This window comes from Comamonas jiangduensis, assembly GCF_030162955.1.
GTDB lineage: Bacteria > Pseudomonadota > Gammaproteobacteria > Burkholderiales > Burkholderiaceae_C > Comamonas > Comamonas jiangduensis.
Map to the genome: position 1 here is coordinate 1 of NZ_JARXOV010000024.1, position 56,440 is coordinate 56,440.

The 56,440-nt window shown below is 57.9% G+C and carries 55 protein-coding genes (1 of these 55 cut by a window edge); 39 read left to right on the plus strand and 16 right to left on the minus strand.

The features are described 5' to 3' along the window. A partial coding sequence (locus tag QEP12_RS15885; RefSeq protein ID WP_284214846.1) for a hypothetical protein occupies window positions 1-235 on the minus strand: 235 nt, incomplete at its 3' end. Between QEP12_RS15885 and QEP12_RS15890 the strand changes: the two genes are divergently transcribed. Next, window positions 234-1,151, plus strand: a complete 918-nt coding sequence (locus QEP12_RS15890; protein ID WP_284214847.1) for a DUF3014 domain-containing protein — start codon at window positions 234-236, stop codon at window positions 1,149-1,151. The genes QEP12_RS15885 and QEP12_RS15890 overlap by 2 nt on opposite strands. A 62-nt stretch (window positions 1,152-1,213) precedes the next feature. Here the strand turns inward: QEP12_RS15890 and QEP12_RS15895 are convergent, their stop codons facing one another. The 6 genes from QEP12_RS15895 to QEP12_RS15920 all read right to left on the minus strand — a co-directional run bounded on the left by QEP12_RS15895 (window position 1,214) and on the right by QEP12_RS15920 (window position 7,549). Next, window positions 1,214-1,816 carry a GbsR/MarR family transcriptional regulator gene (locus QEP12_RS15895; protein ID WP_284214848.1) on the minus strand — a complete coding sequence of 201 codons (603 nt, stop codon included), beginning with the start codon at window positions 1,814-1,816 and terminating at the stop codon, window positions 1,214-1,216. A 115-nt stretch (window positions 1,817-1,931) separates the two neighbouring features. Continuing rightward, window positions 1,932-2,345, minus strand: coding sequence for a nucleoside diphosphate kinase regulator (gene rnk / locus QEP12_RS15900; protein ID WP_219164129.1), 414 nt, complete (start codon window positions 2,343-2,345; stop codon window positions 1,932-1,934). Between the two features lie 192 nt (window positions 2,346-2,537). Continuing rightward, window positions 2,538-3,872 carry a phosphoglucosamine mutase gene (gene glmM / locus QEP12_RS15905; RefSeq protein WP_284214849.1) on the minus strand — a complete coding sequence of 445 codons (1,335 nt, stop codon included), beginning with the start codon at window positions 3,870-3,872 and terminating at the stop codon, window positions 2,538-2,540. Between the two features lie 2 nt (window positions 3,873-3,874). Beyond that, window positions 3,875-4,729, minus strand: coding sequence for a dihydropteroate synthase (gene folP / locus QEP12_RS15910; protein ID WP_284214865.1), 855 nt, complete (start codon window positions 4,727-4,729; stop codon window positions 3,875-3,877). 71 nt (window positions 4,730-4,800) lie between these two features. Continuing rightward, window positions 4,801-6,726, minus strand: a complete 1,926-nt coding sequence (ftsH, locus tag QEP12_RS15915) for an ATP-dependent zinc metalloprotease FtsH (protein ID WP_219164132.1) — start codon at window positions 6,724-6,726, stop codon at window positions 4,801-4,803. A gap of 169 nt (window positions 6,727-6,895) precedes the next feature. Next, window positions 6,896-7,549 carry an RlmE family RNA methyltransferase gene (locus tag QEP12_RS15920; protein ID WP_284214868.1) on the minus strand — a complete coding sequence of 218 codons (654 nt, stop codon included), beginning with the start codon at window positions 7,547-7,549 and terminating at the stop codon, window positions 6,896-6,898. 32 nt (window positions 7,550-7,581) lie between these two features. On the opposite strand from QEP12_RS15920, the gene QEP12_RS15925 reads away from it, so the two are divergent. The 4 genes from QEP12_RS15925 to QEP12_RS15940 all read left to right on the plus strand — a co-directional run bounded on the left by QEP12_RS15925 (window position 7,582) and on the right by QEP12_RS15940 (window position 10,335). Next, complete coding sequence (locus QEP12_RS15925) at window positions 7,582-8,049, plus strand: YhbY family RNA-binding protein (protein ID WP_219164134.1); 468 nt, start codon at window positions 7,582-7,584, stop codon at window positions 8,047-8,049. Window positions 8,050-8,079: 30 nt separating this feature from the next. Next, entirely contained in the window at window positions 8,080-8,829 is a 750-nt protein-coding gene (locus QEP12_RS15930; RefSeq protein ID WP_284214870.1) for a glycosyltransferase, read from the plus strand. A gap of 75 nt (window positions 8,830-8,904) precedes the next feature. Continuing rightward, entirely contained in the window at window positions 8,905-9,147 is a 243-nt protein-coding gene (locus tag QEP12_RS15935) for a VF530 family protein (protein ID WP_219164136.1), read from the plus strand. Between the two features lie 255 nt (window positions 9,148-9,402). Then, a complete protein-coding gene (locus tag QEP12_RS15940; protein ID WP_284214872.1) occupies window positions 9,403-10,335 on the plus strand; it encodes a GGDEF domain-containing protein in 933 nt (310 codons plus the stop codon). 74 nt (window positions 10,336-10,409) lie between these two features. On the opposite strand, the gene fghA is transcribed toward QEP12_RS15940, so the two are convergent. Further along, window positions 10,410-11,273, minus strand: coding sequence for an S-formylglutathione hydrolase (gene fghA / locus QEP12_RS15945; RefSeq protein WP_174862638.1), 864 nt, complete (start codon window positions 11,271-11,273; stop codon window positions 10,410-10,412). Between the two features lie 244 nt (window positions 11,274-11,517). Between fghA and QEP12_RS15950 the strand changes: the two genes are divergently transcribed. Further along, the gene (locus QEP12_RS15950) at window positions 11,518-12,027 is read left to right on the plus strand and encodes a hypothetical protein (RefSeq protein WP_284214878.1); all 510 of its coding nucleotides are present in this window, start codon (window positions 11,518-11,520) and stop codon (window positions 12,025-12,027) included. Window positions 12,028-12,130: 103 nt separating this feature from the next. Here QEP12_RS15950 and QEP12_RS15955 read toward each other — a convergent pair whose 3' ends face one another. After that, window positions 12,131-13,411, minus strand: a complete 1,281-nt coding sequence (locus tag QEP12_RS15955; protein ID WP_284214879.1) for a DEAD/DEAH box helicase — start codon at window positions 13,409-13,411, stop codon at window positions 12,131-12,133. 205 nt (window positions 13,412-13,616) lie between these two features. Between QEP12_RS15955 and QEP12_RS15960 the strand changes: the two genes are divergently transcribed. Further along, window positions 13,617-14,045, plus strand: coding sequence for an SH3 domain-containing protein (locus QEP12_RS15960; RefSeq protein ID WP_284214880.1), 429 nt, complete (start codon window positions 13,617-13,619; stop codon window positions 14,043-14,045). A gap of 77 nt (window positions 14,046-14,122) precedes the next feature. Here the strand turns inward: QEP12_RS15960 and QEP12_RS15965 are convergent, their stop codons facing one another. Next, a complete protein-coding gene (locus QEP12_RS15965) occupies window positions 14,123-15,232 on the minus strand; it encodes an S-(hydroxymethyl)glutathione dehydrogenase/class III alcohol dehydrogenase (protein WP_284214881.1) in 1,110 nt (369 codons plus the stop codon). A 257-nt stretch (window positions 15,233-15,489) separates the two neighbouring features. Here QEP12_RS15965 and QEP12_RS15970 point away from each other — a divergent pair, with 257 nt between their 5' ends. After that, on the plus strand, window positions 15,490-16,485 hold the full coding sequence (locus tag QEP12_RS15970; RefSeq protein ID WP_284214882.1) for a GlxA family transcriptional regulator: 996 nt from the start codon (window positions 15,490-15,492) through the stop codon (window positions 16,483-16,485). Between the two features lie 149 nt (window positions 16,486-16,634). Here the strand turns inward: QEP12_RS15970 and QEP12_RS15975 are convergent, their stop codons facing one another. From QEP12_RS15975 to QEP12_RS15995, 5 genes are all read right to left on the minus strand, one after another. Then, complete coding sequence (locus QEP12_RS15975) at window positions 16,635-17,054, minus strand: helix-turn-helix domain-containing protein (protein ID WP_284214883.1); 420 nt, start codon at window positions 17,052-17,054, stop codon at window positions 16,635-16,637. A gap of 223 nt (window positions 17,055-17,277) precedes the next feature. After that, complete coding sequence (locus QEP12_RS15980; RefSeq protein WP_284214884.1) at window positions 17,278-18,813, minus strand: phospholipase D family protein; 1,536 nt, start codon at window positions 18,811-18,813, stop codon at window positions 17,278-17,280. A 149-nt stretch (window positions 18,814-18,962) separates the two neighbouring features. Beyond that, entirely contained in the window at window positions 18,963-20,837 is a 1,875-nt protein-coding gene (locus tag QEP12_RS15985) for a gamma-glutamyltransferase family protein (RefSeq protein ID WP_284214885.1), read from the minus strand. A 78-nt stretch (window positions 20,838-20,915) separates the two neighbouring features. Beyond that, window positions 20,916-22,154, minus strand: a complete 1,239-nt coding sequence (gene gltS / locus QEP12_RS15990; RefSeq protein WP_219164145.1) for a sodium/glutamate symporter — start codon at window positions 22,152-22,154, stop codon at window positions 20,916-20,918. Window positions 22,155-22,624: 470 nt separating this feature from the next. Next, window positions 22,625-24,163: a GGDEF domain-containing protein gene (locus QEP12_RS15995; protein ID WP_284214886.1), complete on the minus strand. Its 1,539-nt coding sequence runs from the start codon at window positions 24,161-24,163 to the stop codon at window positions 22,625-22,627. A 147-nt stretch (window positions 24,164-24,310) separates the two neighbouring features. Between QEP12_RS15995 and surE the strand changes: the two genes are divergently transcribed. The 30 genes from surE to QEP12_RS16145 all read left to right on the plus strand — a co-directional run bounded on the left by surE (window position 24,311) and on the right by QEP12_RS16145 (window position 54,737). Continuing rightward, window positions 24,311-25,099, plus strand: coding sequence for a 5'/3'-nucleotidase SurE (gene surE / locus QEP12_RS16000; protein ID WP_174862611.1), 789 nt, complete (start codon window positions 24,311-24,313; stop codon window positions 25,097-25,099). After that, a complete protein-coding gene (locus tag QEP12_RS16005; RefSeq protein ID WP_174862610.1) occupies window positions 25,096-25,878 on the plus strand; it encodes a protein-L-isoaspartate(D-aspartate) O-methyltransferase in 783 nt (260 codons plus the stop codon). Before surE ends, QEP12_RS16005 begins: the two co-directional genes overlap by 4 nt. Window positions 25,879-25,891: 13 nt before the next feature. Beyond that, a complete protein-coding gene (locus QEP12_RS16010) occupies window positions 25,892-26,752 on the plus strand; it encodes a peptidoglycan DD-metalloendopeptidase family protein (RefSeq protein ID WP_284214887.1) in 861 nt (286 codons plus the stop codon). A gap of 80 nt (window positions 26,753-26,832) precedes the next feature. Then, window positions 26,833-27,855 (plus strand): RluA family pseudouridine synthase, encoded by a 1,023-nt coding sequence (locus QEP12_RS16015; protein WP_174862608.1) that lies wholly within the window; start codon window positions 26,833-26,835, stop codon window positions 27,853-27,855. A gap of 108 nt (window positions 27,856-27,963) precedes the next feature. Further along, window positions 27,964-28,731 (plus strand): SMC-Scp complex subunit ScpB, encoded by a 768-nt coding sequence (scpB, locus tag QEP12_RS16020; protein WP_174862612.1) that lies wholly within the window; start codon window positions 27,964-27,966, stop codon window positions 28,729-28,731. 84 nt (window positions 28,732-28,815) lie between these two features. Continuing rightward, complete coding sequence (gene rluB, locus QEP12_RS16025) at window positions 28,816-30,075, plus strand: 23S rRNA pseudouridine(2605) synthase RluB (RefSeq protein WP_284214888.1); 1,260 nt, start codon at window positions 28,816-28,818, stop codon at window positions 30,073-30,075. Between the two features lie 109 nt (window positions 30,076-30,184). Further along, complete coding sequence (gene ndk / locus QEP12_RS16030; RefSeq protein ID WP_174862607.1) at window positions 30,185-30,610, plus strand: nucleoside-diphosphate kinase; 426 nt, start codon at window positions 30,185-30,187, stop codon at window positions 30,608-30,610. 89 nt (window positions 30,611-30,699) lie between these two features. Beyond that, window positions 30,700-31,824, plus strand: coding sequence for a dual-specificity RNA methyltransferase RlmN (gene rlmN, locus QEP12_RS16035; RefSeq protein WP_284214889.1), 1,125 nt, complete (start codon window positions 30,700-30,702; stop codon window positions 31,822-31,824). Window positions 31,825-31,871: 47 nt separating this feature from the next. Next, complete coding sequence (locus QEP12_RS16040) at window positions 31,872-32,681, plus strand: tetratricopeptide repeat protein (RefSeq protein WP_284214890.1); 810 nt, start codon at window positions 31,872-31,874, stop codon at window positions 32,679-32,681. Next, on the plus strand, window positions 32,674-33,651 hold the full coding sequence (locus QEP12_RS16045; RefSeq protein ID WP_174862604.1) for a helix-turn-helix domain-containing protein: 978 nt from the start codon (window positions 32,674-32,676) through the stop codon (window positions 33,649-33,651). Before QEP12_RS16040 ends, QEP12_RS16045 begins: the two co-directional genes overlap by 8 nt. Window positions 33,652-33,654: 3 nt before the next feature. Then, a complete protein-coding gene (ispG, locus tag QEP12_RS16050; protein WP_284214891.1) occupies window positions 33,655-34,926 on the plus strand; it encodes a flavodoxin-dependent (E)-4-hydroxy-3-methylbut-2-enyl-diphosphate synthase in 1,272 nt (423 codons plus the stop codon). 126 nt (window positions 34,927-35,052) lie between these two features. Continuing rightward, on the plus strand, window positions 35,053-36,351 hold the full coding sequence (gene hisS / locus QEP12_RS16055) for a histidine--tRNA ligase (protein WP_284214892.1): 1,299 nt from the start codon (window positions 35,053-35,055) through the stop codon (window positions 36,349-36,351). Window positions 36,352-36,369: 18 nt separating this feature from the next. Then, window positions 36,370-37,050: a YfgM family protein gene (locus tag QEP12_RS16060; protein ID WP_284214893.1), complete on the plus strand. Its 681-nt coding sequence runs from the start codon at window positions 36,370-36,372 to the stop codon at window positions 37,048-37,050. Further along, window positions 37,047-38,216, plus strand: coding sequence for an outer membrane protein assembly factor BamB (bamB, locus tag QEP12_RS16065; protein WP_246254020.1), 1,170 nt, complete (start codon window positions 37,047-37,049; stop codon window positions 38,214-38,216). Before QEP12_RS16060 ends, bamB begins: the two co-directional genes overlap by 4 nt. Before the next feature lie 13 nt (window positions 38,217-38,229). Further along, window positions 38,230-39,564, plus strand: a complete 1,335-nt coding sequence (der, locus tag QEP12_RS16070; RefSeq protein ID WP_284214894.1) for a ribosome biogenesis GTPase Der — start codon at window positions 38,230-38,232, stop codon at window positions 39,562-39,564. A 116-nt stretch (window positions 39,565-39,680) separates the two neighbouring features. Next, window positions 39,681-39,935: an RNA chaperone Hfq gene (gene hfq / locus QEP12_RS16075; RefSeq protein ID WP_174862600.1), complete on the plus strand. Its 255-nt coding sequence runs from the start codon at window positions 39,681-39,683 to the stop codon at window positions 39,933-39,935. A gap of 55 nt (window positions 39,936-39,990) precedes the next feature. Beyond that, window positions 39,991-41,202 (plus strand): GTPase HflX, encoded by a 1,212-nt coding sequence (gene hflX / locus QEP12_RS16080; protein ID WP_219164160.1) that lies wholly within the window; start codon window positions 39,991-39,993, stop codon window positions 41,200-41,202. A 70-nt stretch (window positions 41,203-41,272) separates the two neighbouring features. Continuing rightward, window positions 41,273-42,634 (plus strand): FtsH protease activity modulator HflK, encoded by a 1,362-nt coding sequence (gene hflK, locus QEP12_RS16085; RefSeq protein ID WP_284214895.1) that lies wholly within the window; start codon window positions 41,273-41,275, stop codon window positions 42,632-42,634. An 11-nt stretch (window positions 42,635-42,645) separates the two neighbouring features. Continuing rightward, window positions 42,646-43,542, plus strand: a complete 897-nt coding sequence (gene hflC / locus QEP12_RS16090) for a protease modulator HflC (protein ID WP_174862597.1) — start codon at window positions 42,646-42,648, stop codon at window positions 43,540-43,542. 48 nt (window positions 43,543-43,590) lie between these two features. Continuing rightward, the gene (locus QEP12_RS16095; protein WP_219164162.1) at window positions 43,591-43,782 is read left to right on the plus strand and encodes a DUF2065 domain-containing protein; all 192 of its coding nucleotides are present in this window, start codon (window positions 43,591-43,593) and stop codon (window positions 43,780-43,782) included. Window positions 43,783-43,871: 89 nt separating this feature from the next. Beyond that, a complete protein-coding gene (locus tag QEP12_RS16100) occupies window positions 43,872-45,020 on the plus strand; it encodes an ATP phosphoribosyltransferase regulatory subunit (protein WP_284214896.1) in 1,149 nt (382 codons plus the stop codon). A gap of 30 nt (window positions 45,021-45,050) precedes the next feature. Next, the gene (locus tag QEP12_RS16105) at window positions 45,051-46,427 is read left to right on the plus strand and encodes an adenylosuccinate synthase (RefSeq protein ID WP_219164164.1); all 1,377 of its coding nucleotides are present in this window, start codon (window positions 45,051-45,053) and stop codon (window positions 46,425-46,427) included. Between the two features lie 58 nt (window positions 46,428-46,485). Then, the gene (locus tag QEP12_RS16110) at window positions 46,486-47,010 is read left to right on the plus strand and encodes a phosphoribosyltransferase (RefSeq protein WP_219164165.1); all 525 of its coding nucleotides are present in this window, start codon (window positions 46,486-46,488) and stop codon (window positions 47,008-47,010) included. 243 nt (window positions 47,011-47,253) lie between these two features. Beyond that, window positions 47,254-48,063, plus strand: a complete 810-nt coding sequence (locus QEP12_RS16115) for an EI24 domain-containing protein (protein WP_284214897.1) — start codon at window positions 47,254-47,256, stop codon at window positions 48,061-48,063. Window positions 48,064-48,373: 310 nt separating this feature from the next. Further along, window positions 48,374-49,789, plus strand: a complete 1,416-nt coding sequence (gene glnA, locus QEP12_RS16120; RefSeq protein ID WP_284214898.1) for a type I glutamate--ammonia ligase — start codon at window positions 48,374-48,376, stop codon at window positions 49,787-49,789. Window positions 49,790-49,969: 180 nt separating this feature from the next. Next, window positions 49,970-50,479: a hypothetical protein gene (locus tag QEP12_RS16125; RefSeq protein WP_284214899.1), complete on the plus strand. Its 510-nt coding sequence runs from the start codon at window positions 49,970-49,972 to the stop codon at window positions 50,477-50,479. 20 nt (window positions 50,480-50,499) lie between these two features. Continuing rightward, window positions 50,500-51,579, plus strand: a complete 1,080-nt coding sequence (gene glnL, locus QEP12_RS16130) for a nitrogen regulation protein NR(II) (RefSeq protein ID WP_284214900.1) — start codon at window positions 50,500-50,502, stop codon at window positions 51,577-51,579. Between the two features lie 45 nt (window positions 51,580-51,624). Then, window positions 51,625-53,160 carry a nitrogen regulation protein NR(I) gene (gene ntrC, locus QEP12_RS16135; protein ID WP_284214901.1) on the plus strand — a complete coding sequence of 512 codons (1,536 nt, stop codon included), beginning with the start codon at window positions 51,625-51,627 and terminating at the stop codon, window positions 53,158-53,160. Window positions 53,161-53,461: 301 nt separating this feature from the next. Further along, window positions 53,462-54,226: a hypothetical protein gene (locus tag QEP12_RS16140; RefSeq protein ID WP_284214902.1), complete on the plus strand. Its 765-nt coding sequence runs from the start codon at window positions 53,462-53,464 to the stop codon at window positions 54,224-54,226. A 172-nt stretch (window positions 54,227-54,398) separates the two neighbouring features. Then, on the plus strand, window positions 54,399-54,737 hold the full coding sequence (locus tag QEP12_RS16145) for a MoaF-related domain-containing protein (protein WP_219164171.1): 339 nt from the start codon (window positions 54,399-54,401) through the stop codon (window positions 54,735-54,737). A 197-nt stretch (window positions 54,738-54,934) separates the two neighbouring features. Here QEP12_RS16145 and QEP12_RS16150 read toward each other — a convergent pair whose 3' ends face one another. After that, complete coding sequence (locus tag QEP12_RS16150; RefSeq protein WP_284214903.1) at window positions 54,935-55,744, minus strand: META and DUF4377 domain-containing protein; 810 nt, start codon at window positions 55,742-55,744, stop codon at window positions 54,935-54,937. Between the two features lie 259 nt (window positions 55,745-56,003). Between QEP12_RS16150 and QEP12_RS16155 the strand changes: the two genes are divergently transcribed. Then, a protein-coding gene (locus tag QEP12_RS16155; protein ID WP_423108505.1) for a DUF2242 domain-containing protein crosses the window boundary here: on the plus strand, window positions 56,004-56,440 show its 5' portion. The gene runs 169 nt beyond the window's last position; 437 of the gene's 606 nt are visible here — the first part of the coding sequence; it begins with the start codon at window positions 56,004-56,006; the stop codon falls past the right edge of the window.

Here is a 56,440-nt window from a genome sequence, read left to right on the forward strand (position 1 = left end):
GCTCAACGCCATGTGGTTTGAGTTGATGGACGATGAAGCCACCCGCAAAAAAATGCTGGAAAAGCCTGCGGAATAAGCAGCTTTCCAGCATGACGGGCGCCAGTCGCTGAACTGCCGTGCCCCTAAGAAACCCGCAGCTGCATATGGCTGCGGGTTTTTTTGCGCGCACATGCACGTTAGGATGAACTTGCGCGCTGGGCAGCCAGCCCGGTGATTGCCGAGAAAGGAGAGCCATGACTGACCGTGATTTGCGCCCCCCACAGCAACGAGCCCGTGAGGACAAAGCGGGCAACATCGACACCACCAAGTGGTTGCTGATCGTTCTGGGAATTGCCGCTCTGGCGTATGGCGGCTGGTGGGCCAGAGAACACTGGGCGGCCCTAAACCGCTCGCAACCGTCGGCAGCGCCTACACCGCTGGCAACACCTGCCGCACCTGCTGCCTCCGTGGCGCCCCCAGCCCCCTCCCTTGCCACCGCAGAATCTGCACACATACCAGCCACGCCCGCCCAGCCTTTGCACCCCTTGGCGCCTGCTGCACAGGCGCTGACGGCAAATGATGCCCCATCGCTGGACCGCATGGCGCGGGAGTGGCTGGGAGCGCGTGCATTGCAATTTTTGGTGATGCCGGGCTTGGCACACCACGTGGTAGCGACCATCGATAACCTGCCACGGGGCCATGCCGCGCCGCGCTTGTGGCCGCTTTCGCCCGTGGGCGGCAAGCTGCAAACGCAGCCCAGCGCACAGGGCCTGCAGATTGCAGCAGCCAACAGCGCCCGCTATGACGCGGTAGTGGCATTTGTGACCAGCCTCGAGCCTGCCACCGTGGTGCAGTGGTACCGGCAGGCCTATCCGGTGTTGCAGCAGACCTATGAGGAGCTGGGCTACTCCGGCCAGTACTTCAATGACCGTCTGGTTGCGGTGATTGACCATTTGCTGCAAACACCCCAGCCGCAAGAGCCATTGGACATACGGCTGGTGCAGGTGCAAGGTCAGGTAGCGCCGCAGCAACCTTGGCTGCGCTACGAGTTTGCCGATCCAGATTGGCAAGCACGTTCTGCCGGACAAAAGATTTTGCTGCGCTTAGGTAGCGCACACCGCGCGGCGATGATGGCGTATTTGCAGGCGCTGCGTGCCCAGATCGCCCCATGAAAAAAGCCTGCGTGAACGCAGGCTTGGAGTGAGTGGGCAAAGATGGGCAGCGCGATTGACCATCAACCTTCGCTGCTGTCTTTGGCCGAGGGCTTGCTCTTGTCTTTGTCGCCGCCGCCCAGCAGGCGGTCTTTAAAGTCCAGCACCTTGGTCACTGCAGCGCCCATGCCCATGAGTTGCATGGCGGTCTCAGGCTTGAGGCGCTGCACGTCGTCAAACCATGTCATGAGCTTTTCAATCAGCTCGTACATATCCTGCATGCGCTGCTGGGCGTAACGCTCATCGTCCGAAGATGCATCTTCCAGCAATGCAGAGCGCAGCATGGACTGCGTAGGCTCGATCTCCCGGCGACGGCGCTCTTCTGCCAAGCGACGGAAGATTTCCCACACGTCTTGCGGGGCCTCAAAGTACTCACGCCGATCCCCCGCGTGGTGGCGCAAATTGACCAAGCGCCACGACTGCAATTCCTTCAAACCCATGCTGACGTTGGAGCGTGAGAACTCCAGCGTCTCCGCAATCTCTTCTGCATTGAGGCCGCGTGGCGACAAATACAGCAGTGCGTAGATTTGACCTACGGTGCGGTTGATGCCCCAACGGCTACCCATCTCGCCAAAGTGCGAGACAAATTGCCGATTCAGTGGAGGAAGTGGGGTGTTTTTTGTCATAGCCACATTGTGCCTAGGAATGCAGGTAATTCAGCAATTGCGGAATTTACCGATGCACACCGGCATGAGCGTTTTCGTGCCAGTGTGCATCTGCATCCGAATCTGCGGTTCGCGTTTAGCGGTGCAATTCGCCCGCGCTTTCAGGCTGGTAAGTGATGGCGTCCACTTTCACAGTGACAGCCTTGCCTGTAGGGCTGGGCAACTCAAAAACGTCGCCTACGCGCAGACCCAGCAATGCCGTGCCCACGGGCGCAAAAACGGAAACCTTGTCAGGGCTGCCATCAGCTTCTTTGGGGTAGACCAAAGTCAGCGTCTGATCCTTGCCGCTTTCCAGCAACGTAAAACGGACAGTGGAATTCATCGTGACCACATTGGCGGGCATCTCCTGGGGATCCAGCACATCGGCACGATCCAATTCCGCTTCCAGTGCTGCAAAGCCGGGGAAGTTGGCGGGGAGCTTTTCCATCAGGGCTTCAAGGCGGTCCATATCCAAAGAGGACAGGGTGATGGCAGGTTTTTTGTGTTCCATGTGGTGCTTCCTAGCGGATGTGGTGAACAAACCGTGTCTTAAAGCGCAGATGCCTACACGGAGAAAAGCCCGGGCAACGAGTGCTGTCCGGGCCTCAAAAGAACTGCACAACTTTGGTGCAAGCCCTATTGTGCTTGCTTGCCAGATAAAAGCAAGCATTCCGCACGCGATGGGTGCGGAACTTGCACGCTGTTACCCCGCTTTGACTGCATCTGCCAGTTCTTGGGCGTAGCGGCTGGCCAAGGCAGCATCCTGGGCTTCCACCATCACGCGCAGCAACGGCTCGGTGCCGCTGGCACGAATCAGCACGCGGCCTGTTTGCCCTAATGCTGCTTCGACTTTCGCCTGGGTTTGTGCCAGCAAGGTATTGCGCTTCCAATCCTGTCCGGGTACCAAACGCACATTGATGAGGGTCTGGGGGAAAAGGGTGAGCTTTGAGAGTTGCTGTGCCAAGGTGCACTGGCTGCGTACACAGCTTTGCAGCACTTGCAAGGCACTGACCAGGCCGTCGCCGGTGGAATGTTTGTCCAGCGCCAGCAAGTGGCCGGAGCCTTCTCCGCCAATTTGCCAGCCCTTTTCATGGAGCACTTCCAAAACATAGCGGTCACCCACCTTGGCGCGGATGAACTCCACGCCTTGCTGCTGCAGGGCAACTTCGACAGCCATATTGGTCATCAAGGTACCTACCGCTCCGGGTACGTTTTCGCCGCGTTGCAGGCGCTCTTTCACCATCAAGTACATCAGCTCATCACCGTTGTAAATGCGGCCTGCAGCGTCCACCATGAGCAAGCGGTCAGCATCACCATCTAAGGCAACACCGTAGTGTGCACGGTTGGCGCGCACGGCTAGCGCCAGGGCTTCAGGGTGGGTGGCACCAACGCCGTCATTGATGTTCAAGCCATCCGGCTCGCAGCCAATCGCAATGACTTCGGCCCCCAGTTCATGGAAGACTTTTGGGGCAATGTGGTAAGCCGCGCCATGTGCTGCATCGACCACAATGCGCAGGTCGTGCAAAGACAGATTGCTATCAAAAGTGCTTTTGCAAAACTCGATGTAGCGACCTGCTGCATCGTCTAAGCGGCGGGTTTTTCCCAGTGCTGCGGAATCAACCCACTGTGGGGCTTGTTCCAAAGCAGCTTCCACGGCTTCTTCCCACGCATCATCCAGCTTGGTGCCTTGGGCGCTGAAGAACTTGATGCCGTTGTCATAAAAGGGGTTGTGGCTGGCGCTGATCACCACGCCCAAGCTGGCGCGCTGGGTACGCGTCAGGTAGGCCACGCCGGGAGTTGGCAGAGGGCCTAGCAAAATGACGTCCACACCTGCAGCATTGAATCCTGCCTCCATGGCAGCTTCCAACATGTAACCAGAAATACGGGTGTCCTTGCCAATGACGACAGTTGGGCGTGCTTGATTTTTTTTGAGCACTCGGCCAACGGCGTGTGCCAAGCGCAGCGCAAAGTCAGGGTTGATGACCGATTGACCGACTCTGCCGCGAATGCCGTCTGTGCCGAAATAGGTGCGCGCCATGGTTAGTTCTCTTGGGGTGAATTGGTGGTTGTCTGCTCGTGCATGGCCTGCCAGATCGATAACGCTGCCTTGGTGTCTGCCACGTCGTGCACACGCACAACGCGTGCGCCTCGTTCCACCGCCAGCAGAGCGGCAGCCACACTGGGCACCATACGCTCGTTGACTGGCAGACCACTGGCTTGACCTAGCGATCCTTTGCGTGACCAGCCAGCCAGCAACGGAAAGTCTAGTTCCAGCAGCTCGGCTTGGCGTGCAAGTAACGCAAAATTTTGTGCCACGCTTTTGCCAAAGCCAATGCCGTAATCCCAAACAATGCGGTTTCGGGCAACCCCACGCTGCATCAGCGCTTGGCTTTCTTGCAATAGAAAGTCGCGCACTTGTGGAACGGCATCCCCATGCATATGGCTCAGGTGCATGTTTTGTGGGGTTTGGTGCATGTGCATGATGCATACACCGCAGCTGGGGTGTGCGGCGACAAGCTGCTGTACGCCGGGCTGGCGAAGCCCCCAGACATCATTGATGATGTCCGCGCCCAAGTCCAAGGCGGCTTGCATGACCTCGGGCTTGTAGGTGTCTACGGAAATGGCGACGCCGAATTTCACTGCTTCCTGCACTACGGGGAGGACGCGTTGCAGCTCTTCGTCCAGCGGTACTGCAGGGGAGCCGGGGCGCGTTGACTCGCCACCAATATCCAAAATATCAGCACCTTCTTTCACCAGTTTTTCTGCATGGTGCAGGGCCTGCAGTCCTTGGTGCTTGCCCCCGTCAGAAAAAGAGTCCGGTGTGTTGTTGACAATGCCCATGACCAAGGGGCGTTGGAGGTCTAAAAGAAATCGGGAGGTTTGCCAGTGCGACATAGGATGCTCCAAAAAGCGTGGCAGCCATGAAAAAACGGGGCGCTTGGCCCCGTTGTTTGAGTGTGTAAATTTTACGCAGCGGTGGGCGAAGGATCGGTATCCACTGCCGGGGTACCACCGCCGGAAGAATTGCCATCGTCGCTGGACTTGGTGGTACGCGGGACCCAATCCTTGGGTGGGCGAGGCTCTTTGCCTGCAAAGATGTCGTCCAGTTGTTCCATGTCGATGGTTTCCCACTCGAGCATGGCCTTGGCCATGGCGTGCATCTTGTCTTGGTTGTCTTCAATCAGCTTGCGTGCCAGTGCATATTGCTCGTCGATGATGCGACGTACTTCGGTATCCACTGCCTGCATCGTGGCTTCCGACAGATTGGCACCCTTGCTGAAAGTGCGGCCCAAGAACTGCTCACCATCTTGCTCGGAATACACCATGGTGCCCAGGGCGTCGCTCATGCCATACCGTGTGACCATGTCACGAGCGATTTGCGTTGCGCGCTCAAAGTCGTTCGAAGCACCGGTGGTCATCTGGTTCATGAACACTTCTTCAGCGATGCGACCACCAAACAGCATGGCGATTTGGTTGAGCATGTACTCCTTGTCGTAGGAGTAACGATCCTTCTCCGGCAAGCTCATGGTCACGCCCAGCGCACGGCCACGTGGGATGATGGTGACTTTGTGCACCGGATCGCACTTGGGCAGCAGGCGGCCAATCAGGGCGTGGCCGGCTTCGTGGTAGGCCGTATTACGGCGCTCTTCCTCGGGCATGACCATGGTCTTGCGCTCGGGGCCCATGATGATCTTGTCCTTGGCTTTTTCGAAGTCCTGCATCTCCACGGTGCGAGCGTTGCGGCGCGCAGCCATCAAAGCAGCTTCGTTGCACAGGTTGGCCAAATCCGCACCAGACATGCCTGGTGTGCCGCGGGCAATGATGGATGGGTTGACGTCTTGGCCCACGGGGATTTTGCGCATGTGCACATTCAGGATTTGCTCACGGCCACGGATATCGGGCAGCGTCACATACACCTGACGGTCAAAGCGGCCGGGGCGCAGCAGGGCTGCGTCCAGAATGTCGGGACGGTTGGTAGCAGCCACGACGATCACGCCGAGGTTGGTTTCAAAACCATCCATCTCAACCAGCATCTGGTTCAGCGTTTGCTCGCGCTCGTCATTGCCACCACCCATGCCGGCACCGCGCTGGCGGCCCACGGCATCGATTTCGTCGATGAAGATGATGCAGGGGGCATTCTTCTTGGCGTTTTCGAACATGTCACGCACGCGGGCTGCGCCTACGCCGACAAACATTTCTACGAAGTCGGAGCCAGAAATCGAGAAGAAAGGCACCTTGGCCTCGCCCGCGATGGACTTGGCGAGTAGAGTCTTGCCGGTGCCGGGGGGGCCTACCAGCAGCAGACCACGGGGAATGCGGCCACCCAGTTTTTGGAACTTGTTGGGGTCTTTCAGGAAGTCCACCACCTCTTTGACTTCTTCCTTGGCCTCGTCGCAACCAGCCACGTCCGCAAAAGTCACCGAGTTGTTGTTCTCGTCCAGCATGCGGGCCTTGCTTTTGCCAAAGCTGAAAGCGCCGCCCTTGCCGCCACCTTGCATTTGGCGCATGAAGTAGATCCACACACCAATCAGCAGCAGCATGGGGCCCCAGCTGACCAGCAGGCTCATGAGCAGCGAGCCTTCTTCGCGTGGTTTGACATCAAATTTGACGTCGTTAGCGATCAAGTCGCCAACCAAGCCACGGTCTAGGTAGGTGGCAGTGGTGCGTACGCGGCGATCATCGGTGGTGATCGCAACGATTTCGGTGCCGCCTTGGCCTTCCTGAATGGTTGCACTTTTGATGCGGTTGTTACGCACCTCGGTCAGGAATTCCGAATAGCCGATTTGGCCTGCACCAGAACTGCCACGGGTATCAAATTGCTTAAATACCGTAAACAGCACCATGGCAATGACCAGCCAGACGGCAATTTTTGAAAACCACTGATTGTTCAAGCGGGGCTCCAAAGGAAAAAAGGAGAAAACATGCGCATGGGAAAGCTGATTCCCATATGCGGCTCATTTTAGGTGTTTCAAGCGAGCGCGCTAAACCTTTATTCCTGTCAAGGCAATGGGGTTCAGGGGTTTTTGGCGTTTTCGCTCACGCAACCTGTGGGTGCCCCGTTTATTTCAGACCGATACCAATCAAAAAAGTCTCCGAAGATTTATCGCGTGATGACTTGGGTTTGAGGGGTTTCACCAGTTTGAAGTGGTTGCGAAACAGTTTGACCAAATCGTCATAGCCTGGGCCGTGAAAAACCTTGGCCACCAGTGCACCCTCAGGGCGCAAATGGTGGGTGGCGAAATCCACGGCCAGCTCAATCAAATGCTCTACACGCGCTCCATCGGTGGTGCTGTTTCCTGAGAGGTTGGGAGCCATGTCGGAGACCACTAGGTCTACAGGACGGCCTTGTACAAGCTCTTCCAGTTGTGCGAGTACTGACTCCTCGCGGAAGTCCCCTTGGATGTAATGCACGCCTTCAATGTGCTCCATGGGCAGCAAGTCGAGAGAGATGATGGTGCCGTTGATTTCTCCCACAGAATTTCCTGTGGGCGACAGGCGGCGGCGTAAGTACTGGCTCCACGCGCCGGGTGCACAGCCCAAGTCAACGACTACGTGGCCGGGTTTGATGAGCTTGAAGGTTTCATCAATTTCCTTGAGTTTGTAGGCGGCGCGCGCACGGTAACCGTCCTTTTGTGCGGCTTGCACATAAGGGTCGTTCAGGTGCGCATTGAGCCAATTCTTGTTGAGCTTCTTGCTTTTAGGTTTGGTATTCATCGCAAATTTCTTCCAGCCTCGATAATACGGGCATGCCCCAAATTGATTTAACTCCCGCAGAGCGCCGGGAACACCGCGCTGATGCCCACCATCTTGACCCTGTGGTCATGATTGGTGGTGACGGTTTGACACCCGCCGTTCAAAAGGAAATTGACGCTGCCTTGAATGCTCATGGCCTGATCAAGATCCGTGTGTTTGGCGACGACCGCGCCGCACGTGAGCAGATTTATCTGCAACTGTGTGACGAACTCAACGCTGCCCCTATCCAACACATCGGCAAGCTGCTGGTGCTGTGGCGCCCGATCCCTGAAAAGGAAAAGGCGTTTGACGAAGAGCGCAAAGCCGGCCCTCGCGATATCAAGCTGCTGAAGTTTGGCCGTGCCGGCAGCAAGCCTGAAGTCAAGCAAATCCGTGTGCTGGGCAATCAACGCCTGACCCAAGGTGGCTTGATCAAGCGCGCCAAGAAAACCGGCCCTAAGTCGATCAAAAAAGGCCACTAAGCCCTTGGCTTGCTTTGTCTGTCTTGCTGCATGACCACTACAACTTCCACGACGCCTGAACGCCACATCCTTTGCATGAAGTGGGGAACCAAGTACGGGCCAGAATATGTCAACCGCCTGTATGCCATGGTTCGACGCCATCTCAGCGGTGATTTTCGCTTTGTCTGCCTGACCGACAACGCTGAAGGGATACGTTCTGAGGTGCAGTGCTTGCCCATTCCCTCGTTGGACTTGCCCGCAGGCATTCCTGAGCGTGGGTGGACCAAGCTCACGACGTTTACCAAAGACCTGTACGGACTGAAGGGTACTGCCCTGTTTTTGGATGTGGATGTGGTCATCACGGGTTCGTTGGATGACTTTTTCACCTATCCCGGTGAGTTCCTCATCATTCACGACCACAAGCGCCCCTGGCGTATCACGGGTAACTCTTCCGCGTATCGCTTTGAGCTGGGTGCACATGCGGATGTGCTGGAGTACTTCCGTGGTCACTTTGAAGAAATCCGCAAGCAATTTCGCAATGAGCAGGCTTACCTGTCGGATGTGATTCACAAGCAAGGCAAGCTCAAATACTGGCCGGCTGAATGGTGCCCTAGCTTCAAGTACCACTGCATCCCGACATGGCCGACCAATTTCTGGAAGCCTACTTTCGTTCCCGATAACGCCCGCATTGTGATCTTCCACGGTGAATGCAATCCGCCGGATGCGTTGGCGGGGCGTCGCAATCGCCGTTTCCGCTATATCAAGCCTGCTACCTGGGTGGCGCAACACTGGCGCGAATAATTTTTTAATCGGTGGTGCAAGCCCCTCTTGGCCGTGGCCTGAGGGGCTTTTTTGTCCATTCACCTTCGTTTTGTTATGACATCTTCAGAACAGCCGCGTAACCCTTTGCACGGATTAACGCTTGAGCGCATGCTCACAGACTTGGTTGACTACTATGGCTGGGGGGAGTTGGGCGAGCGCATTCCGGTACGCTGCTTCAACCTTGATCCGAGCATGGCTTCCAGCTTGCGGTTTTTGCGCAAAACGCCTTGGGCGCGAGAGAAGGTGGAGCAGCTGTACCTCTACACCCTGCGTCAGCACCAGCGTGGGCAGCGCTAAGAAACGCTGACCGCGAGAACCCTGACACTGCTTCATGGCTGCGCTTGGCATTCCAGCCAGCAGCCCTGAAGCCTTGCAGCCAAGAGGCGTAGGGCGCTCTATACAGCCTAGGTAAATGGGTCCATCAAGAAGTGGTTGGATGAAGGCGGGCGCTTCTTCCTGCTGCCTCAATTGGTGTTTGTGAAACCCGGGTTTTTACTTGCTTTGTGGGCCCATGCACCGAAGAATTGCGCGCTTTCCCTATTTTTGTGTTTCATGCCTGATGCCAACTTATTCACAGCCAGCCAATACGCAGCGATCTGCGACAGCTTGCCCGATCCTGCTTTTATCCTGACGGAGTCTGGGCGTTACGCGGCTATTTTGGGTGGCAAGGACAAGCGCTACTACCACGACGGCAGCAGCCTGATTGGTCAGCGCATTGCGCAAGTGCTGGCGCCCGCAAAAGCGCAGTGGTTTTTACAGCAAATTCACGCGGCGCTCTCCAGCCAGCAAATGCTGGTGGTGGAGTACGAGTTGAGTGCCCGCGATGTCTTGGGGTTGCCCGATGAGGGGCCTGAGCATGCCATTTGGTTTGAAGGGCGCATCAGTGCGCTGGCGCATCTGTATGACGGTGAAAAAGCCGTGCTTTGGGTGGCCAGCAACATCACTGCCAGCAAACAGTTGCAGCAGTTGCTGCAGCGCCAGGCCATGGGCGATGAACTGACGGGCTTGCACAATCGCCGCAGTTTCATGCAGGCCATGTCACAGGCCTATGCCGCATTCCAGCGCGATGGCACATCGGCATGCTTGGTGAGTTTTGATGTGGATGGCTTCAAAGCCATCAACGATGGTTTGGGGCACCCCATGGGCGATCAGGCCTTGCGTGATTTGGCACATGCGGCGCAGCAGGTCGCGTGCGCACAAGATCTGGTGTGCCGCCTAGGAGGCGATGAATTTGTCATTCTGAGCTTGGGCCGGAGCATGGCCAACACCATGCTGTTTGCCCAGCAATTGCTGCACCGCGGCCGCCAAGCGCTGGCGCCGTATGCCACTGCCGGCTCGGTGCCAACGCTCAGTATCGGGATTGCCCACTTCAGCGAGCATGACACCAGCGTTGAAGACATCATGCGCCGGGTGGATCAAGCGATGTACATCTCCAAAACGCAAGGCGGGCACCAGGTGAGCACGGCCGAGCGCCGGGTCGCATAAAACAAATCGCGTGAGGCGCGGATTGCGATGTTGCGCATGCAGCGCCATGGGCGCTGCGCGGGTTGCGGCTTCGTTTATGCCGCCAGTTGCTGCGCATGGTGGCGCAGGTGGTCGTCGATAAAGCTCTGGATGAAGTAGTAGCCGTGGTCGTAGCCCGCTTGGCGGCGCAAGGTCAGTGGCTGGCCCACTTTTTCGCAGGCTGCTTCCAGCGCTTCGGGCAGTAATTGCTTTTCATGCAAAAACTTGTCGGCCAAGCCTTGGTCGATCAAGATGCCCGCGGGGTAAGGGGCTTTGCCCTGTTTTTCCATCAGCAAGGTTGCATCGTGCTGTGCCCAGACGGCACGGTTGTCGCCCAGATAGCCGGTGAAGGCTTTTTCGCCCCATGCGCAGTTGCTGGGGTTGGCGATGGGCGCAAAGGCCGAGACGCTTTTGAACTTGCCAGGGTGGCGCAGCGCCAGCGTGAGTGCGCCGTGGCCGCCCATGCTGTGGCCAAAGATACCCAGGCGCTGCATGTCCAGTGGCAGGTAGCGGCCCAGCATGGGCAGCAGCTCGTCGATGATGTAGCTTTCCATGCGCCAGTGGCGCTCCCAGGGCGATTGCTGGGCATTCAGGTAAAAGCCGGCGCCCACGCCAAAGTCCCAGCTGTCTGCTTCACCGGCCACTTTGGCGCCGCGTGGGCTGGTGTCGCAGGTGATGAGGGCCAGGCCCAGCTCGGCGGCCATGCGCTGGGCACCGGCCTTGACCATGAAGGTTTCTTCGGTGCAGGTCAGCCCTGCCAAGAACAGCAGGGCGGGCACCTTCTCGCCCATGATGGCCTGGGGCGGCAGGTAGACGGAGAACTTCATGGCCAGACCAATCTCGCGCGAGTCGTGCTGGTAGTAGCGCTGGGCACCACCAAAGCAGGCGTGGGCATTGACCAGTTCAAAAGGGGTAGACATGGAGGACTCCTAGAAAAATAGCTGCTAGCGCTTGATTTAGTTGATCTTCAAATGCTTTTGTCGATGAAGTTCAATAAATACGTGCGCTAGCTGCTCTTGTTTTTATGGGGTGGGCTGAATACCGTCAGTGTAGAGCGTACGGCGCAGATCAAAGGTTGTGGGTGTTTGGCTTGCTGCGCAGTCCTACCCGGGGTGGGCCGCATAGCCGGGAGGATGGACGCTTTGGGTTGCCGGAGTTTTGCGCATGAAAGTGGTTCACCAGTTGTTTGTCTGCCTGCACGCCGTGATGGCGCTGCTGTTTGCCCTGGTCTCTTTGGGTTTGCTGGGGGTGGCGGCCAGCAAAGGCTGGAGCTTGTGGGCACTTGGCTGGGGTGAAGACGCCACGCTGCATTGGGTGGAAGTGATGGGCGTGCTGGCTGCGGCAGTCGTGGCGCTGCAAATCAGCCAGACCGTGGTGGAAGAAGAGGTGGTGCGCGATGCCAGTATTGCCGGCCCTACGCGCGTGCGCCGGTTTTTGTCGCGCTTTTTGGTGGTTGTGGTGGTGGCGCTGGCGATTGAGGCGTTGATTGCCACCTTCAAAGGGCAGGAGACACCGCAGCACCTGCTGTATCCCGCTGCGCTGATGGCGGGTGTGGGCCTCATGCTGCTGGGCTGGGGCGTGTTTGTGCACCTGAACCGTTCTGCCGAAGAACTGGAGCCCGAGGCGATGGAGGCGGCCAAAAGCGAAGATGGCGAGGTCAGTCAAGACCGCTGAGGGCAAGCGTGTGGTCACGCCTTCAAAAAAGCCTCGCACAATCTGCGAGGCTTTTTGATGTGCGGGTGCTGGCTGCGTGGCGGTTGCCAAGCCTGTACCGCAGTTAGGGCTGCTTGCCGTTATTGGCCGCCGCAGCAGCGGCACGCAGCTTGTCTTTTTTGCTCATGCGCTTGCCCTTGATGCCGCCGTTGTTGCCGTCTTCGTGCGGTGCGCGCTCTGGGGCTTGCTCGGTCACGGAGTAGGCGGGCAGGGTTTCCAGCGGCAAGTCCAGGTGGTTGCGCTTGGCAATCAGCTGCCAGTGTGCCATGGCCTCTGGCGTGACAAAGCTGATGGCCGTGCCCGACAGGCCTGCGCGGCCCGTGCGGCCCACGCGGTGCGTGTAATCGTCGGGGGAGCGCGGCAGGTCGTAGTTGATGACCACGGGCAGCGCTTCAATGTGAATGCCGCGTGCGGCCAAATCGGTGGTCACCAGCACCTGCCAGCGGTTGGCTTTGAACTCGCGCAGCACGGTCTCGCGCGCGCCCTGGCTCAGCTCGCCATGAAAGGCCGTCGCGTAAATGCCTTTGGCGTACAGCTTGTTGGCAACGTGCTCGGCGCTGTAGCGGCTGGCCACAAACACCAGCACGCGCTGGCCGGGGTGTTGCTCCACCAGCTCACGCAGCAAGGCGCTGCGGCGTGCGGCATCCACATGAATGGCCCGCTGCGCAATCGTGGCGTCTTGCTGGTGCGTGTTCTCCACGCTAATGCTGTGGTGGTTGTCACGCAGCAGTTGGTTGACCAAACTTTCTACCGCAGGGCCGAAGGTGGCAGACAGCAGCAGCGTCTGGCGCTGGCCTTTGGCGGGCAGTAGGGCCAGCACTTGTTCCAGTTCTTCGGCAAAGCCCAAATCCAGCAAGCGGTCGGCTTCGTCCATCACCAAGGTTTGCAGGGTGTGGAACTTGAGCTGGCTGTGCGCCACCACGTCCAGCAAGCGGCCGGGGGTGGCAATCACCATGTCTACACCGCCGCGCAGGGCCATCAGCTGGGGGTTGATGGAGACACCGCCCGTCAGCACTGCCACCTTGGGGCGGTTGCCCAGTGCTTCGCCCAGGTGGTAGATCAGCTCGGCCACCTGCGCAGCCAGCTCGCGCGTGGGCACCAAGATCAGCGCTTGCGTGGCCCGAGGGCCTTGGCGTTGGGCTGCATCGCTCAGCATCCACGCTTGCAACAGCGGCAGCACATAAGCCGCTGTTTTGCCCGAGCCCGTGGGCGCACAGGCGCGCAAATCCTGGCCCTGCACAATCGCGGGAATGGCTTGGGACTGAACGGCTGTGGGCGCAATCAGGCCTTGGGAGGCAGCGGCGTGGGCCAGCGAAGGAGCAAGGCCAAGGGCGGTAAAGGGCATAGGCGAGCCAAATCAAACAAAGGCGCTGATTGTCGCGCCTTGCGCGCTGTTGTGTGCGCCAAGGACTTTGCTGCCGCTGCCGCTTTCGGCAATTTGGGCGGAACCTTTGGGGCGCAAGGCGTTCAGACCGCTGAGCGCGCAGCCTGCAATCTGGTCTCGGTTGCGCCTAACGATAGAGATGGAACCCCGTGGAATGAATGTTGTGGTGAAAACAATCGCAGTCCTTGGGCTGGCTTTTTCGGTCGCCCAGGCACAGGCAGAGTTCGTGAGTATTGCAGGCAACAAGGTGAATGTGCGACAGACGCCCTCGACCAAAGCGGAGCTGGCATGGGAGCTGACCAAAGGCTACCCGATGCAAGTCACGCAGAAAAAAGGCAATTGGCTCAAGGTGAAAGACTTTGAGGGAGAGCTGGGCTGGGTGTATCAGCCGCTGACCAGCAAGCGCGCGCACCACATCGTGAAGGCCAAAACAGCGAATGTGCGCTCAGGCCCCGGCACGCAGCACAAGAAAGTGGCCACGATTCACAAGTACGATTTGTTCCAAACCCTGGACAAGCAAAACGGCTGGGTCAAAGGCAAGACCAGCGAAGGTCAGGTGGGCTGGATTTCCAAAAAGCTGCTCTGGGGCTGGTAAAGCGCCTGGGCCACCAGCCATAAAAAAAGCGCTCCTTGAGAGCGCTTTTTGCTTGGGGCAAAGCGGCGGCTTCGTGCTTAGTACTTGACCACCGAGCGGATGGACTTGCCCTCGTGCATCAGGTCAAACGCTTCGTTGATCTGCTCCAGCGGCATGGTGTGGGTCACAAAGGGCTCGAGCTGGATCTTGCCGGCCATGGCGTCTTCCACCATGCCGGGCAGCTCGCTGCGGCCCTTGACGCCGCCAAACGCGGTGCCCATCCACTTGCGGCCGGTGACCAGTTGGAAGGGGCGGGTGGAGATCTCTTGGCCGGCGCCAGCGACGCCAATGATCACGCTCTGGCCCCAGCCACGGTGCGCGCATTCCAGCGCGGCACGCATGACCTGGGTGTTGCCGATGCACTCGAAGCTGTGGTCCACGCCCCAGCCGGTCATCTCTACGATGACTTGCTGGATGGGCTGGTCGAAGTCCTTGGGGTTGATGCAGTCGGTGGCGCCAAAGGTTTTGGCCAAGTCGAACTTGGCTGGATTGGTGTCAACGGCAATGATGCGGCCCGCCTTGGCTTGCTTGGCACCTTGAATCACGGCCAGGCCGATGCCGCCCAGGCCGAACACGGCCACGGTGTCGCCTTCCTGCACCTTGGCGGTGTTCTTCACGGCGCCCAGGCCGGTGGTCACGCCGCAGCCCAGCAGGCACACCTGCTCGGGGTTGGCATCGGGGTTGATTTTGGCCAGTGAGACCTCGGCCACCACGGTGTACTCGCTGAACGTGGAGCAGCCCATGTAGTGGTAGATGGGCTGGCCGTTGTAGCTAAAGCGTGTGGTGCCATCGGGCATCACGCCCTTGCCCTGGGTGGCGCGCACGGCGGTACACAGATTGGTCTTGCCGCTCTTGCAAAACAGGCATTCGCCGCATTCGGCGGTGTACAGCGGAATGACGTGGTCACCGGGCTTGACGCTGGTCACGCCTTCGCCCACTTCCACCACGATGCCTGCACCTTCGTGGCCCAGCACCACGGGGAACAGGCCTTCGGGGTCTTCACCGCTGAGCGTGAACGCATCGGTGTGGCACACGCCGGTGTCGGTGATCTTGATCAGTACTTCACCCTTCTTGGGAGGGGCGACATCGATTTCCACGATTTGCAGGGGTTCTCCGGCCTTAAAGGCCACGGCGGCGCGGGATTTCATGGTCAAGTCTTTCTTTGGAAGGGGACAACACATGGTGGCGCACTGTGCGGCCACCCTGGGCGAAAAGTATGAATGTAGGCGATCACGGCCAACCCTAAAGCCCTATGACCGCATGCGGCAGGGCTTTGGCCGAATATGAGGGGTGTTGGCATATTCGGTCATGCGCCGTATGCAAAGCTGGCGCGCCAGTCAACAAGTACCAAATTGGCCTTGCGCGCTTATTCTGTCTGCGCTAGCAGCTCTGTTTTTTGATAGTTATGGCCCACCACCACTCCGGCGCGCACCGCGTCGATATCGTCGTCTACCCCGGCTTCAAGGCGCTGGAGGCCATTGGCCCGATGTCGGTCTTTGAGTATGCGAATGTGCATCTGCGCCAAAAAGGGCTGCCCGATGGCTATGCCCTGCGCGTGGTGGCAGCCGCCCGGGGTGTGGTGCGCTCCGATACCTTGATGGCGCTGGAGGCCACGCACACCCTGGCCGATGTAGAGCAGGACACGGGCTGCACCGTGCTGCTGGTGGGCGCGCGCCACATTGCCACGGTGCTGCAGGCCAGCGCGCCGCTGGTGGACTGGGTGGGACGTGTGGCGCCCCAGGTGGCGCGCACGATTGCCTTGTGCAGCGGCAGCTTCTTCCTGGCCGAGGCCGGGTTGCTCAACGGCCGCCGCGCAGCCACGCACTGGAGCGTGGCGCAGGAGCTGCAGCGCCGCCACCCCGAGGTGCGGGTGGATGCCGATGCCATTTATGTGCGCGAAGGGCCGTACTGGACCTCCGCCGGGGTGACGGCGGGCATTGATTTGGCACTGGCCGTGGTGGAGCAGGATTTTGGCCACGCGCTGGCGCTGGAGGTGGCGCGCGATCTGGTCATGTACCTCAAGCGCCCGGGTGGGCAGTCGCAGTTCAGCGTGCAACTGGCCAGTCAGGCCGTGCAACACAGCGGCGTGCGGCTGGTGCAGCAATGGGTGCTGGCGCACCTGGATCAGCCCATGCCGCAGGCGCTGCTGGCCGAAAAAGCCGCCATGAGCGAGCGCCACTTTCGCCGTGTGTTCCAGCAAGAAGCGGGCTGCAGCCCGAGTGCATTTGTGGAAAGCGCCCGTCTGGAAGGCGCCAAACAGTTGCTGGAAACGCGCGGTGATCTGCCCTTGAAAACGGTGGCGGCCAAGGTGGGACTGGGGTCGGAGCAGGCGCTGCGCCACCTGTTTCAAAAGCGGCTGGGGATTACGCCTGTGGCCTACCGGGAGCGTTTTGGCGATTAAGCGCGGGCCGCGCCCCCCTTGATGCGTCGTTGTTTTGTTTGGTGGTGTGTCCGCACTGCTGCCAGCGGCTTCGCATGTGGTCTTCACTGCCCATCGAAAATTGGCTGGGCGTTGTGGCCGCTGCGTGTGACCGGCGCTCAGCGCAGCGTTCACTGAACGGCGTTGTTCCACTGCGCCAGCAGGCTGGCAAATTCATCGGCTGGTGAATGCGGCGGCTGCGCCATGGCCGCATTGTCGGGATTGGCGTCTGGAGCGCCGGGCAAGACGGTATGAGGCGGCGTGCTCAAGGCCGCTGCCGCAGCAGGTGGTGTGGGGCTGTCCAGCAACTGCAGCAGATTGAGCTGGGGATTGACCAGCCACAGGCACATCACATAAGTGGCGGTGGCAATGGCGGGGTCGCCCCGCTCCAGCCGCGCCATGGTGGGCTGGGAGATGCCCAGTTGCTGCGCCCATTGCGCCTGTGTTTCGCCACGGGCTTTACGCGCCGCCACGATGCGCTGGGCCATGTGTTCGATCTGCGAGAGGATGAAAGGCGGAAAGTCTGCGGGGCAGGTGTTCTGGCGGGGCATGGCACGGATGGTAGTGCCGTTCGTCGGTATCTTGTGGAAGTCTATGAATATTTTTGTAAGCCAACACGTCTGCCGCAGCGTACGGTGTGCGGCCAAAGCACACGGCAGTCGCTTTCAAAAAAGAAGCTGCTAGCGCTGGTATTGATTTGGTTTCGATGCGTTTTATGTGTGAAATCAAGGTGGCACATGCGCAAGCAGCTATTTTTTTTGTGAGAGTGATGGGCTACAGCAACCATTCCATAGGCAGCCAGCCCAATAAACGCAGCATCCAGCGCTGGTACCAACGGGTGTTGGGTTCGGTGTCGTAGACGGGCGGTGGGTTGCCCACGCCACTGTGCCAGCGCAAGCGCCCGTCTTCCCCCAGTGTGACTTGGTAAGCGCGCAGGGGCACGGTGTTGTCGAAGGTGCGGTGAATGCCTTGCGCCAGCGTGGGGCTGTCGATTAGCAGACCCATCTCGGTGTTCAGATGCATGGAGCGTGGGTCAAAGTTGAACGAACCCACAAAAGCGCGCTGCCCATCGACGGCAAAGGTTTTGGAGTGCAGGCTGCTGCCAGAGCTGCCCAGATTGGCGAGGTTGAGTTTCAGGCGCTCTTCCTCGCTGGAATATTGAGGCACTTGCCCCAGCATTTCATACAGTTCCACGCCCGCTTCCAGCAGCGGCTTGCGGTATTTGGCGTAGCCCGAATGCACGATGGTGACATCGGTGGCTTGTAGTGAATTGGTCAAAATGCGCACCTGCAGGCCTTGGGCCCGCAGCTGGGCAAAGGCTTCGACACCCTCTTGGGTTGGCACAAAGTAGGGCGAGACCAAATCCAGCCTTTGCTGGATGGGGCCGGTGGCGCGCAGCAACTGTTGCACGATCAAGGCTTGGGGCTGGGCCTGAGCCTGAATTTTTTCGGGCGGGTCGCTCACCAGCGTGGCCGTGGCCCACTCCATATTCAGCCGTGCGTCGACCAGATTTTGAACAAAGGGCGTGGCTTCCAACGCTTGCCGGTATTCCTGCGCAGCGGGCGATTGCGCCAGCGCGTTGCCCTGGGCGCGCAGTGCATCCACGGTGAGTGGGGTGGGCTGGGCAATTTGCTCGGCAGGGTAGGCGGCAACGTTGTTCCAGTAACGGTCAAACGCTTGCTCAATGTCTTGCACCACAGGGCCGATGACCAGTACATCCAAATCGGCAAACAGCACGCCGTCGGTGGCGCCAAAATATTCGTTGCCCACATTGCGCCCGCCCACAATGCTGGCCTGCCCGTCGGCCGAGAACGATTTGTTGTGCATGCGCCGGTTGTTGCGGCTGAACTCCGTCACGTAGCCTAGCTTTTTGAACAGGCCACGCAGTACAAAGGGGTTGAAGATGCGCACCTCCGCATTCGGGTGCTGGTGCAGTGCTAGCAGCGCATCGTCCAGCCCGGAGGTGCCGCCGTCGTCCAGCAGCAGGCGCACGCGCACCCCGCGGTCGGCGGCCATCAGCAACTCATGCAGCAGCAAGTTGCCCGTTTTGTCATTGCGCCAGATGTAGTACTGCACATCCAGCGTGCGCTCGGCCGCCCGCGCCAGCAAACCGCGTGCCGCAAAGGCTTCTCGCGGGTCTTCCAGCGCATAAAAACCGGAAGACGCAGGGTCAGCCTGCGCCTGCGCGCGCAATTGCTGGTGGGCCTGGCCCAAAGTGGTTTGCTCAGACACTTGCGGCGTGATGGCTTGCCGGTTGGCATCGGGGTGCGCAACCGGTGGGAGGCCGCATGCGCTCAGTAGCAAAGACATGGCAGCTCCCAGCAGGGCATGGCGGTAGCGTGGCAGGCACAACAATGGTTGCATGGCGTAGAGCTGGCGTTGTAAAGCGCGTTATCAAGATGGGCGGGATGGCTGCTTGCCTTGGCCGAGCTGGGCAGCGGCAGGCAGCGGTGGCCGCATCAGTCGCCCATCACCACGCCTTCACGGCGGGGGTCAGCGCCGCCAAACCAGAAGGTTTTGCCGTGGGCCGCGCCCCGGGTGATGGCTTGCAGGCCACTGGTCAGCTCTTGCTCTTTCACTTCGGCGCCGCGGGTTTTTAAGGCCTCTACGGTGGTGGCGGGAAAGCGCTGGGCTTCCAGCAGGCTGGGGCCATTCAAGCTGCTGAAATTGGGCAGATTGATGGCCTGCTGCGGCGTCAGCCCCCAGCCCAGCACGCCTTGCAGGGTTTTGGCGGTGTAGTGAATGATTTGTGCGCCGCCGGGGCTGCCAGCACTCATCACCAACTGGCCGGTGGCTTTGTCAAACACCAGCGTGGGGGCCATGGACGAGCGCGGGCGCTTGCCGGGTTGCACGCGGTTGGCAATTGGCTGGCCGTCTGCGGCCTTGGGGGCCATGCTGAAGTCGGTCAGCTCGTTATTGAGCAAAAAGCCTTTGACCATCTGGCGGCTGCCAAACTGGTCTTCGATGGTGGTGGTCATGGCCAGAGCGTTGCCGTGGGCATCAACGATGCTGATGTGGCTGGTGCCGTATTCGATCTGCTCTGGCATGGGCGCGTGGCTGACTTTGTAGGTCGCAGGGTTGCCTGCTTGTGCCACCTTCATGCTTTGCTGACCAATCAGCTGGGCGCGCGACTGCAGGTAGCGGTTGTCCAGCAGGTTCAGCCAGTTGCCGCCGGGCGCTTGCACAAAGTCGGGGTCTGCCACGTACAGCGCACGGTCGGCAAAGGCCAAACGCGAGGCTTCGGTGTAGAAATGCAGCCAGTCGGCGGTGGGCAGGCCATCGCTGCCCAGCGCCATGGTGGCTGCGGGGGTATGCCCCAAGATGCCCAGAATTTGTCCGATGGCAATCGCCCCGGAGCTGGGGGGCGGAAAGCCGCAAATTTGATAGCTGCGCACAGGCATGCCTTGGGCGTTGGCAGGTAAATTCCAGTCATGGCACAGCGCAGCACGCTTTTGGGGCTGGTAGCGCACCAAGTCTTGCGCAGACAGCACGCCCGGGTTGGTGGGGTGGCTGCGCACCTTGTCCACAATGGCCTGGGCCACGGGGCCTTCGTGCAGGGCTTTGCTGCCATCTTTGGCAATGGCACGCAGCACCTGGGCGTATTCGGGGTTCTTTAGCACGGTGCCCACGGGCAGCGGTTTGCCATCAGCACCGAAGAAATAGGCACGCGCCACCGGGTCTGCGGACAAGAACTTTTCATTGCTCAGCAAAGTGTGCAGGCGCGGGCTGACTTTGAAGCCTTTCTCGGCCAGCTGAATCGCTGGCTCCAGCAAGCTGGCCCAAGGCAGTTTGCCGTGCTCTTGGTGGGCCAGCTCCAGCATGCGCACCGCGCCGGGTGTGCCCACGGAGCGCCCGCCCACTACCGCCTCGTGGAAGGCCATGGGTTTGCCATCGGCTTTTAAAAACAGGTTCTCGGTGGCGGCAGCGGGGGCGGTTTCGCGCCCGTCATAGGCTTCAACCTTGCTACCGGCTGCGTGCAGCAAGAAGGCGCCACCGCCAATGCCGCTGGACTGCGGCTCAACCAGCCCCAGCACCATCTGCACGGCAATCGCGGCATCAATGGCAGTGCCACCGGCTTTGAGCACCTGGTAGCCCGCATCGGTGGCCAAGGGGTTGGCGGCGGCCACGGCAAACTTTTCGGTGGCCCAGCCCGGTTTTTTGGTGTAGCCAGAGCTGCCCTCTGGTTGTGCAGGGATTTGGTAGGCAAGCGTTGGTGCGCCGTCTTTACTGGGTGCAGTAGTGCACGCGGCCAGCAAGGCTGCAGATACGACAACGCCCAGCACAGAGGCTGGGCGCAGAGATGGGTGGGGGCGGGCGAACGCAGTGGGTTGCATGGGGCAGGCTCCTTGGGTCGTAATGCGCCCAAGTGTGCCCCAAAGCGCAGCCCGCCTGCGTAGGCAGTTTCAAGCAGTTCAGTGAATGAACTTGATGAAAGCCTGGATCAAGAAGGCGTTGACGATGTCAATAAAGAACGCGCCGACCAAGGGCACGATCAGGAATGCCTTGTGCGAAGGCCCGTACTGGTTGGTGATGGCTTGCATGTTGGCCACGGCCGTCGGGGTGGCACCCATGCCAAAGCCACAGTGGCCAGCAGCCAGCACGGCGGCGTCGTAGTTTTTGCCCATGATGCGGAAGGTCACAAACGTGGCGTACAGCGCCATGACCACGGTTTGCACGGCCAGAATCACCATCAGCGGGGCGGCCAGATCGGTCAGTTCCCACAGCTTCAGCGACAGCAGTGCAATTGCCAGGTAGATGGAAAGCGCTGCATTACCGAACACGTCGATGGCGCGGTCAAACACCTTGAAGCCAAAGATGTAATCCAGCACGTTGCGAATCACCACACCACCGCCCAGTGCCCAGACAAAGGTGGGCAGCTGGATCACGGTGTCTTTGGTGATGCCAGTCATGAACTCGGCAAACGCCAAGCAGCCCGCGAACAGTGCCAGCGTCTCAATGGCCGCATCAGCGGTAATCAGGCGCGGGGTTTTGTTGGGCGACTCGAAGTTGGCAACGTCGCTGTATTCAGAGACGGCGGGGCCGCCTTCAGTCAGTTGGTCGGCTTCGCTGCGTGCTTTGGCCAGCTTGTGCTTGGTGACCAGGCGTTTGGCCAAAGGGCCGCCCAAGATGCCGCCAATCACCAGCCCAAAGGTGGCGCAGGCCATACCCAGGGTGGTGGCGCCGGTCAGGCCGTACTGGTTTTCCATGACCGAACCCCAGGCACCTGCGGTGCCGTGGCCACCGATCAGGGTGATAGAGCCAGCGATCAGGCCAATCATAGGGTCCAGCCCCAGCAAAGTAGCCAGGCTGATGCCCACGGTGTTTTGCACCAAGATGAACACGGCAATCACCAGCAAGAACACGATCAAGCCGCTGCCGCCTTGGCGGAGCTTGGCGAAGTTGGCGCTCAAACCAATCGAGGAGAAAAACACCAGCATGAAGGCCGACTGCAAGCTGGACTCAAACTTGAACGACCAGCCCATGGTCAGGTGCAAGGCGTAGATCAGTGCGGCCACCACCAAGCCCCCGGCAACAGGCTCAGGAATGTTGTAGTTGCGCAGGAAGCGAATGCGGTTGACCAGGAGCTTGCCCAGCAGCAGTACCAAGACCGCCAAGATGAGCGTGTAGTACGCACTGAAAGTAACTTGCATGAAAGCTCTCTTTCATAAAAAGCAGCGAACCGACTATCGATGCACAGGCAGTTGCCGGTACATGGACAAGGGCGCTTACGGTTGAAGGTGAAAGACTGATCTGTTCAGATATGAGGAAAGTAAATCCTTGAAGCTATTGAATAAATAGCTTTTGGCGCATGTTGGATTAGCGCTATCTGACAGAAATCTTTTGTTTGGTGAAAAGTTGTCTTATGACTTTTCTTAATGTGACCAGACTATGCAAATTTGCATAGAGCCATGCGCGCGGACTATGCACCAATGTGGAAGTCGGCGTTGGCAGCCATCGCTTTATATGGGAAAAGTCTAGGTATTTGCCCGGGGTGTCTGTGCAAAATATGCTAGGAATTGGAGCTAAGTGGCAAAGACCTGCGCCGGGTGCGGGGCGCACTCACCTCAACTCAACTCACCGTCCGCCTGGAGCGTGATGGGCCGGGGTAGGTGCGCAGCGCTTAAATCAGGGCCACGCGGCCCAGGCCCATGCGCTGTGCTTGCTCGCATGCTTGCAATGCGCGCTGCACGGCTTGGGCTGGGGTGTCCAGGCCACTGAGGGCAATCACCCCTGCACTGAAGCTCAGGGGTACGGCGCGATCGTCCAGCAGCAGAGGACGCTGGCTGAGTTCTTGCTGCAGGCGGGCCAGTGCCTGGGCAGCCTGGGTGGCCGCTGTGGCAGGAAAGAGGATGACAAACTGCTGCTCGCGGATGCGCCCGATGGCATCTTGCGGGCGCAAGGTGGCGCGCACCAGTCGGGCCAGGTGTACCAGGGCCGCAGCCTTGGCCTGCGGGCCGTTTTCGGCTTCCAGCGCCGCCAGCTGGTCAATGTGCAGCGCGGCCAATGTGATGGGCTGGGCCTGGCGCTGGTTGCGGGAGGCTTCGGTGAGCAGGGCTTCTTGCAGGCCCTGGGCATTGAGCGCGCCGGTCTCCGGGTCGTTGCGGGTGCTGTCTTCCACGCCAAGCAGTGCATGCGAGAGCGCTTCGATTTGCGCTTCCTGGGCTTGCGTTTGCGCCCGCAAATCGGCCAGTTGGGCCTGCACGATGCGGTTTTCTGTGGCCAAAGCGCTGCCTGAGTGCACCACGGCCTGAAGCACGGGGGTTAAGTCCCCCAAATCCTGCGCTTGCTGGATTTGCTGGGCGCAGTTGGTCAGTGCCTGGGCGTGGCTCTCACTGAGCTTGCCCAGGCTGGCCATTTGTTTGGCGTGCTCGGCCAGTAGTGATTTGAGCTGCTCGTGGGCATCGGCGCGGCTGCCTTCAATTTCCAGATGGCGGAACAGCAGACTCTTGAGGTGGGTTTGTATGCGGTCCAGTTGTTGCAGCGTCCACGGCTGTTCCATGGCGGCGGCCAGTGCTTGTGCTTGTTGCTGCAGGGTGGGGTCGTGGGCCGCGAGGGAGGCAATGTGCTCGCCCACCATGCGCAACAGGGCGTGCATGCCCATGCGCCGCTGCGCCTGGTCTTGCGCGGTGAAGGACAGGCGGTAGCTGTAGTTGTGCAGCCTTTGCTCTAGCGTTGCCAAGGGGGGCGGTGCAGTGCGCAAAAAATGCACCAGCTGGTCGGATAGCTCTTGCATGCGCTGGTCTTCTTCACCCAGCGCGGTCACGGTGGTCTCTATCAAGCGTGCCAGTTGTTGTGCCAAGGCGTCCGGCAGCACGTTCACCGTGGTGATGGCGGTGGGCGTCTCTTGGAGCACGGGTGCTTTGGGGGCAATACCCAGATCCAGCTGTGCATAGTCGGCAATGACCGCCTGCAAAGCGGTCCAGTCCTGCGCCTCTACTGCGGTTGAAAAAGCGTGGGCTAAACGTTTTTGAACCGGGGTTTGGGTGGGCAGCACGGTGGCAATACGTCGCAGCGGCGCCAGCGGGAAGCTCACTTGCGGCAGCAAGCTAGCCACCTCTTCGTACACCGCCTGGTAGTTGGCCGGTGTAGGCGCTAAGCGGCGTGTGGCCAGCAGCTTGAGGGTGTCGCGAGCAATATCAGCAGGGGTGCGTGCAGCCACGGGGGAGCCTTACAGAGGGAGACAAAAGATGAAGTTTGGCAGAGTGCTGCACAGTTTGCATGGGGATGGGCGCTGCAATTCGTAGGAGCGCGGAGGTTTGCGCAGGCTGGTGTGGCACCTACAATCGGCGCAATCTGTTGAAAGCCCATGAAGATTCTTATTTCTAACGACGACGGGTATCAGGCACCCGGCATCATCGCGTTACATGATGCCTTGGCTTCCATTGACGGCGTTGCGGTCGAGGTGGTGGCGCCTGAGCACAATAACAGCGCCAAGTCCAATGCGCTGACTTTGCATTCGCCTCTGTATGTACACCGCGCAGCGAACGGTTTTCGCTACGTCAACGGCACGCCCGCAGACTGTGTGCACATTGCCATGACCGGTTTGCTGGGCTACAAGCCAGACTTGGTGGTATCCGGCATCAATAACGGCGCCAATATGGGCGATGACACCATTTACTCCGGTACGGTGGGTGCCGCCATGGAAGGGTTTTTGTTTGGTGTGCCTGCCATCGCTTTCTCGCAAGTGGAGCGCGATTGGGGGGAATTGGCGTCTGCGGCCCAAAAAGCCAAACAGATGGTGCAGCAGATGCGCCAGCAGCATCTGATTGGCAATGCGCCGTGGCTGCTGAATGTGAATATTCCCAATCTCCCTTTGGAGCAGTTGGGCGCGGTGAAGCTGTGCCGCTTGGGGCGCCGTCATTCGGCAGAACCGGTGATTACCCAGATCAGCCCACGCGGTGAAACCATGTACTGGATTGGCAGCGCGGGTGCGGCCAAGGACGAGTCAGAGGGCACCGACTTTTATGCGACCGTGCGCGGACATGTCGCCATGACGCCGTTGAAGGTGGATTTGACGGACCACGATCATTTGGTCTACTGGGCGCAGACCGCGTCCCGTCTGGATGTGGCGGGCCCCTCCAAGGAAGCCGTATGAATCAGCCCAAGCGCTCGGTACCCGGTTGGATTGCAGCCTCGGCAGCCCCCAAACATGTCAACGGACGTGTGGGAGGCGGCGTTGCACCAACGGTGCGCTCTACGCCTGCGCCCGTAGGCTTGGGGTTGGATTCTGTAGCCGTGCGCATGCGTATGGTGCAGCGACTGGCGGCCTCAGGCATTCAGTCGCCAAGCGTGCTGGGTGCGCTGGGGCGTGTAGAGCGTCATTTGTTTGTCGATAGTGCGTTGGTGAACCAAGCCTATGAAGACACCAGTTTGCCCATAGGCTTGCAGCAAACCATCTCTAAGCCCAGCGTGGTGGCCCGCATGATCGAGTTGCTCGAAGGCGCAGAGTGTGTGCGCGCCTCCGGTAAATTGGGGCGTGTGCTGGAGGTTGGTACGGGCTGTGGTTATCAGGCCGCCGTGCTGGCCTGTGTGGCGCAGCAGGTCTATTCCGTGGAGCGTTTGCGCGGCCTGCATGAAAAAGCGAGGAACAATTTGCGCCCTCTGCGACTCACCAATGTGCATCTTTTGTTTGGGGACGGGATGTTGGGCTACGCGCAAGGTGGTCCTTATGCGGGCATCATTTCGGCCGCGGGGGGAGAGTCAGTTCCTCGGGCTTGGTTAGATCAATTGGCAGTGGGAGGGCGCTTGGTGGCTCCCACTGTGAGAAGTACAGGGCAGCAAGCATTGCTGGTGGTTGACAAAACGCCGCATGGATTTACAGAGTCTGTGCTCGAAGCAGTGCACTTTGTCCCTCTAAAATCTGGGATTGCCTGAAAGGGAAATAAATATGTTGTTATCGCGAGGTCTTGGAGCTTTGAGTGCAGTGCTGGTCGCTGGCGGGTTGCTGGCCGGTTGTGCTCAGGTGAACAAGGCGCCCGTCGAAGACCGAGGTGGTTGGGGTTCAGCCTCCACAACTCGTGTAGACCCATCGACGCTGCCCGGCGCAGAAAATGCGGGTAAGCCTGGTTATTACACCGTTCAACCCGGTGACACCTTGATTCGGATTGGCTTGGAGCATGGCCAAAGCTGGAAGGATGTAGCGCGCTGGAGCAATTTGACCAACCCCGATTTGATCGAAGTGGGTCAGGTGGTGCGTGTGGTGCCGCCAGGCGCTGCGGTGGGTGTGCAATCCCAAGGAACACGTCCTGTGGCGTCGACAACGGTGCAGCCTGTGACACTGCCGCCTGCTGGCAGCGCCGCATCAACGCCAGCTACAGCGCCCGTTGCTACAGCACCAACGTCTGCAGAAAGCGCTGCTTCTAGCGCAGGTGGGGATGCCAGTGGCCTGGGTTTTATGTGGCCGGCCTCTGGCGCAGTGATTGCAGGCTTTAATGAGTCGACCAACAAGGGCGTGGACATTGCCGGCAAGGCCGGTGATCCGATTGTGGCTGCAGCAGATGGCCGGGTGGTGTATGCGGGCGCAGGTTTGCGCGGCTATGGCCATCTGGTGATTTTGAAGCACAACAACACCTATTTGACGGCCTATGCCCACAACCAGAAGTTGTTGGTCAAAGAAGACCAGAATGTGAAGAAGGGGCAAAAAATTGCAGAGATGGGCAACACCGATGCGGATCGCGTGAAGCTTCACTTTGAGGTGCGCCGCCAAGGTAAGCCTGTTGATCCTTCGCGCTATTTGCCAGCGCGTTAAGCTTCGCTAAGGTTAGGTCTTTGCGCAAAATGCCCGGTGCGATCCGCGTCGGGCATTTTCTTTTGTGTTTTTGGTGAGGAATGTGCGTGAGTTCAAACGCGTTACCTTTGGATCAGGATGTGCTGCTGGAGTCAGAGGATGCGGCAGAGGTGGAGGCGGGCGCTTTTGCAGTAGAGGTGCGTGAGCTCAAAGCAGGCATGGCGCAGCATGGCACGCGCCTAGATAAAACCCTGGTGGATCTGGTGCCAGAGTTTTCTCGCAGTTATTTGCAGCAACTGCTAGAGCAGGGGGCGGTTCAGCTCAATCACAAGACAGCCACCAAGGCATCTGCCAAGGTAAAGCTGGCAGATGTGATCACCATTGAGATGCGGCCCACCGCACAAAGCCAGTCTTTCAAGCCTGAAGTGATGGCGTTGGATGTGGTCTACGAAGATGCGTATTTGATGGTGGTGAACAAGCCAGCGGGTTTGGTGGTGCATCCAGCACCCGGGAACTGGCAGGGTACTTTGCTCAATGGTTTGCTGGCCCACCATGCTGGAGCAGCGATGGTGCCCAGGGCAGGGATTGTGCACCGCTTGGACAAGGACACCAGTGGTTTGATGGTGGTTGCCAAAGATCGTTCCACCATGGATGCGCTGGTAGCGCTGATTGCGCGACGTGACGTCAGTCGCCGTTATCTGGCATTGGCGCACAAGCCTTGGAAAGGCGCGGAGCTGCAAAAAGTGGATGCACCGATTGGACGGGATCCACGAAATCGTTTGCGCATGGCCGTAGTGGATTTGGCGCAGCATGCTGGTAAAGAGGCGCGTACAGACATTACGTGTTGGGACACCACCTCTGCGCATTGCTTGGTGCATTGCAAGCTGCATACAGGGCGGACACATCAGATCCGGGTGCATATGCTTTCTTTGGGGCATCCCTTGGTCGCAGATGCGTTGTACGGCGGTGCTCCTGCGGGTGATATGCAGCGACAGGCATTGCATGCATTTCGTCTGTCGTTTGTGCACCCCGTGACAGCTGAGGTGTTGGAGTTGGCTGCTGAGCCACCGGAAGATTTCCTGTGCGCCATCGAAAAATTGGGCCTGCGCTACAATCCGCATTAAATCAAGGCGCTTGAGTATTTGCGCCTTATCGTTGGTGTACTTGCCCGTGAGGGTCCGGTCCATCTGTCTTTACACCTCCCTTCCTTGAGCGAGGCTTGCGTCAAAACCATGAATTCGGTTGATGCCAAACGGGTCCTAGAAACTGCCTTAATTTGTGCGCAGCAGCCTTTGTCGCTGCGGGAATTGCGTGCGTTATTTGACGGTAATCTGGGGGCGGATACGCTGAAGGACTTGCTGCTGGCTTTGCAGCAAGACTGGATGGGGCGTGGCGTGGAACTGGTGCAAGTGGCGTCTGGATGGCGCTTCCAAAGCCGTCCCGAAATGCGTGCCTATCTTGACAAGTTGCATCCGGAAAAACCTCCGCGTTACAGCCGTGCGGTGCTCGAAACTTTGGCCATCATTGCTTATCGCCAACCAGTGACACGTGGTGATATCGAGGATATTCGAGGTGTGACGGTCAATAGTTTGATCATCAAACAACTGGAAGACCGCGGCTGGATTGAGGAAATTGGCCATCGTGAGACAGTAGGGCGTCCGGCCCTGCTTGCCACGACTCGCCAGTTCTTGGATGACTTGGGTTTGAAGTCGCTGGCAGAGCTGCCCATGCTGGACGAGCCGGAAGCGCAAGCCACGCTGTTTAGTGCGTTGGAAGATGATGCCGATGCCGACGGCGCAGCGGCTGCTGAAGATGATGCAAAAGTCGCAGATCAGTTGCCGGAACCGGTAGATGACTTGTTTGCGGAACCTGCGTTGCCCATGGATCAAGTCTTTGTGCCAGTGATTCATGTGACGCCAGACGCGGTGTCAACACCTGTTGAAGCGGTATCGCAGAAGCCGACCCCAGAAATACCCGAAGGCGATAGCACCAAAGCCTAAGCGCTTGGCGTACACCGCCAATGTGAATGAATAAATGAAAGCGTCTTGCCACTAGGAATGGGCGGGCGCGGAAACGGAAGAACCATGACCAAAGAAAACAAGCCTGTGCGCCGTGCGCCTGGTAGTGCTGCTCGCAAGCCTCAAGTCGCCCGCACTACAGCGTCCGCCTTGGCCCACGCAACAACGGTGCCTGCGCAAGACATGATGGAGCTACTGGGTGCTGATGAAGGCTACGACTTTGATGCTGTAATTTCTGGCGAGTTGGATGCCGCTGAAGAGCTGCCCGAAGCCGTCCCAGCCAAGCGTGTACTACAGCCCGAACTGGAGTCGCCCAAGTTGCATAAGGTACTGGCGCAAGCCGGTCTGGGCTCGCGTCTAGAGGTGGAGCGCTGGATTGGTGCAGGGCGCATCACTGTGAACAACGAGTTGGCGCATGTGGGTCAGCGCATTCAGTTGGGCGATAGCATCAAGGTGGATGGCAAACCGGTGAAGGTGCGTATTGATCCGCCTGCCGTGCGTGTTTTGGCCTACCACAAGCCATCAGGCGAAGTGGTGACGCTGGATGATCCGCAAAACCGACCCACGGTGTTTCGGCGCCTGCCCAAGCTGCACAACGGCAAGTGGCAGTCGGTTGGCCGTCTGGACTTGAATACCGAAGGTTTGCTGCTGTTCACGAGTTCCGGCACGTTGGCCAACAACCTGATGCACCCCCGCTTTGGCTTGGAGCGCGAGTACGCCGTGCGTGTATTGGGCGCTTTGACCAAGGAAGAAAAGCAGTTGCTGACCACAGGTGTGCAACTCGAAGACGGCGAAGCCGCTTTTGGTTCCATCGAGGACGGCGGAGGCGATGGTGCCAACGTGTGGTACCGCGTGACCATCTCTGAAGGGCGTAATCGCGAAGTGCGCCGCATGTTTGAGTCGGTGGGGCGTGCGGTCAGTCGCCTGATTCGTATCCGTTACGGTGCTATGCAACTGCCCCGTGGTTTGCGCCGTGGCGCGTGGATGGAGTTGGATGAGAAGGACGTGCAAGCCTTGATCCAAGCCTCTGGCGTGGCCATGCCCCAGTCCAAGCGTGCTGCGCCGACGCAAAACATGCGCCGTGAATCGGATCGTGCTGGTTCGCGCAACAAGGCACGTGTGAATGCGGCGGAGGAAGAGCGCTTCCTGCGCGCGCGTCGCAAGACCAAGGGTGGCCCCAAGCGCACCAGCAACAATGACTATCAACTGCCTAGCGCGCAGCCTGATCCCATGAAAACCTCGGTCGGCTATATCGGTAGTGACAGTTTGGCGCGAGTCCGCGCTGAGCAAAAACGCAAGCCAGCGGGGCGCCGCAGCGGGCGTTAAGCAGGCAAGGGCGCTTGGCAAGCAGTTTCAAGGGTTGTCAGCGCCCCGTTAGAATCAAGGGTTTTGCCGGTTTGGCAAAAAATTATTCCCTTTTGACTAGGAAAACCCAATGGCAATCGAACGCACACTCTCCATCATCAAGCCCGACGCAGTTGCAAAGAACGTGATCGGCCAAATCTACAGCCGTTTCGAAAACGCTGGCCTGAAGATCGCTGCTGCCAAGCTGGTGCACCTGTCGCAAGCTGAAGCTGAACAGTTCTACGCTGTGCACAAAGAGCGTCCTTTCTTCAAGGACCTGGTGAGCTTCATGGTTTCCGGCCCTGTGATGATTCAAGTGCTGGAAGGCGAAGGCGCCATCTTGAAGAATCGCGAGCTGATGGGCGCTACCGATCCTAAGAAGGCAGAAGCTGGCACCATCCGCGCTGACTTCGCTGACAGCATCGACGCCAACGCCGTGCACGGCTCCGACGCTGCTGAAACAGCGGCTGTGGAAATCGCTTTCTTCTTCCCTGGCATGAACGTTTACGCACGTTAATTCCATGAATCCCATGCTGGCCGTGCTTGCTGTAACGGCAGCACCCCCGCATGGGAGTGTTGCCCTGTAAGTGGTCTGGGGTAATACATATGACCACCACCAATCTTTTGAATTTTGACCTTCAGGGGCTGACTGCATATTGCGAGTCGCTGGGGGAAAAGCGTTTTCGCGCCACGCAGCTGTACCGCTGGATTCACCAGCGCGGAGCCAGTGATTTTGACCAGATGACCGATTTGGCCAAGTCCCTGCGCGAAAAACTCAAGGGCCAAGCCCAGATCGTGGGTTTGCCCGTGATCACCCAGCATATTTCTCAAGACGGCACGATCAAGTGGCTGTTTGATGTGGGTGATGGCAACGCCGTGGAATCGGTGTTCATCCCGGAAGACGATCGCGGCACTTTGTGTGTCTCTTCGCAAGCAGGTTGTGCCGTGGGATGCCGCTTTTGTTCCACAGGGCATCAAGGCTTTAGCCGCAACCTGACAACGGGCGAAATTTTGGCCCAGCTGTGGTTTGCGGAGCACTTCTTGCGCAAGCATCTCCATACCGAAGAGCGTGTCATCACTAACGTGGTGATGATGGGCATGGGCGAGCCCCTGCAGAACTACTCCGCACTGGTGCCCGCGCTGCGCACCATGCTGGATGACCATGCTTATGGGCTCTCGCGCCGTCGCGTGACCGTGTCGACCTCGGGTGTCGTGCCCATGATGGATCGTTTGTCACAAGACTGTGCTGTGGCGCTGGCTGTCTCGCTGCACGCCCCCAACGATCCCTTGCGCGAAAATTTGGTGCCACTGAATAAAAAATATCCGCTCGATGAACTGATGCAAGCTTGCATTCGTTATCTGGAGTTTGCACCGCGCGATTTCATTACCTTCGAGTACTGCATGCTCGATGGCGTTAATGACCAGCCTGAGCATGCGCAGCAGTTGATTGAGTTGATTCGCAAGCACGGCAAGGGCAAGCCTTGGTGCAAATTGAATTTGATCCCGTTCAATCCATTCCCTGCTTCGGGTTTGTTACGCTCATCGAATGCTGCAGTAGCAGCTTTTGCCAAGACGCTCAGCGACGCAGGCATTGTGACCACGGTGCGCAAAACCCGTGGAGATGATATTGATGCGGCATGTGGACAGCTGGCCGGTGACGTGAAAGACCGTACCCGTGCAGCAGAACGCATGGCAAAGCAACGTACCATACCGCTGACGCCTATCTCCTAACGGTTCTATCTATAGCAAGGATGTGCATGCCAACACCATTCGGTCCCATGAAGCAGTTATTGAGCAAAGCCCGTTGGGCTATGGGTGGGGTGGTAGCGGCATGCGTGCTGGCGGGTTGTGCAGCCACAGGAAGCACTGTGGCGCCAGAAGCGATTCCCGGATCGGCTGCCGAAGTGGAAGTGCATCGACTGGCCAAAACACGTTTGCAATTGGCAGCCTTGCACTTTGAAGAGGGGCGTGCGGAAGTGGCTTTGGGTGAGGTGGCACAGGCCTTGCAGGCATATCCCCGCTATGTGGATGCCTATAACCTCAAAGGCTGGATTCACATGAGCCTGCAAGACTACAAAGCTGCCAATGAAAGCTTTGTGCAAGCGCTGGCATTGCGTCCCGGAGACGCAGACACACTGTACAACCTGGGCTGGCTGCAGTGCCAACAAAAACAATTCACCTTGGCGGATCGCAATCTGGATGCTGCGCTGCAAGCGCCTCGCACCAGCGGGCAATCGGTCGCGCGGATTTGGCTGGCCAAAGGGGTGTGCTTGCAACAGGCGGGCAAGCCAGGGGATGCGCTGCATGCCTTGGAAAAGGCGCACGAAATAGAGCCGGGTAGCCCGGCAGTTGCCTACAATTTTGCCAATGCATTGCACGCCCGAGGAGATACCGAGCGTGCGCGTTTTTATGTGCGCCGTATCAATAACGGGCAGTGGGCTTCTGCGCCATCGCTTTGGTTGGGAATCAAGGTAGAGCGCAGCCTGGGTGACCGGGTTGCCATGCGGCAGTTGGCAGATCAATTACATAAGCGATTCCCTGATTCCAAGGAATGGCAACGGTTTGAGCAGGGAGCTTTTGATGACTGAGGTGGTAGTGGATAGCGCGGATCAACAAAGCAGTAACAACACAGCAACGCAGCCTGTCATCGGTGGGGCGGGGCGGCTGCTGCGGCAAGCGCGCGAGCAGCAGCAAATGTCGATGCAGGCGCTGGCATCAACGCTGAAAGTTCCTGTCTACAAGCTGCAGGCTTTGGAAGAAGACCGTTGGGATGTGCTGACGGACTCTGTGTTTACCCGCTCTTTGGCGTTGAGTGTGTGCCGTTTGCTGCACATTCCCGCGGAGCCTGTACTGGCTGGTTTGCCCAAGCACGAGGCAGCCAAGTTGGCATCCAATCCAGAAGGCATTAACGCGCCTTTTAAAGAAAAGACCTTGCGCTCTTTGATGTCGTCGTCACAAGACAGTGGCTCTAGCAATGCGGTCAAAGTGGTGGCCGCGCTGCTGATTGCCGTGGCTGGCGGGGCAGGTTTGTACTTTGTACCCCAATGGCAAGCGGCGGAAGAGGCGCAAGCTGCTGCCGCTCCCGGCGAAGCTGCAACGGACGAACCCCTTTTTATGCCTCAGTTGCAAACAGAGCCTGAGACACCTGTGGCGGAGCCCTCAGAGGCCAAGTCCGAGAGTGTGACTGCGGTAACTGCTGCTTCTGCAGCAGTGGATGCCACTGCGAACCCACCTGCAGCGGTGACAGCTGCGGCTGAAGCAGCCCAAGCGGTGGCTGCAGCGCCAGAGCCTGCGTCCAAACCCGCAGTGACGGTGAATGGCCGCGTGCTGCGCTTTGCCGCCACAGGCGAGTCCTGGGTGCAAGTGCGCGATGCCCAGCAGCAAGTGGTGATGGAAAAAATGTTGAAGGCCGGTGATGTCTACCAAGAGGCAGCTGCGGGTCGACCTCTTCAGATTGTGGTGGGCAATGCCAGTGCCACAACGCTGGAGATTGATGGTGTCGCAACGGATTTGACCGCTTCGGCCAAAAACAATGTGGCCCGATTTGAGGTGAAGTAACAAGTGTCTGACAACACATTCCAAGCGTCGCCCATCGCGATCGCTGCCCCGCTGCCTCGCCGCAGCCGCCAGGCCCGCGTGGTGTGGCGCAACAACGTGGTCACCGTGGGGGGCGATGCCCCTGTGCGCGTGCAGTCCATGACCAACACCGACACGGTGGATGCCATCGGCACAGCGATTCAGGTCAAAGAGCTGGCACAGGCTGGCTCGGAGATGGTGCGCATCACGGTGAACACGCCCGAGGCGGCCGCTGCCGTGCCCTACATCCGTGAGCAGCTGGACCGCATGGGTGAGTACGTGCCGCTGGTGGGCGACTTCCACTACAACGGCCACCGCCTGCTGACCGATTACCCCGCCTGTGCCGAAGCGCTGTCCAAGTACCGCATCAACCCCGGCAACGTGGGCAAGGGCGAGAAGAAGGACAAGCAGTTCGGCCAGATGATCGAGATCGCCGCCAAATACGACAAGGCGGTGCGCATCGGCGTGAACTGGGGCTCGCTGGACCAGGAAATCATGGCCGAGCTGATGGATGCCAACAGCCAGCGTGCCCAGCCTTGGGAAACGCGCCAGGTCATGTACGAGGCGCTGATCACCTCGGCCATCACCTCGGCCAAGCTGGCCCAGAACATCGGCCTGAACCCCGACAACATCATCCTGTCGTGCAAGGTCAGCGGGGTGCAGGATCTGATTGCCGTGTACCGCGAGCTGGCGCGCCGCTGCGACTACGCGCTGCACCTGGGCCTGACCGAAGCGGGCATGGGCACCAAGGGCACGGTGGCATCGACCGCTGCACTGGCCGTGCTGCTGCAAGAAGGCATCGGCGACACCATCCGCGTCTCGCTCACGCCCCAGCCGGGCGAAGCGCGCACGCAAGAGGTGGTGGTGGCCTCGGAGATTTTGCAGTCCTTGGGCCTGCGCGTGTTTGTGCCCAGCGTGACGGCCTGCCCCGGTTGCGGCCGCACCACCAGTACCACCTTCCAGGAGCTGGCCAAGCAGATCGACGGCTACCTGCGCGGCCAGATGCCTGTGTGGCGCATGAAGTACCCGGGCGTGGAAGCCATGAAGGTGGCCGTCATGGGCTGCATTGTTAACGGCCCGGGCGAGAGCAAGCATGCCGACATCGGCATCAGCCTGCCGGGCAACGGCGAGGCGCCCGCTGCGCCGGTGTTCATTGATGGCGAGAAGGCCATGACGCTGCGCGGCGAAGGCATTGCCACCGAGTTCCAAGAGATTGTGGAATCGTATGTGCAGCGCCGTTGGGGTGCGGGTGCTTGAATAAAACAATAGCTTTCAGCGTACGTGTTCAAATACTTTCCAGTATAAAAGTGTTTGAAAACCGCGCTGAACCAGCGCAAGCAGCTCTTCTTTTTGAATGGCTGCATTTTTGGTGAGATTTCTGAAGTGGCAAAGACCGACAAACTTTCCGCCGTCAAAGGCATGAACGACATCCTTCCCGGCGAGTCCGCCCGCTGGGAGTGGCTGGAAGCGCAAGTGCGCGATCTGATGGGGCGCTTTGCCTACCGCAACGTGCGCACACCCATCGTCGAACATACGCAGCTGTTTGTGCGCGGCATTGGCGAGGTGACGGACATTGTCGAGAAGGAGATGTACTCCTTCGAAGACAAGCTCAACGGCGAGCGCCTGACGCTGCGCCCCGAAGGCACGGCCAGTCTGGTGCGCGCCACCATCGAGAACAATCTGCTGTACGACGGCGGCAAGCGCATGTGGTACATCGGCCCCATGTTCCGCCACGAGCGTCCGCAGCGCGGCCGCTACCGCCAGTTCCACCAGATCGGTGCCGAGGCCCTGGGCTTTGCCGGCCCCGACGTAGACGCCGAGCTGATCCTGCTGGCCGTGGCCCTGTGGAAGCGCTTGGGCTTGACCCAGTGGCGCCTGGAAATCAACAGCCTGGGCCAGCCCGAGGAGCGCAAGGCCCACCGCGAGGCGCTGATTGCCTACCTGGAGCAGCACACCGACGTCATGGACGAAGAGGCCAAGCGCCGCATGTACAGCAACCCGCTGCGCGTGTTGGACACCAAGAACCCGGCCATGCAGGAGATGGTGAATGCCGCCCCCAAGCTGCTGGACTACCTGGGCGAGGCCTCGCTGGCGCACTTTGACGGCCTGAAGGCCATCCTGGACGCGAATGGCGTGCCCTGGACGGCCAACCCCCGTTTGGTGCGCGGCCTGGACTACTACAACCTCAGCGTGTTCGAGTTCGTGACCGACCTGCTGGGCTCGCAAGGCACCATCTGCGCCGGCGGTCGCTACGACTACCTGATCGAGCAGGTCGGCGGCAAGCCGGCCCCCGCCGTGGGTTGGGCCCTGGGCGTAGAGCGCGTGCTGGAGCTGGTGAAGGAGTTGGGAACTGACATTCCGCAGCCCGTGCTGGATGCTTACGCCATCGTGCCTGATGTGGCCGCCATGCCCGTGGTGCTGCGCACGCTGACCCAATTGCGTGAAGCAGGCGTGTGCGTCCAAATGCACACGGCGGGAGCGGAAGGCATGGGCTCCATGAAGTCGCAATTCAAGAAAGCGGACGCCTCGGGCGCGCACTTTGCGCTGATTTTTGGCGCCGATGAACTTGCTCAGGGCAAGGTGACGGTCAAGTCGCTGCGCGACGGGCAAGGTGGTGCACAAGTGCTGCAATCGCTGGATGCAGTGGCCATTTGGGCGCACACCCTACAATCGAACGCTTAATTTGTAACGACACCAGATATGGCAACGCATCTCGACCTCGAAGAACAAGAGCAACTTGATCAGATCAAGCACTTCTGGAACAAGTGGGGCACCCCCATCACCGGCGTTGCCGTGGTGGTGATGGCTGGCTTTGCCGGATGGAACGGCTGGCAGTTCTGGCAGCAGCGCCAGGCGCTGCAAGCATCGGCGCTGGCCGATGTGGTGGCCGTGGCTGTGGAAAGCGGCGATCAAGCCCGCGTAGCCCAGGCTTTTGATGCCGTGAAGGCTGATTACAAGGGCACATTGCAGGCGGGGCATGCCGCTTTGCTGGTGGCGCAATCTGCAGTGAATACCGGCAAGCTGGACGAGGCCAAGTCTGCTTTGCAGTGGGCGATAGACAACACCAAGGATGAGGGCTACCAGGCCACGGCCAAGCTGCGGCTTGCGGCGGTGCTGATGGAGGAAAAAGACCTGGATGCTGCGGCGGCATTGCTGCGCTCCAGCTTTCCTGTGGAATTCAAGGGCTTGGCAGCCGATCGGCTGGGCGATGTGCTGCAGTTGCAAGGTAAGAACAATGAAGCGGTCACTGCCTACCAAGAGGCATGGAAGCTGCTTGATCCCCAAGTGGATTACCGCGCGTTGGTGGGCTTTAAGCTCAACGCATTGGGTGTAGCAACTTCGGAAACTGGCTCGGCGAATTCGACGGAGACGACTAAGTGAATCACACCGCACAACAACATCAAGGTTCTCGTTTTTGGATTACTGCTCAACGTACCGTGCTGGCTGCAGCTTTGGCGACAGCTTTGGGCGGTTGTGCGTGGTTTGGCTCTAGCAAGGCGCCCAAGCCTGCAGATCTGGGCCCTAATGTGGTGAACTTGCCAGTGCGCCAAGCTTGGCAACTTAGCATTCCTGCGGTCAAAGACGCCAACATCCGCGCCCAAGTGCAGGGCGACAATGTGGTGGTGGCATCTGCAGATGGCACGGTAGTGAGTGTGAATGCTGCCAATGGTCGTGAAAACTGGCGCGCCCAAGCAGGCAAGGGGCTGCAAACCGGTGTAGGCGCAGATGGTCGTATGGCAGCGGTAGTGACAACGGGCAATGAGCTGGTCATGCTGGATGCTGGCAGCAAGTTGTGGAGCAAAACGCTGAGCGCTTCTGCGTTTACAGCGCCGTTGGTCGCGGGTGGACGTGTATTTGTGCTGACGGCAGACCGCGCTGTGTCTGCCTTTGATGCCCAAAATGGTGCGCATCTGTGGACGCAGCGCCGCGATGGCGAGCCCTTGGTATTGCGCCAGCAAGGGGTGCTGATGCCTTACGGCAATACGCTGCTGGCCGGCTTGTCGGGGCGTCTGGTGGCTTTTAACCCTGATAACGGCAATGTGCAGTGGGAAGCGCCTTTGGCATCGCCACGCGGCACCAATGATGTGGAGCGCTTGGTGGATTTGGTTGGCCCAGCCGCTCGCGTCGGTAATGTGATTTGTGCACGCGCTTTCCAATCTTCGGTGGGCTGTGTGGATGCGAATGCAGGGCGTACCGGTTGGGCGCAAACTGCCAAGGGAGCAGTGGGAATTGCTGCTGATGCAGAGTACGTGTTTGGAGCCGAAAGTAACGGCATCGTCCAAGCTTGGAATATGGCTGATGGTGAGAAGCGTTGGTCGGTAGATCGTTTCCAGCACCGCAAGTTGACCGCACCTTTGGTGCTGGGTCGCGCGGTGGTGACAGCCGACGAGTCGGGTTTGGTGCACCTGCTGTCCAAAAAGGACGGCTCGCACTTGAATCGACTCACAACAGATAGCACTGGTGTAGCTGTGGCACCAGTAGTGGCCGCCGATACCTTGGTGGTCGTGACACGGGGTGGTGGCATTTACGGCTTCCGCCCGGATTGACAAAAAATTTCGAATGAAGCCAGTTATTGCCCTTGTTGGGCGGCCCAATGTGGGCAAATCCACTTTGTTTAACCGACTGACAAAGTCGCGCGACGCTATCGTTGCCGACTTTGCAGGGTTGACGCGTGACCGTCACTATGGTCAAGGCAAGCAAGGTAAGCACGAATACATCGTGATCGACACCGGTGGCTTTGAGCCTGACGCATCCAAGGGCATCTTCAAGGAGATGGCCAAGCAAACGCGCCAAGCCGTCGCTGAAGCCGATGTAGTGTTGTTTGTGGTGGACGCGCGCGATGGCTTGTCGGCACAAGACCATGACATTGGCAACTACCTGCGTCGTTTGGGCAAGCCGTGCGTGCTGGTAGCTAACAAAGCCGAAGGCTTGAAGGCGGGCACGCAACTGGCGGAGTTCTACGAGCTGGGGCTCGGTGATGTTTACCCGGTTTCAGCCGCTCATGGTCAAGGCATACGTGGTCTGCTTGATTTAGCGCTGGAGCCATTGAATCTGGCCGATCCCGATGAAGCAAGCATTGAAGATGTAGAAGCTCGTCCTGTGCGCTTGGCAATGGCAGGGCGCCCTAACGCGGGTAAATCGACGTTGATCAATACGTGGCTGGGCGAAGAGCGTTTGGTGGCATTTGACATGCCCGGCACGACACGTGATGCAATCGCAGTGCCTTTTGAGCGCAATGGCCAAAAGTTTGAGCTGATTGACACAGCAGGTCTGCGTCGCAAAGGTCGGGTGTTTGAAGCGATCGAGAAATTCTCGGTGGTTAAAACCCTGCAAGCGATTGAAGACGCGAATGTGGTGCTGCTGCTGATAGATGCCACGGAAGGCGTGACGGACCAAGATGCGCACATCGCAGGCTATGTGCTGGAAAGCGGTCGTGCCGTGGTGGTTGCGGTCAATAAATGGGATGCGGTGGATGATTACCAACGCCAGATGGTGGAGCGAGCCATCGAAACCCGTTTGGGCTTCTTGAAGTTTGCTGCCCTGCACTTTATTTCTGCTACCAAGCGCCAAGGTTTGGGGCCGCTGTGGGCATCCATCGTGCAGGCGCACAAGGCGGCTACCTGCAAGATGCCGACACCGGTGCTCACACGCGTGCTGATGGAGGCCGTGCAGTATCAAACACCTAAGAAGGTGGGAGCCTACAGACCCAAGCCGCGTTATGCGCACCAAGGTGGTATGAATCCTCCAGTGATTGTGGTGCACGGCAACTCTGTGGAGCATATTACCGACGCCTACAAACGTTTCTTGGAAGGGCGTTTCCGCAAAGAGTTTGACTTGGTGGGAACACCGCTGCGGATCGAGTTCAAGACTTCCCACAACCCCTACACCGACTAAGGTGGGAAGCCATGATCACGGTGCTGGAGTGACCGAATCCCTGTCGGGGTAAGGGCACAAAAGGCACTGTGGTAAGGTGTCGGTTTACAACAACATTTCCGAACACGGAGAATATCGTGAGCAATAAAGGCCAACTCCTGCAAGATCCCTTTCTGAATGCACTGCGTCGCGAGCATGTGCCAGTTTCCATTTATTTGGTGAATGGCATCAAGCTGCAAGGTCAGATCGAGTCTTTTGACCAGTACGTGGTGCTGCTGCGCAATACAGTGACGCAAATGGTCTATAAGCATGCCATCTCGACCATCGTTCCCGGACGTGCGGTGAACTTTAATATGGCTGACAGCAACGAGAACGAGGCACCAGCCGCTTGAACTTGTTGACTTACCCATTCCCTGCGCAGCAGCGCAGGGCAGGGGAGGTGCTGGCATGAGCGCAAACGCTACATCTTCCCCTAACACCGCCACCCCTGTGGTTTTGGTTGGTGTTGACTTCGGACTTCCACATTTTGACAGCGAGCTTGAAGAATTAGGCTTGTTGGCACAAACCGCTGGTTTGAATCCCGTTGCGCGAATCACCTGCAAACGAAAAGCGCCCGACGCTGCTTTGTTTGTGGGCAGCGGCAAAGCAGACGAAATTCGCATGCTTGCGCAAATGCATGGCGCCCAAGAAGTTTTGTTTGACCAGGCTTTAAGTCCTGCGCAGCAACGCAACTTAGAGCGCCATATGGAGATGCCTGTCAACGATCGTACATTGTTGATTTTGGAGATCTTTGCACAGCGCGCGCGAAGCCATGAAGGCAAGTTACAGGTGGAGCTCGCAAGGCTGCAATACGTCAGTACGCGTCTGGTGCGGCGATGGACACACTTGGAACGCCAAATGGGTGGTATTGGCGGTCGTGGGGGCCCTGGTGAAAAGCAAATTGAGCTAGATCGCCGCATGATTGCGGATGCCATCAAGCGCACCAAAGACAAGCTGCAGAAGGTAAAGAAACAGCGCCAGACACAGCGTCGTCAGCGAGAACGCCGAGATGTTTTCAATATCTCTTTGGTGGGGTACACCAATGCAGGTAAGTCGACATTGTTCAATGCGCTGGTGAAGGCTAGAGCTTATGCTGCAGACCAGTTATTTGCGACTTTGGATACCACGACACGCCAGTTGTATTTGAGCGAGGCAGGGTTATCCGTCTCACTGTCAGATACGGTAGGGTTTATTCGTGATTTGCCACACGGGTTGGTAGAGGCGTTTCAAGCGACTTTGCAAGAAGCCGTTGATGCGGACTTGTTGCTGCATGTCGTGGATGCCTCGAATGAAACTTTCCCTGAGCAGATGGATCAAGTGCGCAAAGTGTTGGGGGAAATTGATGCCTTGGGTATTCCGCAGGTTTTGGTTTTCAACAAGCTTGATGCCTTGCCGCAAGGCCGCATGCCCGCTGATCTGCAAGATACTTACGAAGTCGATGGGGTAGAAGTGCCTCGTGTATTCGTGAGTGCGCGCAATGGAGAAGGATTGCCGCAGTTGCGCCAAATCTTGGCAGATGCAGCACTGGCTGCACGCAAGACGCCCGCCGAAGGGGGTATGCCAGGCGATGAGGATGGATTGCTGTCCGAGTCAATGCCCCCAGAAGACTACGACGATTGAGCAAAGTGTCTACCCTACATTTGGGCACAATGCCAAATGGTTCATAGCAATACCAATTGAGACTTTTCGCATGAATTTCCTGAATCGCGCCCCACGCTGGGCAGTGCTGCCAGAACGCTTGCGGGGAATGTTCAATCTGAATGATCCCCGCTGGGGCCGTGGAGAGGACAACAATGCAGGGGAGGGCGAGCAGCGCCCGGATTCTGATCGTCCAACGCCACCGCCTTCCTCCCCTCACCAGCCACCTCGTGGTCAAAACAACCAAGCAGGGCAGCCGCCAGATTTGGATGAGTTGTGGCGTGACCTCAATCGCAAGCTTTCGGGCTTGTTTGGGGGTAAACCGCCGCAAAGCCCTCGTGGTGGTAATGGTGCTCAACCTCCAGAAATGAAGGGCGCTGGCATTGGGGTGGGGGTCATCGCGGGTATCGCGGTGCTCATCTGGTTGGGCACAGGCTTTTTTATCGTACAAGAAGGCCAGCAAGCTGTAATTACGCAGTTTGGTAAGTACCACTCGACAGTGGGCGCGGGTTTTAATTGGCGCGTGCCTTATCCGATTCAAAATCATGAGTTGGTATACGTTTCGCAAATTCGCTCTGTAGATGTTGGTCGCGATACCATCATCAAAAGCACTGGTTTGCGAGAGTCGGCCATGCTGACCGAAGACGAGAACATCGTTGAGATCAAATTTGCTGTGCAATACCGCTTGAGCGACGCGCGGGCTTGGCTGTTTGAAAGCAAGAGCCCTGATGTCGCAGTGGTTCAAGCTGCCGAGACGGCTGTGCGTGAAGTCGTGGGCAAGATGAAGATGGATACTGCGCTGGCTGAGGAGCGTGACCAGATCGCTCCTCGTGTGCGGGATTTGATGCAGACCATCTTGGACCGCTACAAAGTAGGCGTGGAAGTGGTTGGCATCAATATGCAGCAAGGTGGTGTTCGTCCGCCAGAGCAGGTGCAGGCCGCATTTGACGATGTGTTGAAGGCAGGACAAGAGCGTGAGCGCGCCAAGAACGAGGCGCAAGCGTATGCCAATGATGTGATTCCTCGCGCCACTGGTACCGCATCGCGCCTGAAAGAAGAGGCAGAGGCCTACCGTGAACGGATTGCTGCACAAGCCCAGGGTGATGCACAGCGCTTTAGCTCTTTGTTGGCGGAATATAAGAAGGCGCCGCAAGTCACGCGTGATCGTCTGTATACCGAAACCATGCAAGAGGTTTACAGCAACGTGACCAAGGTACTGGTGGATTCGCGCCAAGGCTCGAATCTCCTGTATTTGCCGTTGGACAAAATTATGCAAAGCGCAGGTGCTGCCCCTCAGGCAGTGACCGATGCTGCTGCGCGTGCACAGTCGCAAAACGCAGTGACTGTGGTCCCTGCAACCCCCGCTGATTCGCGCGCACGTGATGCACGTTCGCGTGAACGTGAGTCCCGCTGAGGAGATCCGTTGTGAACAGAGTTGGATTTATTGCCTCTAGCTTGTTGGTAGTGTTGGCGCTGCTGAGCTCCATGCTTTTTGTGGTGGACCAGCGCCAATTTGGTGTGGTCTACGCTTTGGGGCAGATCAAGACCGTGATTACGGAGCCGGGTCTGAACTTCAAGTTGCCGCCTCCATTTCAAAACGTGCGCTATATCGATAAGCGCTTGTTGACGCTCGACAGCACGGATACGGAGCCGATGTTGACAGCTGAAAAACAGCGCGTAGTGATCGACTGGTATGTCCGCTGGCGCATCAGCGACCCATCGGAGTACATCCGTAATGTGGGTTTGGATGAAAGCGCTGGCGCTATGCAGCTCAACCGCGTGGTGCGCAACGCATTCCAAGAAGAAGTCAATAAGCGCACCGTACGTGAACTGCTCTCCAGCAAACGCGATACTCTCATGGCCGATGTGAAGGATGAAGTGCTGAAAGCCGTGACGGGTGGCTCTGGTGGCAAGCACTGGGGGATTGATGTGGTGGACGTGCGTATTACCCGTGTGGACTACGCAGAAACCATTACGGAGTCGGTATATCGCCGTATGGAAGCGGAGCGCAAGCGTGTAGCGAACGAGCTGCGTTCCACCGGTGCTGCAGAGGGTGAAAAGATCCGTGCAGAAGCCGACCGCCAGCGTGAGGTGACGGTGGCCAACGCCTACCGTGATGCACAGATCATCAAGGGTGAAGGCGATGCAACGGCTGCAAAAACCTATGCCGAAGCCTTTGGCCAAGATCCGCAGTTTGCGAAGTTTTATCGCAGCTTGGATGCATACAAAGCCAGCTTTGCCAACAAGAGCGACGTGATGCTGGTGGATCCCAGTAGCTCTGATTTCTTTAAGTCCTTCCGCAGTAGTGGATCAGGCAACTAAGTCGCTGTAGTCCTTTTGCAGCCATCGGGCCAAGGTAAGCTCACCGCCATGGAAACAGAAATTTCTTGGTGGGCTGCCTTGGCCTTAGTTTTGGTCCTTGAGGGCATCTTCCCCTTCATCTCTCCGAAAGGCTGGAGGCACATGTTTGCCCAGCTTCTGGCCCTGCGCGATGGTCAGATACGTTTTATGGGGCTGCTCTGTATCGCAGTCGGACTGGCTTTGCTGTGGGTGCTCGAATAACGTGCCTTATGTCTAGGCCATAAGCCTTTTGTAGGGCGTGGCTGCGATAGCCGATAGAATCACGTTTTTAACAGCCTCCCCCTTTTTCCATGTCCGCTTGGGTCCTGCCGGATCACATCGCCGATGTGCTGCCTTCTGAGGCACGCCACATCGAAGAGTTGCGTCGAGGTTTGCTCGATACGGCACGCAGCTATGGGTATGAGTTGGTCATGCCTCCGCTCTTGGAGTATCTGGAGTCTTTGCTCACCGGTACCGGTGAAGCACTGAACCTGCAAACTTTCAAGTTGGTTGACCAGATTTCTGGACGCTCTTTGGGACTGCGTGCGGACATGACGCAGCAAGTGGCGCGCATTGATGCGCACTTGCTCAATCGTGAGGGAGTCACGCGCCTGTGCTATTGCGGCCCTGTGTTGCATGCAGCGCCAGATCGTCCGCGGGCTACGCGAGAGCCTTTGCAGTTCGGTGCGGAAATCTATGGCCATGCTGGCCCCGAAGCAGATGTGGAAGCATTGAGCTTGGCGCTGGCTTGCGTGCAAGGCGCGGGTCTTGCGGGCTTTACTGTGGATTTGGGGGATGTGCGCATTGCACGCAGCTTGATGGCTGGAGTGATGCTGGATGCCAGCATTTTGCAAAAAGTGCATGCTGCACTGGCTGCGAAGGATGCGACCGAGCTGGCTGGATTGACCAAAAATTTCCCCCAAGCCTCCCGCGAAGGTCTGCTGGCGCTGCTGCAGCTTTACGGAGATGTCAGCGTGCTGGACGAGGCTGAAAAACTGTTGGCAGGCATTCCTGGTGCGCAGCACGTGCTGCAGCACTTGAAGTGGTTTGCCGCACAGTTTCCTCAAGCGAATGTGACATTCGATTTGGCGGATGTCCGTGGCTATTCTTACTACAGTGGCACCCGCTTTGCTGTGTACGTCCCCGGAGCCAGCGATGCGCTGGTGCGTGGTGGCCGTTATGACGAAGTGGGTGCTGTTTTTGGACGCAACCGCCCTGCGGCGGGCTTCTCACTGGACATCAAACAGCTGGTGTCGGTGGTGCCATCGCGTCCGCTGCGTGCGGCCATTCGCGCTCCTTGGGGCAGTGATACACAACTGAGTTCTGCCATTGCGCAATTGCGTGCGCAAGGCGAAACCGTGGTGTGTGTGCTTCCCGGGCATGAGAGTGAAGTGGACGAATTCGACTGCGACCGCGTTCTGGTGCATAGCGCCGGGCAATGGGTCGTGCAAGCCATTTAAGGCATTTTTCAATTCATCGGATTTGAGATTATGAAAGCAACCAAAGGTCGCAACGTGGTCGTCGTCGGTACCCAGTGGGGCGACGAAGGCAAGGGTAAATTGGTCGATTGGTTGACCGAAAGCGCCCAAGGCGTCGTGCGCTTCCAAGGCGGCCACAACGCGGGTCACACCCTGGTGATCAATGGGGTGAAGACTGCGCTGCACCTGATTCCCAGCGGCATCATGCGCCCCGGCGTGAAGTGCTACATCGGTAACGGTGTGGTGTTGTCGGTAGGCAAGCTGTTTGAAGAAATTGAAGGCCTGGAGAAGGCAGGCGTTGCTGTACGTAACCGCCTTCGCGTGTCCGAAGCTTGCCCTTTGATTTTGCCCTTCCACGTAGCGCTGGATGTGTGCCGTGAAGCTGCCCGCGAACAAGGCGGTGTGCAAAAGATTGGCACCACGGGCAAGGGCATTGGCCCTTCCTACGAAGACAAGATTGCGCGCCGTGCACTGCGCGTGCAAGACCTGAAGCACCCCGAGCGTTTTGCGACCAAGCTGCGCGAGCTGCTGAGCCTGCACAACCACATTCTGGTGAACGTGCTGGGTTCGCAAAAGTTTGAGTTTGGTGCCAATTTGGCGCCTTACATGAAGAACGGTGAAGTGCAGTTTGACGCGGTGTACGAAGAAGCCATGCGCCATGCAGAGCTGCTCAAGCCCATGATTGCTGACGTATCGCGCGAACTGAACGACGCCCATGCTGCGGGTGCCAACCTGCTGTTTGAAGGTGCGCAAGGCACGCTGCTGGACGTAGACCACGGCACTTACCCCTACGTCACCTCGTCCAACTGCGTGGCCGGCAATGCTGCGGCTGGCGCTGGCGTGGGTCCCGGTTTGCTGCACTACATCTTGGGCATTACCAAGGCGTATTGCACCCGCGTAGGCGGCGGCCCATTCCCTACTGAGCTGGAGTGGGAAAAGGAAGGCACACCGGGCTGGATCATGTCCACCGTGGGTGCTGAAAAGGGTGTAACTACCGGCCGTTCGCGCCGCTGTGGTTGGTTTGATGCCGCGCTGCTCAAGCGCTCGGCACAAATCAATGGCCTGACTGGCCTGTGCATCACCAAGCTGGACGTGCTGGACGGCATCGAAGAGCTGCAACTGTGTGTGGGTTACGAGCTGGACGGCGAGAAGATCGACATCCTGCCTTTAGGCGCCGACGACATTGAGCGCTGCAAGCCTATCTACGAATCCATTCCTGGCTGGACCGACTCCACCGTGGGTGTGACCGACTACGACAAGCTGCCCGTGAATGCACGTCGCTATCTGGATCGTATTGCGGAAGTGACGGGTGTGCCGATTGCGATGGTCTCCACCAGCCCTGACCGCGATCACACCATCCTGATGCAAAACCCCTACGCAGCTGCGTAAGCGCTTCTGCCTTTATAAACACGCTCCTTTGCGAAGCATTTAGACAGGAACCACACACATGTTGACAGAAGACGGTAAGCACCTGTACGTCAGCTACGACGAATACCACGGCTTGATCGAAAAGCTGGCGTTGAAGATTCACCAGTCGGGCTGGGAATTCGACACCATCTTGTGCCTGGCACGCGGTGGTCTGCGCCCCGGCGACATTCTGAGCCGTATTTTTGACAAGCCTTTGGCCATCATGTCGACCAGCTCTTACCGTGCTGAGGCGGGCAAGGTGCAGGGCCACTTGGACATTGGCCGCTTCATCGCGACTCCCAAGGGTGAGATTGCGGGCCGCGTGCTGCTGGTGGACGATCTGGCCGATACCGGTGTGACGCTGAACGCCGTGGTCAAGCGTCTGAAGGAAAACTATGCCCCTATTACAGAGCTGCGCACTGCCGTGATCTGGACCAAGGGTGTGTCGACTTTCCAGGCCGATTACTCGGTGGAAGACTTGCCCACGAATCCTTGGATTCACCAGCCTTTTGAAGGCTATGACAACCTGACTGCTGAAAAGCTGATGGAGAAGTGGAAGCTGTAATTGCAGCTTGCCTTCGCGAAAAAAGGAGCCCGAAGGCTCCTTTTTTTGTGTCCATGTGAGACATCAAGGTGCTTTGAATAAAAAAAATAAAGGAGCAGCTTGTGCTTTTCGAACAATGCTTTCACATGAAAAACTATCTGAAATTTATGAACAACAAGCGCTAGCAGCTATGGTTTTTGTGCAACCTGTTGGCTTGCATGTGCCATGCCTGCAGCTGCACGGGCACCTCGCTATGCTGTGCGCATGCAAATGATGTTGGATGCCCTGTGGCGTGCTTTGGCCGATTGCCTGCGGGTGCGGGTGATGGCGTGGTCTTTGTTCCCCTTGCTGCTGCTTGCTGTGATGGCAGCGCTGTTTGGGATGTTCTGGTGGGATGCATCGGTAGGCACGGTGCAATCCTGGCTGGAGCGCGCCAGCTGGCTGCAATCGCTGTGGAGCTGGATGGGGACAGCCACGGCGGCAGCCAGTGCGGTGGCTGCGGCTGTCACCGTGGTGCTGCTGGTGAGCCCCGTGATGATCATGATCGCCCTGGCTGTGGTGTCGGTGGTGATGACGCCTCAGATGGTTGAGCTGGTCGCCGCACGGCGGTTTGCGCACCTGCAGCGCAAACACGGAGCAGGCTGGGTGGGCAGCGCGTGGTGGGCACTGTGCGCAACTGCGCTGGCTTTGCTGGCCTTATTGCTGTCTCTGCCCCTATGGCTAGTGCCTCCCTTCGTGCTGGTGCTGCCGCCGCTGATTGGGGGCTGGCTGACTTACCGGCTCATGACCTTTGATGCCTTGGCCGAGCATGCCAGCAAGACAGAGCGCCAGGCCATTTTGCACACGCACCGCTATCGCTTGATGCTGATGGGCGTGGTTTGTGGCTACATCGGCGCTGCACCCAGTTTGGTGTGGGCTTCCGGGGTGGTGTTTGCCGCAGCCTTTTGGGTATTGATTCCGTTGGCGGTTTGGATGTATGCGCTGGTGCTGGCTTTTGCATCACTGTGGTTTGCGCATTACACGCTGGCAGCTTTGCACAGTCTACGTGCAGCGCAAGAGCGTGCCCCCGAATGAAACGCCTAGCACACGGAGGGCTTCAAACAGCTGCTGCGATAGATGCATGTCTTAATTGGTGCAATCCAACGGATGAAATGCTGAATGCATCAATATGGTGCGTGCTTACGAACTAAAATGGTGCCAAGAAGACGGGCTCGGAGGGGTTCGTTAGATTTGCACCAAAATGGTGAATTTGATAAGGCCGTGAAGACAAAGACTTCATGGCCTTATGCTTGTGAAAGTGTGTTGGCGCAGCTGGCACGGGTTGGCACGCAAACTGCTTTGCTAACTTTGTACTTTCTATGAAGCGCTTTTCCAGGAGAACCTGATGGCTAAGACCGTTGCAGATGTGATGAACCTAGTGAAGGAAAACGAGGTCAAGTTTATTGACCTGCGCTTCACTGATACCCGTGGCAAAGAGCAGCACGTGACTGTGCCGCTGTCGCACTTTGATGAAGACAAGTTCACGTCGGGCCACGCCTTCGACGGTTCATCGGTTGCAGGCTGGAAGGGTATTGAAGCATCGGACATGTTGTTGATGCCCGACCCGAACACCGCCAACATCGACCCCTTCTTTGAAGAAACCACGCTGATCTTGCAGTGTGACGTGATCGAGCCCGGTGACGGCAAGGCCTATGACCGCGATCCCCGCTCGGTGGCCAAGCGCGCTGAAGCCTACCTGAAGGCTTCCGGCTTGGGCGACACCGCGTACTTCGGTCCCGAACCCGAATTCTTTATTTTCGACGGCGTGCGCTGGGGTACAGAGCCTCACAACCCCTTCTTTGAAATCGAAGAGTACGAGGCACCGTGGAATACCGGCACCAAGTTTGAAGGTGGTAACCGTGGTCACCGTCCCCGTACCAAGGGCGGTTACTTCCCCGTGCCTCCAGTCGATAGCACCCAAGACATGCGCGCTGAAATGTCGCTGATCTTGGAATCGCTGGGCATCCCGGTCGAAGTGTTCCACCACGAAGTGGCTGGTGCTGGTCAAAACGAGTTGGGCACACGTTTTTCCACCTTGGTGGAGCGTGCTGACTGGACCCAGCTGCAAAAGTACGTGATCTGGAACGTTGCCAACACCTACGGCAAGACGGCCACCTTCATGCCCAAACCTTACTCTGGCGACAACGGCTCTGGCATGCACGTGCACCAGTCGGTGTGGAAGGACGGCAAGAACCTGTTTGCCGGTGACGGCTATGCCGGTCTGTCTGACTTTGCGCTGTACTACATCGGCGGCATCATCAAGCACGCCCGTGCCCTGAACGCCATCACCAACCCCGGTACCAACTCGTACAAGCGCTTGGTGCCCGGCTTTGAAGCGCCTGTGAAGCTGGCTTACTCGGCCAAGAACCGCTCGGCTTCGATCCGCATTCCTTATGTGAGCAACCCCAAGGGTCGCCGCGTGGAAGCCCGCTTCCCCGATCCACTGATGAACCCCTACTTGGGTTTTGCAGCGCTGCTGATGGCTGGTCTGGATGGTGTGGAAAACAAGATTCACCCCGGCGAAGCTGCGACCAAGGACTTGTACCACCTGCCTCCCGAAGAAGACAAGTTGGTGCCTACCGTGTGCCATAGCCTGGATCAAGCGCTGGAAGCGCTGGATGCAGATCGCGCCTTCCTGACCAAGGGTGGTGTGTTCAGCGATTCCATGATCGATGCTTACATTGAGTTGAAGATGGGTGAAGTCACGCGCTTCCGCCAAGCGGTGCACCCAGTTGAATACGATATGTACTACTCGCTGTAATTGGCTCAGACTGCGCCAATAAGCAACTCAAAAAGGCAGCTTTGTAGCTGCCTTTTTTTGTGGCAAACATGCAGATACTTATCTGGCAAATCAAGGACAAGTTGTGCCGTGCATAGCACAATGCAGCCATACCGTGAGTCTTGGAGTACACGCGGCTCACTCTTGAATGGAGGCATAACAATGAATCGATGGATGGTGGTGCTTGGCTGTTGCATTGCGGCAGGATCGGCACAAATCAATGCCATAGCGCAAGAGCGTATTTATCGCTGTGGGAACGAGTACACCAACAGCGCAGCAGTGGCCAAGCAGCGCAATTGCCAAGTGGTGGAGGGGGGCCATGTGACGGTGGTTCACACCGGTGGGGGCGGCAGTACAGCGAATAAACCCGCTGAGAGCAGCAAGCCTGCGCCTGCGGGCAACCGTGCTGCGGTGCAGGTAGATGCCAACCAGCAAAAAGCCCGTGACAACGATGCGCGCGCTATTTTGCAAGGTGAGCTCAAGAAGGCGCAGGAAAAGCTCAGCGCGCTGCAAGCCGAATACAACGGTGGCAATCCAACGAAAACTGCACTGGAGTTGCGTAACCCGCAGGTTTTTAACGAACGCTTAGAGGCACTGAAAGCCAACATTGCCAGACAAGAGGCTGATGTGGCAGGCATTCAGCGTGAGCTGGCGCGCCACAATGGTGGTTGATTTTTGGAAAGATAGATTGCATGCCGCTTGATGCTACTGCCGCTGCACAACGTTTTGCCGCCTTGGATTTACTCTCTACGCTGGCGGTGGTGGTAGATGCGCAAGGTTGCATCGTGTTTGCCAATGCGGCGCTTGAAGGCGCGGTGGGTCTGTCTCGGCGGATGCTGGAAGGGGCAGAGTTCGCCCCCTATTTGTCGGCGCCTTCTTTGCTGCGAGCGGGCCTGGATACTGCCGATGGGCAGCGCCCCAGCTATGCCGCCATGAGCTTTGATACGGGGCTACAACGCCCTGCGCAAGACCCCTTATTCGTCCACGTGACAGTGACAGCTGTTGAGCACACCGATTTGCGGTTGATTGAGCTTTGGGTGCTGGAGCAGCAGGCGCGCCAAGACCGAGAAGAGCGCTTGGTAGAGCAAGCGCAGGCCAACAAAGAGCTGGTACGCAACTTGGCCCATGAGATTAAAAATCCGCTGGGCGGTATCCGTGGTGCGGCGCAGTTGTTGGAGATGGATCTGGAGAGCAAAGAGCTCAAGGAATACACCCAAGTCATCATTCATGAAGCAGACCGGCTACAAAGCCTGGTGGATCGTCTCCTGGCCCCACACCGCCATCCCCACCAGCTGGTGGATTTGAATATTCACGAGGTGTGTGAGCGTGTACGTTCGCTGGTGCTGCTGGAATACCCGCAAGGGCTCAAAATTCGCCGTGATTACGATATCTCGATTCCTGAATTCAAAGGGGATCGAGCGCAGCTCATACAGGCCTTGCTCAACATTGTGCAAAACGCGGCCCAAGTGCTGTCGGAGAAGGTGTGCACAGGAGATGCGGAGATCACGCTGCGTACGCGCGTGGTGCGTCAAGTCACAATTGGTCGCCAGCGCCACAGACTGGCATTGGAATTGCATGTCATCGATAACGGCCCCGGCGTGCCAGATCACATCAAGGAACGGATTTTTTATCCGTTGGTGACTGGCAGGGATGGCGGCTCAGGCTTGGGATTGCCACTGGCGCAGACATTTATTCAGCGTCACCACGGACTCATTGAATGCGAGAGCATGCCTGGGCGTACGGATTTTCGTATCCTCATCCCGTTGCCTTAAGTCCGAAGTCTTTGAAGCACAAGCAACGGAAGGTAAATACAGCATATGAAGCCGATCTGGATAGTAGATGACGACCCCTCGATCCGCTTCGTCTTAGAAAAGGCGTTGGCTCGCGAAAATTTGGAAACCCGTAGCTTTAGCAATCCCCGTGAGGTGCTCGCTGCATTGGCTGATTTGCCCGATGGTGATCCTGCACAGCAAGGCCCCAGAGTGCTGGTGAGCGATATCCGTATGCCAGGTGGATCGGGGCTGCAACTGTTAGAAGAGGTTCATGCCCAGCAGCCGGATCTGCCTGTCATCATCATGACGGCCTATTCGGATCTGGACAGCGCGGTCTCTGCCTTTCAGCGTGGCGCGTTTGAGTATTTGCCCAAGCCGTTTGATCTGCCCAAGGCAATTGAGCTGATTCGCCGTGCAGTGGAAGAAAGTGAGCGCGAGCAAGTTGCGGAAGAGCGCCAAACGGTCATGCCAGAAATGCTGGGCCAAGCCCCGGCCATGCAGGATGTGTTTCGTGCGATTGGGCGGTTGAGCCAAAGTGCCGTGACGGTACTTATTACGGGCGAGTCTGGTTCGGGCAAAGAGCTGGTTGCCCGTGCTTTGCACAAGCACTCACCAGTATCTGGTGGACCATTTGTCGCCATCAATACAGCTGCTATTCCTAAAGATTTGCTGGAGTCCGAATTGTTCGGGCATGAGCGTGGCGCATTTACAGGGGCGCAAACCCAGCGGCGTGGCCGCTTCGAGCAAGCGGAGGGGGGCACCTTATTTCTTGATGAAATTGGCGACATGCCATTTGATTTGCAAACTCGCTTGCTGCGTGTTTTGTCCGATGGTCAGTTTTACCGCGTGGGTGGGCATACGGCGGTCAAAAGCAATGTGCGTGTGATTGCAGCGACGCACCAAAATTTGGAGCAGCGCGTCAAAGACGGAGTATTTCGCGAAGACCTGTTCCATCGTTTGAATGTGATCCGTTTGCGCCTTCCCTCTTTGCGCGAGCGTGCCGAAGATGTCCCCATGCTGGTCAAGCATTTTTTGCAGCGCAGTGCCAAGCAGCTTGGTGTGGAGCCCAAGCGCATTTCCGAAGCCGCATTGCAGCGCATGGCGCAGTTCAGCTTTCCCGGTAATGTGCGCCAGCTGGAGAATATTTGCCACTGGCTGACGGTGATGGCTCCTGCACAGCAAATTTCCTTGCAGGATTTGCCACCAGAGGTGCTGGCAGCTGCGCCGACTGAGATGCTGGCGCAGACAGCAGTGTCCAGTGTGACGCCAAGCCCTAGCGAGCCAGTGGCGGCACTGTCTTCGCAGCCAGAGCCTGCAGCGATTCAACAACTTGTGGCATCGCAAGGTTGGGAAGCATTGCTGGAAGTCGAAGCCAAAAAGCTTTTGCAAAGCGATTGCAAAGAGGTGTGGGACGTTTTGAGCCAGCGCTTCGAGTCGAGCTTGATCAATACGGCCTTGGGTCTGACCCATGGCAAGCGTATGGAAGCTGCGCTGCGTTTGGGGATTGGTCGCAACACCATTACCCGAAAAATTCAAGAGCTGGGGTTGGATGGTGCTGAGCGTGTAGCTTCAGAAAATTAATAGCTACCTTGCTACCAGCACAAAGGCATATGCACGCATATGCCTTTTTTTATGCGCGAGAAATTCAGAAGGTGGGGTCTATGTGGCCAGTCCTACATCCAGCGCTTGCCTATGCCGACCATCTGGGGGCTTGCCGTGTCCGACAATCCGATAAAGCTAGTACTCGCTTCAATTTTGCGAGCGCTTCACGATTGACCCGCATGCATCCATTCCCTTTTATTCACGCAAAGGTATGTTCAAGTACCCAGTTTGTTACAGACATGGTCTTCCGACGGCAGCGCCTGGCGTTCAGGTGTCAGCGATGACCACGGATCACCAAATGCTCATAGTCTCTGAACAAGAGAACGCGTATTGGCACATACAGTTTGCTCAAGAGCCTTATTACGTGGCTGGTAGAGGCTACGACCAATATAAGCCTGCGTATGAACTGGGCTGGATAGCTGCTTTGCAGCATCCGGATGCTGGCTTCGCAGAGTTGGTACAAGAGCTAGAGATGCAGTGGGGTGCCCAGACTACAACCAGTTTGCTGCCATGGCGAGAAGTGCGCCAAGCGGTGAAAGATGCCTGGATGCATGCCCGTGCACAAATTCACAATAGGCAAAGCATGTCCCTGAACGTGATGCCCGTGCGCGATCTGCCCACCGTACTCTACCCATTGCATAAAGGGTGCCAAACGCTGCTACGTGACCTTTGGAGTATGCGCTCTGTGCCTGTGAATGATTTTGCACAACAGGTTATTGAGCGGCATATCGATTTGTTGCAACGATTTATTCGGGTGCTGGGCTCCTTATGCCATAGCAATAAAGTTCCCTTAAGCTGGGTGAGTCATTGGCCGCAGCGGCTATATGTGGGATGGATGGCATTCAGATCTCGACTCTCGGAATGGACTCCCGCAGAGGCTTTTGAAGTATGCGAGCGGCGCGAGCGCAGCTTGCTTTTTGCGTACCATCGTGCGCTACGCAAAAACTTGCCAGTAGATGTGAAAATTTTGTTAACGCAACAGGCAAAAACGCTGCAGTTAAATTTGGAGAAACTGGTTTGGGTGCGACATAACTGGTCGCTGTAACGCTTGGCTAGCTAGTGCCTTGGTGCTATGGGTTTTATGCCTCACGCAAATTTTTCTCGGGTGATTGCTCGATCTCGGGTTGTATTCCCACAAGGGCTAATAGGGGATGCATTCAACAATCAATTGCGTGACCACTGATGCATGCAGTGGCACTGGAACGAAGGGGCACGCAATGACAATGCATTACACAGGCGCTTTGTTAGGACGAGAGGCGGTGATTCAATTTCCTGAAAGCACCGCGCAGGTAAGCTATTCCGTGCGTGGCGACCTGATTTGGCGTGTGACGGACAAGAATGGCAATGTGACGCAAGGCAACGAGCGTTTGAGTTACTTGCAGCTTTCCGAGACCTTGCATTTCTTGAACTGGATTGAAAAAACAGGCTTCACGGTAAGTCAAATCATTGATACCGAAAATGGCAAAGTCAAAGCTTTTTGGTCATATGCAGATGAGTTGACGGATCGAGGTCATCGCGCATCCATGTTTGTGGATGGGACGTTCCGGTTTGTCTAGAACCCATCTTTGGGGCCGCGACCTCATCGCTGCCTGAATTTTGAGCACACGCTGCAATCCTAAGCGGGGCGTAGATTGTGGCGATTTTTCATAGAGTTTTCCACAGCCAAACCCACAGAGATTGGGTACAAGTGCATTAGAAAAAAGCCCTCGCAGACTGTGCAAGGGCTTTTTTATGGCGTCTGAGCAGTGATAGCTCAGCGCACGATCTCGCTTTCAACGGTCATGTCCAAAACATCGATGTGTTTGGATGCATCTGCAGGAGCTTGGTCGCGTGTGAAACGCTTGATACGCAGCACATTACGTACCCCATCTTGATGGGTGTAGCCTTCAATCGAGCCGTAGTAGTTTTGCCATTCGCCCACGCTTTGTTTGATGCCTTGGCTGCTGTACTGAATCTCTCGCACGCGCAGACATTGCGCATTCGGCATCAGCGGATGGTTGCATGCAACTTTTTGCGGTGCGACTTCTAGAAAAATGCGTTGGCTGTTGCCATAGAGTGTTTCGTGCGTCGGCGTTCCCTTGAATTGCCAGGAAGCGCCGCCTTCGAATTTCAGCTCTAAGGTGGGGGCGGGGCCATCCATGACTTTCCAAGTCTGCGCCTTGGGTAATTGTTGTGCGACGTTTTGCTCCAATTCCATCAATGCGTTGTCATTGCAAGCCATCATGGTGGCCGCTAAACGGCTGATTTGGATGTGTTCGCCTTGGGTGCTGTAACTACCCATGAGTGTGTTGCACAGGCGATCGACGCTGATGCGCTGGTAGGCAGAAAAATTGATACCGATGGTACGTGCCGTCTTGCCGTTGGAGGCAGGAATTTGCCACTGCGGGTCTGGTGTGCTCTGGGAGGTCAGCGCTTGTTGCAATTCCCAGCGGTGGGATTGCAAAGTGATTGTGGCCTTGCCCGATTGCGCTGGTTTTTTAAGGTCTGCAGAGTGTGTGGTGCAGCCCACCAGCATGGTAGTTCCCAGTGCGCAAGCCAACCCCAGTGATTTCAAGGACAACATTCAGTAATAACTCCTGTGTGCCGTGCGTTGCGCACGTAGATGTACAAGCATGCATGAGAAATGCATGATTTGGTGCATGTATGTAGCGTTTTGTAGTGTAAGACTGTGCCTTGATGCCGAATGAGACAGTTTATGGTCCGAGCTTTAGGCATACGCAGTGTGCGAATTGCAAGTAGCTATAAAATCGTGAGCGATTTACCGGTGGGTCAAGCAGCAGTTGTGCACCAGACTCACAATCACAGGTTTCTTGGAAACAGTTATGTCCCATTTTTTCTCAGGCAACTCGGCGCGTCGAATCGTTGGTGCATTCTCAGTGCTTGGGATGGCGGCGCTGCTGACGGCTTGCAGCGGCTTGGGCGGGCGCTCTGCGACCGAGGCGATGCCCAAAGTGGAAGAGAAATTTGGTTCAGCGGCCACCTATTCACGCTTGTTTGATGCTACGCCTGCACAAACGTGTGAAGCTGCGCGCCGCGCCTTGTTGAGTCAGGGCTACATCGTCAACAAGGCGGATAAGGAGGTGGTGGAGGGCCAAAAAAGCTTTCAGCCCCAGCCGGACCGCCATGTGCAAATGAATATTCGAGTGACCTGCGTGCCAGAAAGCAGCGATGGCGGCTTGAGCATGGGCTTTGTCAGTGCCCTGCAAGACAGTTTTGCGTTGAAGATGGCCAGCAATTCCGCCAGTCTGGGCGTGAGCAT

Excerpts from the sequence above, each read along its gene's own strand:
- QEP12_RS15965 (WP_284214881.1), bottom strand. The coding sequence starts at position 15,232 with ATGAAATCCCGCGCCGCCGTGGCCTTTAAGGCCGGAGAACCCCTGCAA.
- gltS (WP_219164145.1), bottom strand. The coding sequence starts at position 22,154 with ATGCAAGTTACTTTCAGTGCGTACTACACGCTCATCTTGGCGGTCTTG.
- QEP12_RS16010 (WP_284214887.1), top strand. The coding sequence starts at position 25,892 with ATGTTGTTATCGCGAGGTCTTGGAGCTTTGAGTGCAGTGCTGGTCGCT.
- QEP12_RS16100 (WP_284214896.1), top strand. The coding sequence starts at position 43,872 with ATGTCCGCTTGGGTCCTGCCGGATCACATCGCCGATGTGCTGCCTTCT.
- glnA (WP_284214898.1), top strand. The coding sequence starts at position 48,374 with ATGGCTAAGACCGTTGCAGATGTGATGAACCTAGTGAAGGAAAACGAG.
- glnL (WP_284214900.1), top strand. The coding sequence starts at position 50,500 with ATGCCGCTTGATGCTACTGCCGCTGCACAACGTTTTGCCGCCTTGGAT.
- hflX (WP_219164160.1), top strand. The coding sequence starts at position 39,991 with ATGAGCGCAAACGCTACATCTTCCCCTAACACCGCCACCCCTGTGGTT.
- QEP12_RS16095 (WP_219164162.1), top strand. The coding sequence starts at position 43,591 with ATGGAAACAGAAATTTCTTGGTGGGCTGCCTTGGCCTTAGTTTTGGTC.
- glmM (WP_284214849.1), bottom strand. The coding sequence starts at position 3,872 with ATGGCGCGCACCTATTTCGGCACAGACGGCATTCGCGGCAGAGTCGGT.
- ntrC (WP_284214901.1), top strand. The coding sequence starts at position 51,625 with ATGAAGCCGATCTGGATAGTAGATGACGACCCCTCGATCCGCTTCGTC.
- QEP12_RS15925 (WP_219164134.1), top strand. The coding sequence starts at position 7,582 with ATGCCCCAAATTGATTTAACTCCCGCAGAGCGCCGGGAACACCGCGCT.
- surE (WP_174862611.1), top strand. The coding sequence starts at position 24,311 with ATGAAGATTCTTATTTCTAACGACGACGGGTATCAGGCACCCGGCATC.
- QEP12_RS16105 (WP_219164164.1), top strand. The coding sequence starts at position 45,051 with ATGAAAGCAACCAAAGGTCGCAACGTGGTCGTCGTCGGTACCCAGTGG.
- fghA (WP_174862638.1), bottom strand. The coding sequence starts at position 11,273 with ATGTCTACCCCTTTTGAACTGGTCAATGCCCACGCCTGCTTTGGTGGT.
- QEP12_RS15895 (WP_284214848.1), bottom strand. The coding sequence starts at position 1,816 with ATGACAAAAAACACCCCACTTCCTCCACTGAATCGGCAATTTGTCTCG.
- QEP12_RS16140 (WP_284214902.1), top strand. The coding sequence starts at position 53,462 with ATGACCACGGATCACCAAATGCTCATAGTCTCTGAACAAGAGAACGCG.
- ndk (WP_174862607.1), top strand. The coding sequence starts at position 30,185 with ATGGCAATCGAACGCACACTCTCCATCATCAAGCCCGACGCAGTTGCA.
- QEP12_RS16005 (WP_174862610.1), top strand. The coding sequence starts at position 25,096 with ATGAATCAGCCCAAGCGCTCGGTACCCGGTTGGATTGCAGCCTCGGCA.
- QEP12_RS16045 (WP_174862604.1), top strand. The coding sequence starts at position 32,674 with ATGACTGAGGTGGTAGTGGATAGCGCGGATCAACAAAGCAGTAACAAC.
- QEP12_RS15950 (WP_284214878.1), top strand. The coding sequence starts at position 11,518 with ATGAAAGTGGTTCACCAGTTGTTTGTCTGCCTGCACGCCGTGATGGCG.
- QEP12_RS15980 (WP_284214884.1), bottom strand. The coding sequence starts at position 18,813 with ATGTCTTTGCTACTGAGCGCATGCGGCCTCCCACCGGTTGCGCACCCC.
- rluB (WP_284214888.1), top strand. The coding sequence starts at position 28,816 with ATGACCAAAGAAAACAAGCCTGTGCGCCGTGCGCCTGGTAGTGCTGCT.
- QEP12_RS16125 (WP_284214899.1), top strand. The coding sequence starts at position 49,970 with ATGAATCGATGGATGGTGGTGCTTGGCTGTTGCATTGCGGCAGGATCG.
- QEP12_RS15940 (WP_284214872.1), top strand. The coding sequence starts at position 9,403 with ATGCCTGATGCCAACTTATTCACAGCCAGCCAATACGCAGCGATCTGC.
- folP (WP_284214865.1), bottom strand. The coding sequence starts at position 4,729 with ATGTCGCACTGGCAAACCTCCCGATTTCTTTTAGACCTCCAACGCCCC.
- QEP12_RS15935 (WP_219164136.1), top strand. The coding sequence starts at position 8,905 with ATGACATCTTCAGAACAGCCGCGTAACCCTTTGCACGGATTAACGCTT.
- QEP12_RS16110 (WP_219164165.1), top strand. The coding sequence starts at position 46,486 with ATGTTGACAGAAGACGGTAAGCACCTGTACGTCAGCTACGACGAATAC.
- der (WP_284214894.1), top strand. The coding sequence starts at position 38,230 with ATGAAGCCAGTTATTGCCCTTGTTGGGCGGCCCAATGTGGGCAAATCC.
- QEP12_RS15970 (WP_284214882.1), top strand. The coding sequence starts at position 15,490 with ATGGCCCACCACCACTCCGGCGCGCACCGCGTCGATATCGTCGTCTAC.
- QEP12_RS15985 (WP_284214885.1), bottom strand. The coding sequence starts at position 20,837 with ATGCAACCCACTGCGTTCGCCCGCCCCCACCCATCTCTGCGCCCAGCC.
- QEP12_RS16040 (WP_284214890.1), top strand. The coding sequence starts at position 31,872 with ATGAAGCAGTTATTGAGCAAAGCCCGTTGGGCTATGGGTGGGGTGGTA.
- hflK (WP_284214895.1), top strand. The coding sequence starts at position 41,273 with ATGAATTTCCTGAATCGCGCCCCACGCTGGGCAGTGCTGCCAGAACGC.
- QEP12_RS16015 (WP_174862608.1), top strand. The coding sequence starts at position 26,833 with ATGTGCGTGAGTTCAAACGCGTTACCTTTGGATCAGGATGTGCTGCTG.
- QEP12_RS15890 (WP_284214847.1), top strand. The coding sequence starts at position 234 with ATGACTGACCGTGATTTGCGCCCCCCACAGCAACGAGCCCGTGAGGAC.
- rlmN (WP_284214889.1), top strand. The coding sequence starts at position 30,700 with ATGACCACCACCAATCTTTTGAATTTTGACCTTCAGGGGCTGACTGCA.
- QEP12_RS15975 (WP_284214883.1), bottom strand. The coding sequence starts at position 17,054 with ATGCCCCGCCAGAACACCTGCCCCGCAGACTTTCCGCCTTTCATCCTC.
- scpB (WP_174862612.1), top strand. The coding sequence starts at position 27,964 with ATGAATTCGGTTGATGCCAAACGGGTCCTAGAAACTGCCTTAATTTGT.
- QEP12_RS15955 (WP_284214879.1), bottom strand. The coding sequence starts at position 13,411 with ATGCCCTTTACCGCCCTTGGCCTTGCTCCTTCGCTGGCCCACGCCGCT.
- QEP12_RS15920 (WP_284214868.1), bottom strand. The coding sequence starts at position 7,549 with ATGAATACCAAACCTAAAAGCAAGAAGCTCAACAAGAATTGGCTCAAT.
- QEP12_RS16115 (WP_284214897.1), top strand. The coding sequence starts at position 47,254 with ATGCAAATGATGTTGGATGCCCTGTGGCGTGCTTTGGCCGATTGCCTG.
- QEP12_RS16150 (WP_284214903.1), bottom strand. The coding sequence starts at position 55,744 with ATGTTGTCCTTGAAATCACTGGGGTTGGCTTGCGCACTGGGAACTACC.
- QEP12_RS16060 (WP_284214893.1), top strand. The coding sequence starts at position 36,370 with ATGGCAACGCATCTCGACCTCGAAGAACAAGAGCAACTTGATCAGATC.
- QEP12_RS16145 (WP_219164171.1), top strand. The coding sequence starts at position 54,399 with ATGACAATGCATTACACAGGCGCTTTGTTAGGACGAGAGGCGGTGATT.
- rnk (WP_219164129.1), bottom strand. The coding sequence starts at position 2,345 with ATGGAACACAAAAAACCTGCCATCACCCTGTCCTCTTTGGATATGGAC.
- QEP12_RS15930 (WP_284214870.1), top strand. The coding sequence starts at position 8,080 with ATGACCACTACAACTTCCACGACGCCTGAACGCCACATCCTTTGCATG.